A 57671-nucleotide genomic window follows, 5' to 3' on the forward strand; every position below is an offset into this window, starting at 1 on the left:
CGCAATAATATCAGCACCAATTCCAATATCTGGCCGCAAGCTTCTGGCACGTTCCACCACCCGCGCCGCATCGGCCACCAAATGCCGCCTCTTCATACGTTTAAGAATAAGGTCTGACCCAGCTTGCAAAGAAAGATGCAGATACGGCATAAAACGCGGCTCTTCTGCCAGAAGCTGCCAGATATCCTCGTCAATTTCTACCGGATCAACCGAAGACAGACGCATCCGCTCCAACTCTGGCACCAAACGCAACACACGGCGGCAAAGCTGACCAAGCACCGGTTTGCCGGGCAGATCTTCCCCCCAGGATGTCATATCTACCCCGGTGAGCACGACTTCCCGATACCCAGACTGCACCAAAGCACGCACCTGCTCCACCACTGCACCAACTGGTACAGACCGGGAAGGCCCGCGTCCAAACGGAATGATGCAAAACGTGCACCGATGATTGCACCCTTGCTGAACCTGCACAAAGGCCCGTGTACGGCCTGCAAATTCAGTAACCAGATGCGCGGCGGTTTCCTTGGCCGCCATGATATCGGATACAGCAAGCGGCTGAGACAAAGCAGCGGCAGACCAACTTTCGGCCTTTAGCTTTTCCTCATTCCCCAACACACGGGCTACGCCGGGCAGATCACTCCAGCTTTCGGGGTTAATCTGGGCAGCACACCCGGTAACCACAATACGAGCGTCCGGGTTTTCACGATGCGCCCGACGAATAGCCTGTCGCGCCTGCCGCTCTGCTTCTCCCGTAACGGCACAGGTGTTCACGATAATTACATTATCCAGTGAAGATGCGTGATTACGCATCACTTCACTTTCCCATGTGTTCAAACGGCAGCCAAATGTGAGAATTTCCGGCTTGCTCATTCCGGGTACGCGGCCAGATCAACCGTCCCTTCAAAAGCTGTTGTTGCAGAGCCTGTCATGAGCACATGATTGTTTGGTGCCCATTCAATCTGCAAAATACCACCATCCAGCTCGACTTCACACACACGCTCTACCAAACCGCGCCGCGCCGCATTCACCACCGCGGCACATGCGCCAGAACCACAGGCCTCCGTCACACCGGCTCCACGTTCATGCACCTTAAGCCGCATACGTGCAGATCCATCAATACGCGCAAACCCAATATTGGCCCGTTCAGGAAAAAGCGGATCATGCTCCAGCGCCTGCCCTTGGGAGAGACGCGCAAAATCTTCCACAAAAAACGTTGCGTGCGGGTTCCCCATAGATGCAGCCGCGGGATCACCCTCCAATGGCAGATGCAGCGTATCCATTTCCGCAACCAAAGGCACATCCTGCCAGTTCAGGCGAGGTTCACCCATATCTACCGTAATCAGCCCGTTTTCTTCTATCCGTGCAGGCAAACGCCCAGCACGCGTTTGCAGCACAGGCGTTCTGTTGTCCGTTTCACGCCAGATCAGATCAGCCACACAGCGTGATGCATTTCCGCACGCGCCTGCCTCTGATCCATCGGGATTAAAAAAGCGCACAAAAACGTCTGCCCCTTCCGCACAGGCCGGACGCAACGTTACCAACTGGTCACACCCAATGCCACGGTGCCTATGCGCCAAGGCAGCAATACGGGCTGGCGTAAGGGGCAAATGCCCACCACGCTCGTCCAGAATGACGAAATCATTCCCCAGACCATGCATTTTACGGAAAGATGTCAGCATGCTGTGGCTTATACGCCACTTTAAGCGCCGATGCCATGAGAGAAAGCAGCCAACAGGCCCGGAAATCAGTCTTTTCCGCGCCCTGCTGGCATAATTGTAACGTGCTTACACAAAGCGCCCCGGAGCACCGCGCTGCAATACTTCAATTTTATAACCATCCGGGTCTGTCAGAAAGAAGAACTGCCCAACCACATGGCCTTTGTTTTCCAGCGTTTTAACCGGCGTAACCGGGTGCCCGGCAGCTTCCATACGCGCATGTTCACGCTGCACATCTGCAACAGACACGGCAAGATGGCCGTAACCCTCACCTAAATTATAAGGCTCAGTCCGCCCGTGGTTAATTGTAAGTTCAAGCTCAAATGTCTGCTCATCATTTGCCAGATATACCAATGTAAAACTCTCAAATTCAAACCGACCCACAGGTTTGATGCCTAACGTATCTGCATAAAAATGTGTGGATCGTGCCTCATCCAACACCCGCAACATGCTGTGGATCATCTTGGCCATAAAAATATTCCTTTACCAAACAGAGCATAATAAAAACCGAAGCCTGTGCTTAACGCACATCTTTTTTCCCTGAAATTATTTTTTAAGGAGAGAGCTCTTTACGGCAAGGCAAGGAAAATGGTTCACATTCATATAAGAACCACTTCAACAATATTTGAAAAGCGAATGCGCATCTTCCGCCAGTTTTCCTGCCGCATGGCACATCATATTAAAACAGGCCTATGCATGGGCACTGTGCTGGCTTCTGGCGGAATGGCCATGAATTACGCTTTTCCGGCTTATGCCGCGGCAGATGATGCGGCCTCCCTTGATGCGTTGGAACAGCAAATTTCGCGCATTCAAGCCGAACAGCACGAATTGCAAAAAGCGTTGGTAAGCGTGCAAAAGCAGATTGCCCAGCGGCGCGGCACAGCACACGCCAGCAATGGCAACTCCTCTACGGGCAGGGCTGTTTCTGGCAGCCACCACGCAGTTGCCAACTCAGGTTCAGGCTCTGGTGTTACCGTTGCCATGCAGGATGGCACAATTGCCAGCACAGCCTCCACTGATCCAGGTATTAGTGCGCCAGCCTCAACGCGTTCTGGCGGCTCCTTGCGCCATGCTATGGGCCCAGATGCACAACCTGTGTTTTCTGGCAAAAATGATACCCCGGAAGTGGAATCTGTTGTCGGGCATCGCGCAGAAGATATGATTGCCCGCATTGCAGACAACCAGGTTGGCGCGCATCAGCGTGAAACTGCTGGCGCACAGGCTGCTGGCGCGCTGGGTGACCACGGGGTGTTCCACCTTGGGCCGCTTACCCTGATTTTGGGTGGTTTTTTGGATGCCGCAGCGGTGGAATCAAACCGCCATACCTCCACCGGCACCTTCAACTATTGGGCGGACATGCCTTACAAAGGGGATGCCCGTTACCATACAGACAACTTTGAGGGTAGCGCACGTTACAGCCGCATTTCTCTTATGGCTCGCGGCAACATAGATAAAAACTCCACCATTTCCGGCTTTTACGAAATGGACTTCGGGGCTGGCGCCTCCACAACAGATCCGTACGAAAGTAACAGCTACACTTTCCGTATGCGCCAGCTTTATATGGCCTACGATAACAGTGCTCTGAACTTCCACTTTCTGGCTGGGCAAGCATGGAGCATGCTCACACCAGGCCGCGTGGGTATTATTCCGCGTCAGGAAAATCTACCACTCACCATCGAATCCTCCATGCTGGCAGGCCAGACATGGGCGCGGCAGCTACAGTTCCGGTTTGTAAAAGACTTTTTCCAACACAGACTGTGGGCCGGTCTTTCCATCGAAAACTCGGCCACGCTGTATAATGTTGACAGCTTTTCCAGTGTGACGGATGGGCAAGTGCGCTTACCAAACGGGCGTATTGCAACCATAGGGTATGACGGCACCGGCCTGACCAACAATGCCCTTTTCCCTAACGAAATTGCTCCAGACATTATTGGCAAACTGGCATGGGACCCACACTGGGGCCACTACGAAGTTGAAGGCATTCTGCACTTTCCTCATACACGTGTTTCTGAACTTGGGGGCGGGCGCAACCATACTGCCATTGCTGGTGGTGGTGGTGGCTCTGTTGTCCTTCCAGTTCTGCCGCATAAGGTAGAGGTGCGTCTTGCTGGTTTGGCTGGGGTGGGTATTGGCCGTTACGGGTCTGTGCTGCTGCCGGATGCCACGCTTAATTCTAAAGGTGAACCCTCACCAATTCCATCCATACAAGGCACGGCTGGTATCATTGCCCATCCTAACCAACTTATCGATGTGTATGGTTACTTTGGGTATCAGCAGGCTGGACGTCGTTACTTTAATGCCAATGGCTCTGCCTATGGGTATGGCAACCCATCGTTTGATAACAGCGGCTGTAATGTTGAAATGGCCACCGAGCTTTCAACCCTTGGCTGCACAGGCAACACCCGCAGCGTCATGGAAGCCACCGTTGGCGCATGGTATCGTTTCTTCAAGGGCCATTACGGCACTGTGGAAGCCGGTTTGCAGCTTGCTTATTCCCGCCGCAAGGCTTGGGAAGGGCTAGGTGGCGCGCCAAGTGCTGGTATGAGCCAGGTTTTTATGGATTTCCGCTATCTTCCTTTCCAGTAAAAGCGCATAATTCCTGTGCTATAAAATCATGCAGTACAGGGTTCTGCCGTCAAACTACTAGCTTTTCCGGGCAGGAACCTTTATCTCGCATTTCTATTCCCGTTGCCCGGATCCGGATTGTATGCCTTTTCAGAATGCTCCTGCCCCTCTCGCTCGTGCTCTTGCTGCACGCGGCTTTACTGCTCCTACCGCTGTTCAGGCCGCCGTTCTGGCCGATGATGCCAAAAATCGCGACCTGCTGGTTTCAGCCCGCACCGGATCTGGCAAAACTGTTGCTTTCGGCCTAACGCTGGCTGACCTGCTACTGAATGATGCAGGCCGCTGCGTGCCGTCTGGCGCGCCTATTGCTCTGGTTATTGCCCCCACGCGTGAACTTGCTTTGCAGGTACGCAGTGAGCTGGAATGGCTGTACGCCGAAACCGGCGCACGGATTGTTTCTTGCGTTGGTGGCATGGAACCCCGCAAGGAAGCCCGCGCCCTTGCCTCTGGCTGCCACATTGTTGTGGGCACGCCGGGCCGCCTGTGTGACCATCTGCGCCGCGGTGCACTTGATCTTTCACACCTGAAAGCCGTGGTACTGGATGAAGCAGATGAAATGCTTGATCTGGGCTTCCGTGATGAGCTGGAAACCCTGCTGGACGCCATGCCCAAAGAGCGGCGTACCCTGCTGTTTTCCGCAACCATTGCCCGCGATATTGCAGCCCTTGCACGCCGCTATCAGCAGGATGCCCTGCGCATTGACACGGTGGGGACAAACACCCCCCATGCCGATATTACCTACCGCGCCGTTCTGACAGAACAGGGCGATATGGCAGGCACGGTTGTAAACGTACTGCGGCTGATGGAATCCTCCGCTGCCATCGTTTTCTGCCATACGCGTGAAGCTGTACGCCAGTTGCAGGCGATTCTGACGGAACGCGGTTTTTCCTCCGTCGCCATTTCAGGTGATCTGGGACAGAATGAACGCAGCCGCGCCATAGAAAGCCTGCGCCACGGCCAAGCCCGTGTATGCGTGGCAACAGACGTGGCCGCTCGCGGTATTGATATTCCGGATTTGGGGCTGGTTATCCATGCCAGCCTGCCTTCCAACCCGGCAACCTTGCTGCATCGCTCCGGTCGTACAGGCCGCGCAGGCAAAAAAGGCACTTGTGTACTGCTGGTACCGCCAGCACGCAGAAGATTGGCAGAGCGTCTGCTTCAGGCCGCCAAGGTAACCGCAGAATGGAGCGGTGCCCCTACTCCGGCAGCTATTGCTACTGCGGATGCCGAACGCCTTTTGGCTGCGCCATTCCTTTCTGCCCCAGCACCAGAAGATGCAGAAACACAAACGCTGATCAGTCGCCTAGCTGCCGAACACACACCAGAGCAACTTGGGGCGGCCCTTGTTGGCCTGTGGCATAAAAGCCTGCCTGCCCCTGTTTCCGTGCGGGTGCTCACACCAGATGCACGCCGTGCTGCCCCGCGTGAGCGTGATCCCAACCGTCCTGTGCGCGAAAGAGAACGCGCACCCGCCATGGATGGCAAATGGTTCCGTCTTTCTGTTGGTCGTGAAGATCGGGCAGACCCCAAATGGCTGGTGCCTATGCTGTGCCGGTTGGGGAACATTAAAAAGCAGGATATCGGGTCTATCCGTATCACGCAGGATCATACACTGGTTGAAATTTCTCCAGATAAAGCCGAGCAGTTTGCATCTTGCGCCTCTGCTACGGACCCGGACGAAATTACAGTTGAACCCGCAGCAGCACCCCGCAAAGGTGGCGGTGGCGGATCTCGCCCAGCCTATGCTGATCGGAAACCAAAAGGTGGTCGCTCTTTTGCACCACGTCGGGAAGGCGCTAGCAAAAGCAATTCTTCCCGCAAGCGTAAGCCGAAATAAACTTTATACGCATCAACTCATCAGGCCGCACGTAGCGGCCTGATGTCGTTTAAGCCAGCCTTACAAAGGCGGTAGAGTGGTTGCATCCCGAAGGTCGGAAGAAACCCGGTCTTTCTGAGCTTTCCAAGCCTTCCGCGTATTTTCCCCCGCATTATTCCAACGATCTGTAACATTTTTTTCTGCATTGGTTACACGGTCGCGTTGAGCCTGCAGCTTCTCACGTGCTTCCTCACCACTGTTGTTCCAGCGGTCACGCACATTCTTTTCCGCGTTGGTTACACGGTCGCGTTGAGCCTGCAGCTTCTCACGCGCTTCCTCACCACTGTTGTTCCAGCGGTCACGTACATTCTTTTCCGCGTTGGTTACACGGTCGCGCTGAGCCTGTAGCTTCTCACGTGCTTCCTCGCCACTGTTATTCCAGCGGTCACGCACATTCTTTTCCGCGTTGGTTACACGGTCGCGCTGAGCCTGTAGCTTCTCACGTGTTGCTTCGGTGCTGTTGTTCCAACTATTTCGCACCTGATCCCGCGCAGCCTGACCACTATTTCTGAAACCAGATGTCAGATTATTTGCATCATTACGCACGCTGTCACGCGTTGCATTCAATTGATCTTTTGCATCCTGCTGTAAGCAACCTGTTAGAGACAAACATGGATCAGCGTGTGCCAAAGATGCCGTACCTGCCAGAGCTGCTACAGATAAACTCATCACCGCAAATTTCTGAACAAATCGCATAATAACCTATTCTTTCTTCAATCCTGTCCACATAAAGCGGAACGTTGATGAATTTTTAGACATGTAATTCTGGCAAAAAATAGTCCACCCCGGCCCTTGCGAGAACACGATTGCAGACGCAGCATAGCGGTAAGTATTTTCGACAGAACCAAGGATCATGCGTATCGTGATGAAACCTGTTTTCCACCCGGCAAAATGGCCAAATTTTAACAAGCTAAAGCTTGCTGGCTCTTTGACTGTTGCCCTTAGCCTCTCCACTACAGCCATAGCCGCAACTGAACCATCACCACCGCCCGCCAAGGCCGCCCCCTCGGTAACGGGGCCCGCTCCAGCGCAAATCCAAACAGATACATTCCACAATGCAGCCGCCCTGCTGCCGCAAGATGCCATCACACATCACACTGGCATTTTTGATAAGCGAAAGATCTCCTACACAGCCCATACCGGCACCCTGACTTTACGGGATGATGATGGCGCCCCTACTGCACGTGTTTTTTACGTTGCCTACACGCAGGATGGCGTAGATCCGGCACATCGGCCTGTTGCCTATTTCTTTAACGGAGGGCCCGGCGCAGGTACGGCATACCTACATCTGGGTGCCGCAGGCCCCTCTATTCTTTCTTTCCCCAATGGCAACCCGGCAGATGGTGCCAACGCCCAGCTTACCCCCAACACAGAAAGCTGGCTGGCTGCGGCGGATCTGGTGTTTATAGATGCCCCCGGCACTGGCTGGTCTATCCCCACAGATGCTAAAAAAGCTGCCAAAACATTTTATGGCGTCAAACAAGATGCCCACGCATTTGCCAAGGCCATTCAGCTTTGGGCGCAAAGCAATAACCGCCAGATTTCTCCGCGCTATCTTGTAGGTGAAAGCTATGGTGGCCTACGCGCCATTGAGGTGGCAGATGCCTTGGCGCAGGATCAGAATATTCTGGTGAATGGGATCATCATGATCTCACCTGCACTGGATATGACATTGCTGGATACGTCCAACGATATTCTGGCAACCAGTTTTGTCCTGCCTTCCTTAGAAGCATCTCAGCTAGCGCTCCAACATAAACTGACACCAGAAAACGCTGCGGGGCATTTGGATAGCGCATACCATTACGCTATTGGCCCTTACCTGAGCACATTGGCCAACGCACCACTTGCCGGAAACGCCGCGCAGGATTTTTACGAAGACGTTGCCACGCATTCCGGCATACCGCTTGAAACGGTGGCAAAAGAACGCGGCATGCTGCAGCCAGAAGCCCATGATGTGCGCAGCCGCAATGGGCGGCTTTATTCTCTGTATGACGGCACGTTTTCTATTGCTGACCCGTTCCCCGAAGGTGTGGAAAATGGTGCAAGCCCTGACCCCATTCTGGATGGCTTTACCCGTGCCTATGGCAGCGCATTTGAGCAATATGCCGCAACCAGCCTGAACTTCCGCACATCACTGAGCTATTCACTTTTGAACATGAAGGTGAATGAGGAGTGGGATTATCGGGATGGTGGCAGCCCCATTGTCCGCCCTATTCCGACGCTCCGCCGCCTTCTGGCACTTAACCCAACCCTGCGGGTTTTTATTGCCAACGGGTATTATGATCTGGTCTGCCCTTTTGCCTCATCCCGCTGGGTGGCTGAGCATATTCCAGTAGGCAGAAACCGCATTGCCCTGCACACATACCCCGGCGGCCATATGATTTACATCCGGGCAGACAGCCGCGCAGCACTTGCGCAGGATGCCAAAACTTTCATGACACCATAAAAAAACGGGTGGGGAATTGCTTCCCCACCCGTTTCTGCCAAACGGTAAACCGTTTTTCCTGACAGATCAGCGCTTGCTGAACTGGAAGGAACGACGAGCCTTGGCGCGACCGTATTTCTTACGTTCCACCTTACGAGAGTCACGCGTAAGGAAGCCAGCAGCCTTAAGGATGCTGCGCAGTTCTGGTTCGTAATGTGTCAGCGCACGGCTGATACCATGACGAACAGCACCTGCCTGACCAGACAGACCACCACCCGTTACGGTGCAAACCACATCGAACTGGTTGTAACGGTCAGACACAAGGAAAGGCTGGGTCAACAGCATGCGCAGCACGGGGCGCGCAAAGTAAGTGCCAACCGGGCGACCGTTAACGGTGATTTCACCCTTGCCAGGCTTGATCCACACGCGAGCAACTGCGTCCTTACGACGGCCTGTTGCATAGGAGCGGCCCTGCGCATCACGCTTGGCTTCATAAACCGGAGCATCAGAAGCAATTTCTGGAACCACGGTCTTCAGATCGGCCAGCGTGCCTGTACGTTCCTGAGTTTCAGACATTCTGCTCAGCCCTTCTGCACGTTAACAACGTTCTTGCGGTTCATGGCCGCAACATCAAGCTGCTGGGGGTTCTGGCCAGCATGCGGGTGTTCTGCACCAGCATAAACATGCAGGCTGCGCATCTGCTGACGCTGCAGCGGACCGCGCGTGATCATGCGCTCCACAGCTTTTTCAACCAGCTGACCCGGATTTTTGCCTTCAAGGCGCTGCTTTACAGTGCGTTCCTTGATGCCGCCGGGGTAACCGGTGTGATAGTGGAAGAGCTTCTGATCAGCCTTGCGGCCTGTCAGGGCAACTTTTTCCGCGTTGATGACAACAACGTGGTCACCGCAATCAACATGCGGAGTAAACTGAGGCTTATGCTTGCCGCGCAGGCGCTGGGCAATGATGACGGCGAGACGACCTAGAGCGAGACCTTCGGCATCGATCAGGATCCAGTTCTTCGTCACCTCCGCGGGCTTCAGCGAGAGGGTGGTCTTCATGACACTGATTCCATACTAGAACAGTTGTGTATCCAAGATGGCGCCTTATGCGGTGCCTAAAACAAAACGTCAAGCATTGTTTGCGTTGATGTCTGTATTTTCAGGGGGTTTTCTATAGGTAACATGTTACCGTACCAGCGCTTGCAGCCCCATCCGCCATGCACTAAAGCTGGTTTTGTGTCCCGAAACAGTAGGATTTCCAACGGGTGAAGAAGAACGTTCTGGTCATGATTTCCGGCATTGCCATTCTAGGCGGCATTGGTTGGCTTGGTGCACGCCATGCCGAACACCTTATGCTGGACAAAAGCATAGAGCGTTTTAGGCAAACCTTGGGGCCTGATGCTTCTTTTACCTACAAAAAAGCCACTCCCGGTGTGCTGGGGCGCAGTGTAAAATTTACCAGCCTTGTATTCCGCCAAGGGCCAGAAACCATAACGGCAGATGAAGCAGAGGTTTCTAAACCCGTTACCAAGGGCTCCGAGTCTCCGCTTATCGAGCATCTTTCCTTCCGCAACTTTCAGATGGCAGATACGGCAGGCAGTTTGCATCTGGCAAAATTGGCCATGGAAGGCGTTACGCTTCCGGTAAAGGAAGACGTGCACACGCCAGCCCATACGCTTTCTATCCAACATGCAGAAGCCACAAAGCTGCACGGGTTTATTGATAGCCTGCAATCCGATATCTCTGCTGATACTGTTACAGTAGATGATTTTGGAGAAAGCATGGCCTCGCATCTTGAGGCCACAAAGCTGCAATTTTCTGCGGATGTCCCCCCTGCCCGCCATGTTTCTGCTGACCATGTTGGCATTGATGGCCTAGATCTGGCTGGGTTGTACAATAGCCTTACAACCGGCGCGGCTTATACTGCCCGCAACGGCACCCGCGATATCCAGATTGATCATCTTGCCATTGATGGCGACAGCCCACTTTTGCGCGCTGTGAAGATTCTGTCTCATTCCAGCAAATCCGAATCTGCTGAGCAGGAAGTTTCCAGCGTGCAGGATGCAGAACTCTGGCCGAGCATGCCTAATCTCGCATGGTTACCCACCCTGGGTTATGATCGCCTACACGCCTCTCTGGTTTTGAACGACACACATGATCTAAAAACAGACAAACTGCATATTGAAGAACTGAGTATAGATGCTGCTCAAATGGGCCGTCTGCATTTGGATGGAGATTTTGCGCAGGCAGGTTCCCACGCTGTTGTGGCTGCAAACGCAGATATGCAGGTTTTACATATGCATATGAACTATATGGATCATGGGCTTGTGCCTAAAATATTGGATCAGGCGGCCAAGGCGCGCAACATGAACCTGCACGATATGCTGGCCACATGGCAGGAACAGACCAAGCAGGGCAATAACCCAATTCTGACCCAAGCACTTACCTATGCCCTACACCCTGAAAAAGGCCCGTTGGATATCTATATCCAGCCGCAACGCCCGCTCCCACTCATGACAGTTCTGGCATCTTTAGGGGCTGTGGGTGTGGCACCACAAATTGCGCAGCAGGTTGGCCTTTCCCTGCATACGCCGTAATGCTGCCTCTTCATACACTTCAACCTGCGCTAGGTCCGGTTCATGTTATTGGAGCCTCAGGCCGTTCTGGGCGAGCTGTGTGTCAGGCTTTGCTGGCACAGGGTATTCCCATCATCCCGGTTGTGCGTAACGCCAGCCGGGCTGATGGGTTAGAAAATATTCGCATTGCCGATCTGACAGCCCCTACCGAGCTTTTAAAACCCGTGTTGGTAGATGCCACGCGTATTGTCTGCACAGCGCACGCGCGTAATATCCCTGCCTTGCTGGCTGCTGCGCCAGCTTCTGCCAAACTGGTATGTCTTGGCAGCACACGTAAATTCACACATTGGCCCGATGCACACGGCAATGGCGTTCTGTTAGGTGAAAAAGCCCTTATGGCCTCGGGGCGAGACAGCATTATTTTACATCCCACCATGATTTATGGCGCTCAGGGTGAAAATAATGTGCAGCGCCTAGCTGCACTCCTACGCTTTTTGCCAGTTATCCCTTTACCAAATGGCGGAACAGCTTTGGTGCAGCCTATCTGGCAGGGAGATGTAACCGCCAGTATTCTGGCCGCACTTGCACAAACATGGCATGGCCCACGCAGCCTTGTTATTGCTGGAAAAAACGCCGTAACCTACAAACAGTTTGTCACTTTGGTGGAACAGGCCAGCGGATTACGCCCGCGCCCATTTATTTCATTACCTGCCAAATTGCTGATGGCGTGCGCCCATGTAACCTCTCGGATTCCGGGGTTACCTGAAATCGGGCCAGATGAAATTCGTCGCCTGCTTGAAAACAAGAATTTCGATATTTCACCAATGCAGCGTTTTTTAGGCGTGCAGCCCATAGATCTGCAGGAAGGATTAGCGCGTACCTTTAAAGGCTGATACGCGCCAACCTTTAATCTTATACAATCAAGACTCTTTATGAGTGTCTTTTCTGGCAGCGCCACCGCGTGGGCGCACTGCTGGCAGCATATTGCCGGTTACAGCGTAGTACACCCGCTCTGCAATATTGGTGGCGTGGTCACCAATACGTTCCAGGTTTTTCGCAACAAACAAAAGATGGATACATGGGCCGATCTTACGCGGATCTTCCATCATATACGTGACCAGTTCACGGAACATGGCTGTATACAGCTCATCCACAGCGGTATCTGCATTCCACACTTCCATGGCGCGGGTGCTGTCATTTTCCACCATGGCCTCAATGGCCTTGTGCAGATTTTCCTGAACAAGACGCGCCATTGCCCGTAACGGGCTGAAGGAAAACGCACCGTCCAGCGGCTCCACCTTCATGGCACGGCGGGCAATACTGGAAGCGTAATCACCAATACGCTCCAAATCACCGCTCATTTTCAGAACAGCAACAATCATGCGCAAATCCACCGCCATTGGTGCGCGCAGGGCCAGAATGCGGATCGCCAGCATTTCTGCCTCACGCTCCAGCGCATCCACCTCTGTATCCAGTTCGGGTGGTTCAATAGCGGCTTCTTCGTCCTGATCCACTACTGCGGCAATAGCCTGCGCGGTTTGGCGTTCCACCAAGCCACCCATGCGGGCAACAATTCCACGCAGTCGATCAAGCTCCTGATCGTATCGGGTAACGGTATGTGCGGGTTCGTTTCCCATAACGTGTTCCTTTCTGCTTACCCAAAGCGGCCGGTAATATAATCCTGCGTCTGCTGTTCACGCGGGGTTGTGAACATGCGCGCTGTGCTGTCCACTTCAATCAGCTTGCCCATATAGAAAAATGCTACCTGATCCGCACATCGCGCAGCCTGCTGCATGTTGTGCGTTACAATAGCAATGGTGAACTCTGTTTTCAGTTCATCCAGTAACTCTTCAATACGAGCGGTAGAAACTGGATCCAACGCACTTGTGGGTTCATCCAGCAGAATAACTTCAGGCCTTACGGCAATCGTGCGGGCAATGCACAAACGCTGCTGCTGGCCACCAGACATAGCCGTAGCAGAACTGCTGAGCCTGTCCTGAACCTCAGACCACAAAGCCACGCGTCGCAGAGCATCTTCTACCCGCCCATCCATTTCTGAACGAGAAACACGCTCATGCAGCCGAATGCCAAAAGCAATGTTATCGTAAATGGACATGGGGAATGGTGTGGGTTTCTGAAACACCATGCCAATACGTGAGCGCAGTACGTTCAGATCCACTCCGGCGGCCAGAATATTCTGGCCATCAAATATCACCTCACCCGTGGCCTTTTGCCCCGGATACAGATCATACATCCGGTTCAGCACACGCAGCAGAGTAGATTTACCGCACCCTGAAGGGCCAATCATACCCGTTACGCTGCGTTCGGGAAAATTAAGAGAAATATCGTGCAGCGCGTGTGACTTACCATAATAGAAATTCAGATCCCGCACTTGCAAAGCAATCGGGCGGGCATCTTTTTCTGTCTCGGCAACAGTCACTGTCTGCTCTGCGGCAACGGTTTCCGTTTGGACCTCTATGCTCATGTCCGTCCTCCACGGGTTCCGACCCGCACCACAATATTAATAATCAACACACCAAGTGTAACCAGCAGCGCACCTGTCCAAGCCTGCTGCATCCAATCCTGATAAGCTGAACCTGCATACTGGTAGATAGCCACAGGCAGGCTGGCCATGGGCCGATTCATATCAACAGACCACTCGGAATTCCCCAGTGATGTAAACAGCAACGGTGCTGTTTCACCCGCCACACGCGCTACAGCCAGCAGCACACCTGTAAGAATGCCGCCACGTGCTGCACGCAGGCAGATAAACAGGATCACCCGCCATTTTGGAGCCCCTAGCGCAATACCGGCCTCACGCATGGCAACGGGCACCAGATAAAGCATATCTTCGGTTGTGCGCACCACAATCGGCATGGCCAGAATGGCAAGGGCCAGAGAGCCTGCATAACCAGAAAAATGTCCCAGAGGCGCCACCAGCACCATATAGATGAACAGGCCAATCAGAATGGATGGAGCAGAAAGCAGCATGTCAGAAACAAAGCGCACCGTGCGCGCCAGCACGCTGTTTGTGCCGTATTCTGCCAGATAAATACCTGTCAGCAGACCTGCTGGCGTGCCCAGCAGAATTGCCAATCCGGTTTGCAAAATGCTGCCCATAATGGCATTGGCCAGGCCGCCATTCTGGCCCGGTGCGGCCATGGAATGTATAAACAGGTTAATACTTAGCCCAGCTAACCCGTTTTTAAACAGTGTCCATAAAATGGACCCCAGAACACACACAACAATCAGCATGGCCAACCAGCTCAGGCCGGTTGCCATTCTGTCGGTCACTTTTCTGCGCAACAGAAGCGAGGCAGAACGATCAGACCGAAGCAGAGAACGTGATGTGGCCATTCTTAACCTCCCGCAGCTTTCTGCCCACGGGCCAGAAGCCAGCGGGAGAACCAGAGTGTCAGGAACGAAATCGCCATCAGAATAGCCCCCAGCGCCATAAGAGACGCCAGCTTCAGGCTCCCTGCCGGGCTTTCGGGAAATTCCAGAGCAATAAGAGAGGCAATGGTGTTGGCCGGTGCAAAAAGTGACCAACCAATATGGTTGCTATCCCCAATAACAAAGGTCACAGCCATTGTTTCACCCATGGCACGGCCCATGCCCAACACAACAGCGCCAATCACACCCTGCCGAGACCACGGAAGCACCACGTTGCGCATAACTTCCCAGCGCGTTGCGCCCAACCCGTAGGCACTTTCACGCAATACCGTGGGCATGGAAACAAACACATCCCGCATAACGGCGGTAATGGAAGGCGTAATCATAATCGCCAGAATAAGGCTGGCAGTGAACAGGCCGGTGCCAAACGGTGCGCCTGCCACAAGCGCAGAAAGCCCAGGCACATGCCCGAACAGATGCCGCGCTGTAGGCTGCACATAGTGGGCAACCAACGGCACCACCACAAAAAAGCCCCACATCCCGAAGATAATGGAAGGAACAGCAGCCAGAAGCTGCACAGCCATGCCAATAAAAGCCGCCGCTGCCGGAGGCGCAAGGGCTGCCAGCCAGAATGCAGTCCCAAAAGCCAATGGCACCGCCACAACAAGCGCCATCGCACTGCTGACAATAGTGCCAAAAACGGGTGCCGCCGCCCCAAAGTGCTGGGTAACGGGGTTCCACACCGCAGATATAAGGAATTCAGGCCCAAACACAGCAAAGGCTTTCCAGCCCCCTACTGCCATCACACCAATAATGGCCCCCAGCACCACCAGAACACCAACACCGGTTGCTATCACCAGCATCCTGAAGAAAGGATCTGCTGTGCGAACACCTCCGGCTGGGTGGTTCTTTTTTGTTGCGGGCAGGGGCTGCCTTGCGGAAATTTCCATCTGCTCTCCGTTCCGAACGTCCGCCGGATGCGAGGAGGAATACTGAACGCCTCCGTCTCCTGCAACATACCCCCCGCAAGAAAGCTGGGTAAAAGCAGATTTGTCACAAAACTGTAGCAGGAAAAACCACTATCCGCGGTCTAGCCACAATCCCGGCCTGACAGAAGTTTCTTTGTAGTCTAATGTGCAGCCCCCATATATCTGGCGGAAGCCAGATTGCTCCGGAACCACACAGCAGACAGAAACCAGAGAGAAGACCCCACCATGGCCGGTTACAGATCCCGCACCACCACACACGGGCGCAACATGGCAGGCGCTCGTAGCCTGTGGCGCGCCACCGGGATGAAAGACTCCGATTTTGGCAAACCCATTATTGCGGTTGCCAACTCCTTTACCCAGTTTGTGCCCGGCCATGTTCATCTTAAGGATATGGGCCAGCTTGTGTGCCAATCCATTGCAGAAGCTGGTGGAATTGGCCGTGAGTTTAACACCATTGCTGTGGATGATGGCATTGCCATGGGCCACGGCGGCATGTTGTACAGCTTGCCCTCGCGCGAGCTGATTGCTGATGCTGTGGAATATATGGTGAATGCACATTGCGCAGACGCATTGGTGTGCATCAGCAACTGCGATAAAATTACGCCGGGCATGCTTATGGCCGCCATGCGGTTGAATATTCCCACCATTTTTGTTTCCGGCGGCCCAATGGAAGCCGGGCGCGTAACATTGGCGGATATTGAACAGCGCGCAGACCTTGTGACCTCCATGGTTTCTGCTGCCAACCCAAATGTAAGCGATGCCGATTCGCTGGCTATTGAACGCTCCGCCTGCCCCACCTGCGGCTCCTGCTCTGGCATGTTCACGGCCAATTCCATGAACTGCCTAACCGAGGCACTGGGCCTCTCCCTACCCGGCAATGGCAGCCTTGTGGCCACACATTCCGCACGCCGCGGCCTATTTGTAGAAGCAGGCCAGCGTATTGTGGATATGGCCCGGCGTTATTATGAGCAGGATGATACCTCCGTGCTGCCACGCAGCATTGCCACAATGGATGCGTTTGAAAACGCAATGTCCGTGGATATCGCCATGGGCGGCTCTACGAACACCGTACTACACCTTCTGGCCTCCGCCCATGAAGGCGATGTGCCTTTTACGATGAAGGACATTGATCGCCTTTCCCGCAAGGTGCCGCACCTGTGCAAGGTTTCTCCTTCCCGCCCAGATGTGCATATGGAAGATGTGCACCGCGCTGGTGGTATTCCAGCCATTATGGGTGAGCTGGATCGGCTGGGCCTGTTGCATCGCGATGTGCCCATGGTGCATGCCGCCAACTTGCCTGAAGCCTTGAAAAATTGGGATATCCGCGCACCAGGTGCTGAAACCAACACCACAGCACGAGACTTCTTCCGCGCCTCTCCGGGCGGGGTGCGCACCACAGAAGCATTCTCGCAGTCCAGCCAGTATCATGAACTGGATATGGATACGGAAAACGGTGCCATCCGTAATGGCGCACACGCGTATAATCAGGATGGTGGGTTGGCTGTTCTGTACGGCAATCTGGCCGAAGATGGCGCTATTGTTAAAACGGCGGGTGTTGCCGCTGGCTTGGAAACATTTTCTGGGCCAGCACGTATTTTTGAAAGCCAGGATGCCGCTGTTTCCGCCATTTTGGGCGACAAGATCAAACCCGGTGATGTGGTGCTGATCCGCTACGAAGGCCCCAAAGGCGGCCCCGGCATGCAGGAAATGCTCTACCCCACCAGCTATCTGAAATCCAAAGGGTTGGCTGAAAAATGCGCCCTCATTACAGATGGTCGCTTTTCGGGCGGAAGCTCCGGCCTGTCTATTGGCCATATCTCCCCTGAAGCAGCCGAAGGCGGAGTTATCGGTTTGGTAGAGGAAGGCGATATTATTGAAATTGATATCCCCAACCGCAAACTGGCTGTAGCTGTACCGGAAAGCGAATTGTCTGACCGCCGGGCACGTATGGATGATCTGGGTGATCAGGCATGGCAGCCCAAGCGTGACCGTGTGGTTTCCAACGCCCTGAAGGCCTATGCGGCCCTGACCACCAGCGCAGCCCGTGGTGCCGTAAGAGATGTAAGCCAGCTTACGCGGCGGACACCGCGTTAATACGCAGCTTTTCAGCACATTAAGCAACAAAAAGCCCCGGTGGAAAAATCCACCGGGGCTTTTTCATGCCGTTTCATCCAGACCGGATATCACCTCAAAAAAACGATATCCACGCAGATAAACTCTTACTGCCCTGCTGCTGCCGGAGCTTCAAGCGGAGCAGCAGCAGGAGCCGCCTGTGTTGCAGGGGCTGCTACGCTATCACCACCCGGAGCGGCAAGTTGCGGCCCACTGGTGGGCGGCTGGGGCACGTTTTCATTGGTGATGACGTAAGAAATGGATTCCGCACGGGTAATATCCACCACGTCACCAATTTTCAGAGTCGCCAGAAAATCCTGCATAGCCTGCGTACGCAAAACGGCAACATGCAGCGCGCTATCGTCCGTTACAAAAGAAACCGTGTGGGTTTTCAGGTCAATCGCCTTAATGGTGCCACGTTCACGATTGAAAGCTGCAATAACACCACGCGGGTGGCCGTGCGCATAACCACGGGCAGTTGTGAGTGTGGATTCGGGCAGCGGGCTACCTGGAGGGGCCATCTGGGCACCCAGTGTTTCCACAAAGCGAATTTTGAGGTGATCACCTTCATGCAGATGCGGCAGATCACGCACAGCACTACCATATTCAATGGTGATCAGATGCCCATTGCCTTCACGCAGCAGCACTTCACGCGCATCACGGTCCACTGTTTCAACCACAGCGGTTGCGGTCTGGTTTTTCAAAAGCACGGAAGCCTGAGCATGAGCTGCGGAAGGAGCAGCAGCTAAGCCAGCTACAGCGAGCGTGCACACAGCCACAGAACCTGTGACCAAAGAAGACATACGGGAAACGAGAGGATGCAACGCTCTTAATCCTTTCCAACATCAGTCTGATGCAGCCATGCGCCAGACACTGGGTTATTTTAATGCCCGTGATACAATGGTTTCACCATAACACAAGCCATGACGCCATGTTATGGTGTCTGACAACGACGCGATCAGAAAACAGAAAGCCCGTCTGGCAGACCAGACGGGCTTTGCTGCATGAAATCTGCAAGAAGCAAATTTTATGCGCAGGACTTCTTCTTACGCAGAAAATACACCACTGTTGCAATCAGTCCGGCAACCAGAAGGCCACGCACACACGGAGATTTCGGGCACTTAACCGCACACTTGGACATGTTTTGTTATCCTTGATCTATTCCGCCCGTTACAATCAGGCAGATAAGTTACCCTACCCTATACGGGCCGGCACGTCATGCCATTGAAACAAATGTTGGCATATGTTCATGACAGCTGCGCAAAAATCTAGACTGTCAGAATCGTACTACCTGTTGTGCTGCGCGCTTCCAGCGCCCTATGCGCTTGCTCGGCTTCTGCAAGCGGGAAGCGCTGGCCAATTGCTGGCTTCAACACCCCCTGCTCTACCATTGCAAACAGTTCCTGCGCCCCAGCCTCCAACTCCTTGCGGTCTGCAATATATGTCATCAAAGATGGGCGTGTCAGATACAAGCTTCCATGGGCACTTAAGGTACCTACAGACACCCCGGTAACCGGCCCGGATGCATTACCATAACTGACCATAAGCCCACGTGGCGCAAGGCAGTTCAGGCTGGTTTCAAAAGTATCTCGCCCAATGCTGTCATATACAACGGGTACCATTTTCCCGTCAGTCAGTTCCCGTATCCGGGCAGGTAAATCTGATATGCCAATAACAACATCTGCTGCACCGCAAGCCTTGGCAATAGCCGCTTTTTCCTCTGTAGAGGTTACGCCTATCACTCGCACACCCAGATGCCGCGCCCATTGGCACACAAGCTGCCCAACACCCCCTGCCGGGGCATAAACCAAAATATCCTGTCCTGTACGAACCTGATAAACTTGGCGCAACAACATATGGGCCGTAAGGCCACGTAAGGTAACTGCCGCAGCAATCTCAAATGGAATAGCATCTGGCAGCACCACCAGCCTGTCTGCTGCAATGGTGCGATAACAGGCATAGGCCCCCAAAGCTCCGGCATAAGCAACTCGCATACCGGGCCGAAGATGTTGTACCCCTTCACCCACCTTTTCCACCACGCCTGCGCCCTCATTCCCCGGAATAGCTGGCAAAGTTGGAAACGGGTACAGACCGGAACGAAAATAGGTATCTATAAAATTAACACCTATGGCTTCCTGCCGTAGCAGCACTTCCCCTTTTTGAGGCTGGGGAACAGGAAGCGTTTCAACACGCAATACATCTGGTGGCCCTGTGTGATGTACACGCACAACTGTGTTGAGATCACTTGCCATTTCTTGCCTCATTTTCCACTGCCCGCTGCATGCCCCTCCGTCATGTTTCCAAGCAACACAGCGGCCAATAAGTTTATAGCGTTCCAGACATGCAGGGCCTGCCTTCCTGAAAATCAGGGGCGGTCTGCGTCATCCTCACCCAGAAAACTGATAATATGCTTCAAATCCGTAAGCAGGATTCCCACAACAAAACGTATGATGGGGTCTGCCGTTTCATCTTCTGCTGGAAGGGCAGAAATAACTTCTGCCGCCACACGGCTATCATTACCTGAACGGGCAGTGGCTTCATCATTGCAGCGCTGAATAACCCATTGGAACCCACGCAGCAGACCAGCACTAATGGTGGCCACCTGTTGTGGGGGGATAGTGGAGCCTGAATGTGGAAAACGCAGCATGGCGCGCGCTACCACCAATGCATCCATTTGCAATTGCCGCACTTCCTTGGGCAGTTGCGCCAGCATGGGGTCTCGTTGCTCCAACGGTTTCCAGTGTTCGCGCCGCGCCTCTTCCAACGCAGCCTGAACCTTGCGCAACGATGCCGCGCAATCATCATTCATGTCCTGAATGGTCACCCAGTCTGTATTTCCAGAGCGGGCTTTTTGCAGCATGGCCACAATTTGCGTCACTGTTTCCGCAGCGTTGCGAAAGGCATCTCGTCGTGCCTGCTCATGCAGCACAACGTACGTTACCAGTGTGGAAACACCTACCCCGATCAGAATAGCCAACACGCGCTCAATAGGCCGGAGGTAAGGATCTCCTTCTGATGGAAACAAAGTGGCAATCATAAGCGTAACCACGCCCATGCGTGCTGCGGGCTTCCAACTGACCAACACGGCCAGTGGAATAAAGGCGATTGCAAAGGCCTCCCATAATGGCCAACGCAAAAACATCATCAGCGTAATGGGTACAATACTGGCAACCGCTCCAATCAGGGTGCCAACAATCTGATCCCGCCCTTTGGAAATAGTGTCCGTAATGCTGTTTTGCGTGACAATGACGGAGGTAATAATGGCCCAACCCGGCTCCTGCAGATTGGTAAGCCACACCATAAAGCCAGAAAGACCAACGGCACTCAGCAGCCGTACAGTCTGCCGCGCCACAGCATTGTTCAGCCATGGCGCCTGAATAGAAAATGGAACCATTTATTGAGACGTATCTTCACCCGTTAAGGAAAACGGAATCCAACGCAAACCATCCGAATCATGCACAAGCAGCAGCACTGAACGCTTTTTGTCCTTCTTGGCTGCTTCAATCCGTTTTTTCAGGTCTGCTGGCGTATTGACTTCTGCCTGCTGCACTTCGGTAATCACATCTCCGGGCTTTAACCCTCGGTCTGCGGCAAGACCATCATCCTGCACCGATGTCACCAGCACCCCTTTCTGATTTGCAGACAGGCCGTATTTCTGCCGGGCTGCTGTATCAATCACACCAACAGAAAAACCAAAATCTGCAAAACTAATAGTTTCCTTGGTTTTAGATGGAGCCGCTGGTTTCTGCGGTGTATCAGCCGCAGGCTCGGGCAATGCTGCAATAGTGACAGGCAGATCCAAGATTTTACCATGCCGCCATACGCCAAGATGGGCCACACTGCCTACCGGCAATTGGGCAGAAAGGCGTGGTAATGCCTTGCCTTCAATCGGCTGCGCATTCAGCGCCTGAATAACATCCCCGGTCTGCAAGCCCGCTTTGGCAGCGGGGCCATTTTTTTCCACCCCGGCCACCAAGGCGCCGCGGGCAGGCGTAAGCCCCAGACCATCCGCAATATCCTGCGTAACATTCTGGATTCTCACTCCCAGCCACCCGCGTGAAACCTTGCCGGTTTTACGCAGTTGCTCGACCACATTGCGGGCCTCGTTGGAAGGAATGGCAAACCCAATACCAACAGATCCGCCGGAGGGCGAATAAATGGCTGTATTTACGCCAATAACCTGCCCATTCATATCAAACAACGGGCCACCGGAATTGCCTTTGTTGATAGGCGCATCTGTCTGGATGAAATCATCATACGGGCCTTGGTCAATATTGCGCCCGCGTGAGGAAATAATACCTGCCGTAACCGTGCCAGACAAACCAAACGGGTTGCCAATAGCCAGCACCCAATCCCCCACTCTGTGGCTATCACTATTACCGAACTGTACAAAAGGCAGAGGCTTTTTACTTTCCACCTTCAGCAGTGCCAGATCTGTTCTATCATCATGCCCAACAGCCTTGGCCGTTAGTACCGTGTTATCCTGCAAGGTAACCGTAATACGGTCTGCCTTACGAATAACGTGATTGTTGGTCACGATGTACCCGGTAGGATCAATAATAAAGCCAGACCCCAATGCCTGCATCCGCCGTGGCGGTGCATCTGGCTCGGTCTGCCTGTTCATGAAATCATGAAAGAACTTCTCGAACGGAGAGCCCTGCGGAAAATTGGGCATCTGTGGCAGTTGGTCATCTTCATCATCATCGTCCGAATCTGCCCGCACTGTCTGGGTGGTGGAAACATTCACCACAGCAGGCAAAAGCTTTGCCGCCAGATCTGCAAAGCTTTCCGGCACACGCTGCGCAACCACGACAGGTGGCACAGTCGTGGAAGCCTGATCTGCCTGCGCAGGATACGCAAAGCTTGCCCCCGCCAGCAAAAGACCAGACAGAGAAAAAACACGGGCAAAACGGGCAGATATATGCATGAAGAAACAGTCTTTCTGTCAGACAGCGGCCGGAAAGGATATTGTGAGTTTATGGCATGAACATATTGAAAGGTCAGCCCGATTTACACATGCGGTTTTTTGTTCTGCCCATATCGACCCAATTTGAAGCCGTTATTCCGCAGCTAAATCCAACACCCACTGAGCCACGGCCTCACCTAACAGGCGGTAACCCGTATCACCCATATGAATGCCATCGGGGGAAAGATCTTCCCGCCCTAAACCGTATGCTTTGCTCCACAGCTTCATCAGCTCAAAACGTGGGAACACAGGCATTTCCAGTTCCTTCCCCAGCGCATGCACCGATGCCTGAAAAGCTGGCGCCACGGGGCATTCATCCAACAAACGGCACCATTGCAAATCGATGAGCGCAACGTCTGCTCCATTTTCACGCAGGGCAAGCAGATCATCCCGCGTTATCTGTTCAAAATCTGTCAGATTTATGCCTGTTAGCGGATCATTTACACCGCCTTGCCAAATTACAAGATCTGCCTTGTCTGCCAGAACCTGTGCCAGCCGTGCATGCATCTGCATGGCCCCTTGCCCACCAATACCGCGATTGATGACTTCCAGCTTATCAGGCACCGCAGCACTCATTTTTTGCTCAAAAACACCTGCATAACTGGCAGCGAGTGATGAGGCACCTACCCCTTCTGTAGAGGAAGATCCAAACAACGTTATTCTTACTGGCTTTTTGTGCCGCAAAAGCTGGGCCACATGCGGTAGGGAAGAAACCTTGGTTAAGGACATGGTGTTTCCTTCACAACAATCGCTGGCGCTGTCTTACTTACTGGCAACCAATGCAGCCCGTTGGCGTGTACGGCGGGCATCCAGCCAAGCGGCCAGCCAAAACAGCACAGCCAGCCCCACAATGTTGACCGCCACCTGTAAGCCCCAACCTTCACCAAACGTGCTAAAAATAAGCCGTGCGTACAGATCCAGCACCGTGCCCACCACAAAGATTTCCAAGGAATGACGGCCAACCCGTGCCAGAATTTGCCCCAGCTTGCTTTCCGCCGCCCACTGCCGCGCTTTATCTGAGGACTGAACCAGATAAAAAATGGCCACAACATCCAGTAGACGAAACGGAGAAAGCCATGTTTTAGCAGGCGCTATGGAATCTCCAAACGGGCGGAAATCTGGCAGCCCCCACAATGTCCACGGAAAAGCCTGAATGGCAGAAAACACCAGATACAACATGCTGGCTATCACCAGTAACCGCTTCTGCGGCAGATCCCCCCCGCGCCGCTCGGTTTCAGCAGAGGCTGTAAGACCCAGCGCAAACAGAAACTGCCATGCAAACGGGTTGAAGTACCACCCATCCGGGTCCAGCCAGTTAGGAAAGTTTATTTCTGGATCAAAATTAACGAACAACCATACGGCACCAGAAAGCACGAGCGCGAGTGAGCGATGCACACGCATTAGCACATAAAAAAGTGGGAACCCGCCCAGCAGAACAATATAAAGAGGCAAAATGTTAAGGTTACTGGGCAAGGCATCAAACATCATCACACGCCAGACCCAGCCCATGCCATGTGCCAGTTCAGGCTCCAGATAATCGACTGAAACCGGAGTAAAATGACGCCATGCCCTTACGGTGAAGACATAAGCCGCCACCATAATAGTCTGGCCAATATAAAGCTGCACACACCGGCGAAAAATCCGCTTTAGAATTGTGGGTACACCATATTTTCTAAAGCCACGCCCATATGCCAACCACGATGCATACCCTGCAAGCAGCACAAATACTTCCGCCGCATCTGCAAACCCGACATTGCGCATGGTAAAACGGTTGAGCAGATTTTGAGGGATATGGTCTATAAACATCATCAGCAACGCCACACCACGCATGGCATCAATCCGATGATCTCGCCCTCGGCCCGCAACAGGCTTGGGTGGCTGTGCAGAAACAACACCAGATCCTGAAATTTTTTCAGCCTGTGAGGTCATTTTGTTCACCCGGCCATCCGCCACTGCATTTACCATGTGCGTCATCTACCGGCCTCATCTGTTCTGTGCCAGAAAAAATCTGTCACACGCAGGAAACACTCTAAGCCTGCACACCATCCCGCGCAGCGTTGCCTCTTGACGGCAAGCCATGCTTGCTGTTGCCAACACACCAAACCTCATTACCTTCAACAGGAGCAAAATTGTGGCCCAGCTTCCCTCCATTTCCTCTCAGGACATCGCGCGCGTTCTGGAAAATGTAAAAGACCCACAAACGGGCAAAAACCTGCTGGCTTATGGGCATCTGGAAGGCTGTTCACTCACAGAAGGCAAGCTTTCTGTGGCCTTTGCTGTCGCGCGCGAACACGCCCAAACAATTTCTGCTTTATGTGATGGCGCAGCCCGCCAACTAGAAACACTCCCGGGTGTGCAAAGTGCAAGCATCATTCTCACCGCACATCGTCCCGCCGGGGCAGCAGCTAAACCCAAATCAACATCTGGCGGACATCGCCCTTTAGGGGGCACGGCACCCGCTGATGGCAATGCCCCTATTCTTCCCGGTGTAAAAACCATTATTGCCGTAGCTTCGGGCAAAGGCGGCGTGGGCAAATCCACCACCGCAACCAATCTGGCTGTTGGGCTTGGTTTGGAGGGCCTGAAAGTTGGTCTGCTGGATGCCGATATTCATGGCCCTTCCCTGCACCGCATGTTGGGCGCAAGGGGCAAGCCTGAAGTTGTAGATGGCAAGCTGCAACCCGTTGAAGCATGGGGCATCAAGGCTGTTTCCCTCGGCATGCTGGTAGATGAAAAGGCCGCCATGATCTGGCGAGGCCCCATGGTGATGGGCGCCATCAACCAACTGCTGACAGATGTGACATGGGGAAATCTGGACGTGATGGTGGTGGATCTTCCACCTGGCACTGGGGATGCGCAGCTCTCTCTTACGCAAAAAGTGCCTCTAACTGGGGCTGTTATTGTGTCCACTCCGCAGGATATCGCGCTAATTGATGCGCGCCGTGGGGTGACAATGTTTGAAAAAGTAAATGTGCCCGTATTGGGGCTAATTGAAAATATGTCCTATTTCTGCTGCCCGAACTGTGGACACAACACAGAACTATTCGGCCACGGCGGCGCCAAAAAAGAAGCCGAAGCCATGGGCGTACCTTTCCTTGGGGAAGTCCCTCTACTGGCAGACATTCGCGCCAGCGGAGACAAAGGCGTGCCTGGCATTATTGAAAACCCGGATGGTGAAGGCGCCAAAGCGTGGCGCCACATTGCACATACAGTTGCAGAGATGCTGCGACCACAGATACAAAAGTAAACAATTTTAAAAGCAGAAACAGGCCTTTCCATTAAGTATAAGGGAAAGGCCTGTTTTTTCTATAAACTCAACAAACAGTTTATTTGGATTTCGGCTTATGTGCCGGAGATGTTTTTGAACCCTTTTTGAAAAAAGCCCGGCACTTGGGGCTGAGCTTATCCTGCTTACGTTCCATACATGCTGTAATTTTCTTTTCATTGGGAATAGCCAGAGCACAAAGGCGCACAGCATCCCCTTTACAGGCTTCTGTCTGCTTATCCCGCAATGTGTCTGCATGAGCAGGATATGCCAGCCCGATCATGGCCACACCAGAAAATACCATAGAGATACGCCGCATAAAATGTGTCATTCTATACTCCATTAAATTTCAGAATTTTCCAAGCACTTGTAACATGCCAAGATTAAGGATTTGTACATTTAAAAATACTCACAAACCCAAGCAGGTTGAAAGACATATCCTCACCAGCCCTTCTGCATGACATCCTTACGGGCCAAGCTGAGGGCAGATATTTTTCATTCCACCTTGCGCATGACCACAGAATTGAAAGTGCCAATTATCTTTGGTGGGTGGAGCATTCAAAAACAGAACACCCCACACAACTACAAGCACTACGGCAATAACCACAAAAGGCCATAGTGGCGGCAAATGTCCTGCCTTCAAAGGTTTCCGTAGCGTTGTGCTTTGCTGGCCTTCCTGCACAATCTGCTCAAAGAACGGTGTTCCCCCCTTTGATGCATCTGTATCATCCGGCTTGTTTATCATGATCAGGATAACACTCTAGCAATCAGCCTTTCAAACTGGCCAGCATTTCATCCCATTCACGGCGGCTAAGGCCAGAACCTTTCTGCTCTACTGTTTCTCCAGCCAACATACGGCGCAAAACCTGCATCATTGTTGCCGAGAACGTGACAGCACCACGGCGATATTCTTCAAAGGCGCTGGCTGTTACCGGCACCCATGCATGCAGAATTTTCAGCATGATTTCTGCATAAACCCGGATTTCATACTGCGCATGCGGGTCTATCCGCAGGGCCAGAAAGTGCATGAGGTTATGGAGGTCTATTTTCCAGTACCACTGGGTATAGGTGTTCAGGGTCAGATTAATACGCCCCAGTTCACGCGCCAGACCGTATCCATTTTCCGCATCCAGCATTTTTTCGTAATCACGATACGTACGCATGGCATCATCACGCAGGATATCCAAAACCTCTGCTGCCTGCTCTGGGGCCAGAATCTGCCCTCGGCCCTGCCGGTTTACTTCGCTCTGGGCAGCCATATGCTCTGGCGCAGGCAGGTAAAATTCACTGTCCAGAATGGAATAGCGTGCCGAATATTCATTCACGCTTGCCATGCGATGGCGAATCCACTGCCGCGCCACAAAAATCGGCAGTTTGACGTGAAATTTCATCTCACACATTTCAAACGGTGAGGAATGGCGATGGCGCATCAGATACCGGATCAGCCCCGCATCTTCTGAAACCTTGCGGGTGCCCCGACCGTATGAAACGCGTGCAGCCTGCACAATGGCAGCATCGTCCCCCATATAGTCAATAACACGCAAGAACCCATGATCCAGCACTTCCTGCGGTTCATACAGCATAGCTTCCAGCGCCGGCACGGTAGGCCTGCGCGTGGCAAAGGTTTCCTGCCCGTGAGCTGCTATTTCCGCCCGCTGTTCGTCGGTCAGTGACATGGTCTGGCCCTTACTAAAATCTTTGCAAAACACGGAACTGAGCCAATAGCGACCACCCCGCGAAACGTCGGCATTTTACGTACACAACGCACTATAGGAAAGAGGGAGAAAGGGTTAATTCCGCTTGCAATCCATTACCGGACTTCCTATGTTTGGGGTGTGAGAAGTTCGCTTCTGACTATGGCAATAAACGGGGTATGGAATAGGCGTAGTGGACCCGGGGGCGGTACCCGGCGTCTCCACCAATCATTCAGCCTGTAAAGGTTTGGACAAATGGGGACGAAATAGGCTCGACACGCGCAGTAAAGATATTCTTTTTGCCCGGTATTGTACCACCGTTATCGGGCTATTTCTACAAGTGCCAATGATAACACTGAGGTGCTCGCTGTCGCTGCATAAGCGATAAGCGCGGTTCGGGAGGGCACCGGGCAACAGAAGCCCTCCCACCTCATTTCCCCGTTCAGTTCTGCTTCAAACACCACAGCTTGCATGGCTGGTGTTGCAACAAACATGCCCGGCGTGCTTGCGCTTGCGTGATCTTTCGCGCATCCCTGCGTTATATAGATATCGATCAAAAAGCCGGGGTCTCCCCGGTGGCGGCAAGGAGAAAATGATATGGCTGATGACCACGACCCCACACAGGACGAATCCCTTTTCCCGGCCACCAGCCTGCTGCCTTATGAACGCTGGTTGAACGATGCCTCACGCAGCGTGATGCTGAATGCGCTCGAACATGTGAGCCGTGAAGGGCTTGCAGGAGAGCACCATTTCTATCTGACTTTCCTTACGGATTTTCCCGGCGTGGATATTCCTGCCCGACTTCGCGCCCAGTATCCGCATGAAATGACCATCGTGCTTCAGCACCAGTTCTGGGATCTGAAGGTGGACCAGGCAGCCAAAACTGTTTCTGTCGGCCTTTCCTTTGGGGGTGTTGGCTCCATACTGGTTATTCCCGTGCAGGCCATTACTGGGTTTGCTGATCCTGCCGTAAGGTTCAGCCTGCATTTTGCTGCCATGGAGCCAACGGAGGAACCCACACCGGAAGAACCCACCACTGGCCAGCCCGAACAGGACAGGCCGGAGGAAAGCGACTCGTCCTCACAGGTCGTGAGTCTTGACGCTTTCCGCAAGAAAGGACCATCACCCGCCTGAAGCCCCGGCGCAAACGGGGCCAGGTTGACGGAGAAGACACGAAGAAATGACCAGCCAGCCCCCTCGCCCCCCGGTGCCGGAATTTGCCTATTCTCCCCTATTCCCGCTGGGAGAGGATAAAACCACCTATCGCAAGCTGGATCTTGCGGGTGTGAGCACATCACAGTGCGGTGGCAAAACCGTGCTGCATGTTACCCCCGAATCTCTTACGGAACTGACAGCGCAGGCTTTTCATGAAGTGGCGCATTTTCTGCGGCCAGCACATCTGGCGCAGCTTGCTTCCATTCTGAAAGACCCCGAAGCTTCGGATAATGACCGCTTTGTAGCGCTTGATCTGCTAAAAAATGCCTGCATTGCAGCAGGTGGCGTGCTGCCCATGTGTCAGGACACTGGCACCGCTATTGTGTTCGGCAAAAAGGGCCAGCGCGTCTGGGTGGAAGGGAACGAGGAAGTTGCCTTCTCCAAGGGGGTGTACGAAACCTATACACGCACCAATCTGCGCTATTCCCAGATGGCGCCGCTAACTATGTTTGATGAAAAAAACACCGGCACCAACCTGCCCGTTCAGTGCGATCTTTTTGCCAGCCCCGCTGGTGAGCACGATGAACAGATGGATCTGATGTTTGTGGCCAAGGGGGGTGGCTCTGCTAACAAAACCTTCTTGTTCCAAGAAACACGCGCCCTGCTGGGGTCTGAACAGCAGTTGCTGGATTGGCTGGACACCAAAATCAAGACGCTTGGCACATCTGCTTGCCCGCCGTACCATCTGGCCATTGTTATTGGCGGTATGTCTGCTGAACAGACACTCAAAACAGTTAAGCTGGCTTCCACCCACTGGTACGATTCCCTTCCAACCAAAGGGGATATGACCGGCCACGCCTTCCGTGATGTTGAGATGGAACAGAAGGTGCTGGAACTTACCCGCAAGTTGGGCATTGGCGCACAGTTTGGTGGTAAATATTTCTGCCACGATGTGCGCGTTATCCGCCTGCCCCGGCACGGTGCATCCTTGCCTGTTGGCATTGGCGTTTCCTGTTCGGCAGATCGGCAAATCAAGGCACGCGTTACAGCCGAAGGTTTCTTTCTGGAACAGTTGGAGCATGACCCTGCCCGCTTCCTGCCTGAAACCACAGATGAACATCTGGAAGGCGAAGCCATCAAAATCGACCTGAACCGGCCGATGGATGAAATCCGTAAGGAGCTTTCCAAATATCCCGTCAAAACCCGTTTGGCTCTTACAGGTACCGTGGTGGTTGCGCGTGACATTGCCCATGCCAAATTCCGCGAACGCCTGCAAAAAGGCGAAGGCCTGCCGCAGTATCTAAAAGATCATCCCGTTTATTACGCAGGACCGGCCAAAACGCCGGCTGGCATGCCTACAGGCTCCTTTGGCCCCACAACGGCTGGCCGTATGGATTCTTACGTAGCAGAACTTCAGGCCAATGGCGGTTCCTACGTCATGCTGGCTAAAGGCAACCGCTCCAAGGCCGTAAAGGATGCCTGCCAGAAATATGGTGGCTTCTATCTGGGGTCTGTCGGCGGCCCTGCCGCACGCTTGGCTAAAGACTGCATCCGCAAAGTAGAAGTGCTGGAATACCCCGAACTGGGCATGGAAGCTGTCTGGAAAATTGAAGTAGAAGATTTTCCTGCGTTTATTGTTATTGATGATAAGGGCAACGACTTCTACGCTGAGTTGTAAGACAGCAGCCTTGGCCCCTTTGCTGCAAAGGGGCCAACAGCAAGGGAGCGATGCGGTTTCATGCGTTTTACAGTAGATCGGTTAGACCATGTGGTGCTGACCGTAAGGGATGTAGAAATTTCCGCCTCATGGTTCCAGCGCGTGCTGGGGATGGATCGGGAAGAATATGGCCGTAACAATCGCACGGCGTTGCGTTTTGGAGGGCAAAAACTTAATCTGCGCCCTTACAACGCCGAAGGGTGGGAAACTGCCACCCACGCCCTGCCCGGTGGAAACGATTTATGTTTTGTAACTGCCATTACCAGTGAAGATGTTTGCGAACACCTAAAAACCTGCGGTGTGACCATTGTAGAAGGCCCCGTGGCGCGTCTGGGTGCATTAGGCCCTATTACATCCGTTTACTGCCATGATCCGGATGAAAATCTTATCGAAATTGCATCTTATCAAGGTTAAAAAATGGCTTCCCTCTTAAGTTTTATAAAAGAGGGAAGCCTGTCATTTTCAGCCTTTACGGCGCACGATTGATGAAGGTTGTTGCGCAACCTGTTGCAGCCACCCACCATGAAAACCAGCTTGAAGCAGGCCGCGGCGAATAACGGTGCTTTGCCGCATTGTCTCCCACACAAAGCCACTCCGCCAGTTTTCCACCATCAGCAAAATAGGCCCTTGGTCGATACCCAGGTAAGTATTATCCGCCCAGTAATCCTGCTTTGCATCATGAAAACTGGGATTGAACGAATCTGCAAAACCATATTTGCCATAAATATGGTTTCCGTATTTGCTTTTCATGGTGCGTAGCGCTGGAATAGCAATTTCTGGCGCAAAGGCAACAGAACCACCGGCTGCCGTTGGGGCAATGGTGCCATCATCCTGCGTATAATCACGCCCAACACCGCGTGCACTGTAAGACAGAAAATGGCGTGTCTGCCCGTTTTCTGTTTTGGTCACATCGCCGGGGCCATCACTGGCTGTCAGCCCCCATGTATTGGCATCGTATCCCTGCCATTGACCGGGGTTAGACACAGCATAATTACGTTGTGCATACACAGCGCGCCGGCTGTTTTCAAAATAATCAATGCCCTTGCTGCTAATCCAATTATCCTGAATGCCACGGAAATCTATCCACGCGTGGGAATACTGATGCCCAAACAACGGCGCAAAATTCAGGAATGTCTGCCCGTACTCCTCGCCCCATCGCTTATCATTTGTTGCCAACCAAGCCTGCCAAGAAGCAGGCTGCAAGCCATGTTCTGGAGCGCCCAAAGCAAGAATATACAGCATCATCCCTTCGCTATAGCCTTCCCAATAATTGGGGAGGAAACCATGCTCGGGTGACCACCCCATGCTCAACCGATGGTCCGGACGTTCCATCCACTGCCAGTCCACCCGATTAAAAAGTTGGTCTGAAAGCTGGCGAATTTCTTTTTCCTGCGTTGTATCCTGCGTATAAAAATTACGACAGAACAGAACACCCTGCATTAATAATGCGGTATCAATACTGGAAAGTTCAATATCCGGATTCAGACGCAAGCCTGTGCGGTTATCCAGAAAATGATAGAAAAACCCGTGATAACCAGAAGCTTTGCCCGCACTCTCATTTTGCGGTAGTTTCCACATATAGCGCAGCGTTGTAAGAGTACGTTCTACAGCCTGCTGCCGCGAAATATAATGGCGCTTAACACCAATACCATAAGCAGTCAGGCCAAAGCCTACGGAAGCAACACTATCCTGCTTTTGATCTGATGGATAGCGATCTGGAATAAGCCCCGTAGCTGGATCTGCTGAATCCCAAAACCACTGGAATGTACGGTGTTCCAGATCCGATACCATAGCCACATCAGCCGGTGTGGGAACATAAGCCTGTGGTGCCTGCCCAGAAGGTGCAAGCGCATAGGCCTGCCCACTAATACTGGCAACACCAAGAAAGAGGCTTCCGGCAAGGAGCAAAGCCCCTGTTTTTAGAAAAGATTTTCTTTTTTCAGAAAGATCCGGCTTTTTACTTTTCCATACATCAGGCACGCACTTTGTTTTCATAACCGCCAAAAATCCGATTGTTACCCCAAACCGCCCCGACCATTACGTTACAAAACCGCACTGCCACGGCTTGTATGCAAGACGCATGAAAACATTCCAGCAACTGTGCAAAGTTCCCACAAACGTGAGCATGAAACACAGAGCATGCAAAAACAATGCTTTTCAGGATAGATTTTTTGCGGTGCGCACAAGCGGAAAACGCATAAAACACTTTCCGCCCGCACCTGAAAACAAATTCTGGTAATGAAATTATGACTGACGATAACGGAAGATATTCAAATCAGCCGTATCAATATCTGGCTTTTTGTTGGACATAAGATCCGCCAAAACTTTGCCAGATCCACATGCCATAGTCCACCCTAACGTACCGTGCCCAGTGTTCAGGAACAGATTATCCAAGCCTGTGCGCCCGATAACTGGGGTGCCATCTGGAGTCATTGGGCGCAGCCCTGTCCAGAAAAGCGCCTGCTCTACATCGCAACATCCAGGAAACAAATCTGTTACGGAATGTTCCAGCGTTTCACGCCGTGGCTTACGTAAACGGCGGCTAAAACCAGCCAATTCCGCGGTGCCCCCAATACGCACTCTGTCTCCCAGCCGAGTAATACCAATTTTGAATGTTTCATCCATAATAGTAGAAACCGGCGCAGCATCTGCATTTTGAATAGATGCTGTTAAAGAATAACCTTTTACAGGATATACTGGAAGATCAATCCCCAAAGGCCGTAGAAGGGCGGGAGAAAAACTGCCTAATGATAGCACATAGGAATCTGCGGTTAATACGCCGTGAGACGTTTCTACACCCGTAACACGCCCACTTTCTGAGCGAATGCGGCGCACAACCGTATCGTACAGAAACTTCACGCCTGCTTCCTGCGCCATGCTGGCCAAACGCTGCGTGAACTTAAAGGCATCTCCGGTTTCATCACCCGGCAAACGCAAACCACCTACAATCTTCTGGCGAGATACGGCTAAACCTGGTTCGGCAGCTACGCAGCCATCTACATCCAAAAGTTCGTAGGGCACATTGTATTGTTTAAGAACAGCAATATCCTTGGCTGTTGCATCAAGCTGTTTCTGGGTTCTAAAAACCTGTAGCGTGCCCTGCTGACGGTCATCATACGTAATGCCTGTGCTGGATCGTAAATCCTGCATCACATCACGGCTATATTCTGCCAACCGAACCATACGGCCCTTATTGCGATCATACGCAGCAGCCGTACAGTTTTCCAACATCTGCAAAAGCCATTTCCACAAATGCGGGTCTGGCATTGGCCAAAACACAAATGGCCGATACTTCATCATCAACCAGCTAATGGATTTTAGCGGCACACCCGGTCCCGCCCATGGCGCAGAATAACCGGGGGAGACCTGCCCCGCATTAGCAAAACTGGTTTCCATACCAGCTTCCGGCTGGCGATCCACCACTGTAACCTCATGCCCTGCCTTGGCCAAATACCAGGCAGATGTAACCCCTACAACACCACTTCCCAGAACCAGAATTTTCATTTCTGCTTATCTTTCTGTTGGGTAAACTGTTCAGGCAGCCGTTGTGTAAACACGGTGATAACGCCGCCCCAGAGATGTCAGTACTTCGTAACCAATTGTGCCTTCTGCTTTGGCTACAGCATCCACGCCGTAAGACGCGTTTAAAAGTTCCACCATGCTATCTTCCCCCAGCAACCCTTCGGGCACTTCAGAAAGATCAACAGTCATGGAATCCATAGAAATGCGGCCCAGAATTGGCAGCCGATACCCTTTATACCAAGCACAGCCAGCCGCAGCCCCTGCACGGGCAAAGCCATCTGCGTAACCTGTTGCAATGGTGGCAACACGGCACGGATCATGAGCCTGCCATGTCAGCCCGTAACCTACCCGATCCCCTTTGGATAAATGGCGAATTTGCAGAATATGGGCTTGCAAGCCAACCACTGGCTTAAGTGGGTTCTCACCCTCATTTTGTGGTGCCACGCCATATAAAGCCGCACCAGGGCGCACGAGATCAAACTGAAACTGCGACCCCAGAAAAATGCCAGATGAGGCAGAAAGGCTTAAAGTTGCTTTGGGCAGCATACGTGCATATGCCTCAAACCGTTCACGCTGCATGGTATTTGCTGGGTTTTTTGGAGTATCTGCGCAAGCAAGATGGCTCATTACCAAGCTGACGGATAAGCCTTCCAGCAGTTCTGGAGATACTGCCAGTTTATGGATATCAGCTTCTGAAAGGCCAAAACGAGACATGCCCGTATCAAGCTGAATGGCCACATCCAGCGGCTTATCTATTTTGGCTGCCAGCTCTCGCAAAACAGCAACCTGTTCTAAACTATTCAGAACAGGCCGCAAATTATTGCGCACACAAACTTCAGCTGCATCTGGCCGAGGGCCGTGCAACACCGTTACCGACGTTGTGGAAGATAGATAGGGCCTAAGAGCAAGCCCTTCATCTACGTGTGCAACAAAAAAATGTTCTGCACCCGCTTTTTCCAAAACAGGAGCCACCTGCGCAACACCCAGCCCATAGGCATCTGCTTTAACCACTGCGGCGCAAACTGTTTTGCCCAATCGGCCTTTAAGGTAACGGTAATTTTCAGCAATGGCGGGTAGATTAACCGTAAGAACTGCCCCTGCGCGAGATGCTGGCCACAGTGTTCTAGCTGAGGACGAAACAGTATTCACAACCGCCACCCTTATTTGTTTCGATTCCAGAATTTTAACAGGTATTTTATAAGATATCCTGTCTGTGTGTTGCAGAATATATTATTTTTCCTATATTTTAGAATAAAATTTCAATATCAGCCCACAAAAGGCAGATTATGCCAGACCGTGTAACAGAAGCTATTTTACGGCACCTTGAACATAACGGCCGCCTAAGCAATGCTGAACTGGCTGAAAAAGTGGGCCTTTCGCCTTCTGCTTGCCTGCGCCGCGTGCGCATGCTTGAACAACAGGGCACCATACAAGGCTACCGCGCCCTTATTACCCGGCAAAAAAGCCCGGCAGTTGCCACGATTATTGTGCAGATCACGCTGGAGAAGCAGACAGAAGAATGCCTTCGGCGTTTTGAAAGCCGCATCAAGGAATGTGCCGATGTTAAGGAGTGTTACCTGATGACAGGTGATGCCGACTATCTACTGCGCGTAGAAGCCCGAGACATGCAGGATTACGAACGTATCCACAAAGAGGAATTATCCCGCATGCCGGGTGTTGTGCGTATTCAAAGCAATTTTGCCATTCGCCCCGTTGTGCAGCAGGGCAAATGTAACTGAACGATTAGTCTTCCGATTCTTCATCTTCCGAGGAAGCACCCAAATCACGCTGTACTTCAGGTGAGCGCAGCAGTGTATCCATATGCATGGCCGTATCCAGCGCTGTATCTGGCTGGAAATGAAGCTCCGGCACAGTACGCGCACGTATTTTATGCGCAAGCTGTGTTCTTAACCACGGAGCCACCCGCTTTAACGCAGGTAGAAGCTCAGCAACATCACTACGTCCCAAACGGGTAATAAAGACCGTTGCGTGACGAAAATCTGGAGAAAGCCGCACCTCTGTTACCGTAAGGGCAACATCTACCAGATCCGGATCACGAAACGTGGTGCGTGCAAAAACTTCAGCCAGCACACGCCGCACTTCTTCCCCTACCCGCAACTGACGCTGCGATGGGCCAGATGGAGCAAGACCGGCGAGATACCCCGCCGGCCCTGCTACTTTACTGCCTGATCCGTTCTTACGGCTCATGCTGGAACCAGCTCACTTTCAAAGCATTCCACCACGTCGCCTTCGCGCAGATCATTGTAGCCTGCAAAGGAAAGGCCACATTCGTAACCTTTGCTGACTTCCTTCACATCGTCCTTGAAGCGCTTGAGCTGGCTCAAATCACCTTCATGAACCACTACGCCGTCACGCAGCAGACGCACGCCACAGCCACGTTTGACAACGCCTTCTGTAACGTAACAACCAGCCACCTTGCCCACCTTGCTGATTTCGAACACACGGCGGATTTCGGCATAGCCAAGGAACTTTTCGCGATGCTTAGGTGCCTGCTTACCGCGCACAAGCTGTTCCACATCATCAGCAACCTGATAGATGATGGAATAGTAGCGGATATCCACACCTTCGCGCTGCGCCAGTTGGCGCGCCTGTGCTGTGGCACGCACATTGAATGCAATAATCACTGCATCCGATGCCTTACCAAGCTGCACATCGCTTTCCGTGATCTGACCAACAGAAGCATTAAGAACGCGAACGCCCACTTCTTCATTTGCCAGCTTGAGCACTGTTGTCTGAATAGCTTCCGCAGAACCTTGAACGTCTGCCTTGATCAGAACAGAAACTTCTTTCTGATCACCCGCCTGAATACGGGCTAGCATCTGATCCAACGTGCCACGTGCAGCAACCTGACCAGCCACCTGATGTTCTTTCAGCTTACGCTGACGGAACTCGGAAATCTCACGTGCGCGGTTTTCGTTTTCAACCACCACGAACGGAGCACCGGCAGATGGCACACCAGAAAGACCCAGCACTTCAACCGGCATGGAAGGCCCTGCATCCGTAACCTGGCGGCCACGATCATCCAGCAGAGCACGCACCCGGCCCCATTCGGTGCCCGCAACCACGATATCGCCTTTATGCAGCGTACCTTTTTGCACCAGCACAGAAGCAACAGAGCCGCGGCCACGATCCAGACGGCTTTCAATAACGGCACCTTCAGCAGCCCGATCTGGGTTGGCCTTCAGCTCCAGAATTTCTGCCTGCAGAAGAATGGCTTCTTCCAGCTTGTCCAGACCAGTGCGTTTAAGAGCGGAAACTTCGATATCCTGAACGTCACCGCCCATGGATTCCACCACAATTTCGTGGCTCAGAAGTTCCTGACGCACCCGGTCAGGTTTAGCGCCCGGCTTGTCGATCTTGTTGATAGCAACAATCATCGGCACGTTTGCAGCCTTAGCATGCTTAATGGCTTCAACCGTCTGAGGCATAACACCATCATCAGCCGCCACAACCAGCACCACCACGTCCGTAATGGATGCACCACGAGCACGCATAGCCGTAAAGGCTTCATGGCCCGGGGTATCCAAGAATGTGATCTTGGAGCCGGAAGGCAGAGTAACCTGATAAGCCCCAATATGCTGGGTAATACCGCCTGCTTCTCCACCCGCAACGTCTGTTGTGCGCAGAGCATCCAGCAGAGATGTCTTACCGTGGTCAACGTGACCCATGATTGTAACAACTGGCGGACGCGGACGCAGAGCTTCTGGTGCGTCTTCCACACCTTCAATGCCCAGTTCAACGTCTGCCTCAGAAACACGGCGCACGCGATGGCCGAATTCTTCAACAATCAGTTCAGCTGTATCTGCATCAATCGTCTGGGTAACTGTTGCCATCACGCCCATTTTCATCAGCGCTTTGATAACTTCACCCTGACGGGCAGCCATACGGTTTGCCAGTTCCTGCACGGTAATGTTTTCCGGCAGAACCACATCACGCACAACCTTCACCTGATCGGAACGCAAACGTTCCAGTTCAGCCTGACGGCGTTCACGCTCGCGCTGACGACGAACAGATGCGAGTGACCGCGTCTTATCATCATCACCTTCAATCGCGGCCTGCACGTCAATACGGCCTGCACGACGGCCACCACCGACATCGGACTTACGCCCACCACCACTTTTACGATGGTTACCAGGGGGCGCCTTGCGAGATGCACCACGGCGCGGCGCATCGTCACTTTCCATGTCACGACCGCTACGCAGACGCAGTGTTTGCGCAGCCGCTGGTTCTTTTTCCTTAGCTTCAGCAGGCTGAGAGCGTGAGGGAACAGGCTTCAGCGGCTTGGCTGGCATAATTGCACGTTCAGCCAACGGACGCAGGCGCCCAACCGGCGGAGCCAGTGTGACTTCACCCGGAATGGGCACAGCCGAAACAACTGGCTCTTTCACGGCGATAGGCTGAATGGAATCAATGCGTGATTTACGCTCTTCCTCTTCAGCAGCAGCCTTTGCTGCTTCGGCTTCTTCAGCCGCGCGCTTATCTTCCTCTTCCTTACGGCGCGCTTCTTCAGCAGCCGAAAGAATACGGATTTTTTCAGCTTCGCGCTGCTCGGCTTCACGCCGGGCGGCTTCTTCCGCTGCTTTTTTCTGTTCCGCCAGCACACGCTGACGCATGGCCAGTTCAGCGGCTGTTAGCGTACGACCGCCACCGCGCGCTCCACCGGCACGTCCGCCAGAACCACCCGGGCCGGCACCACGTTTTTTGCGCACTTCAACCTGCACAACCTTGGAACGGCCATGACTGAAACTCTGCCGCACGGACCCGGCATCAACCGTCCGTCCGACCTCCGAACGCCCTGCCGGCCGAAGGGACAAACGCCCCTTACCCTGATCCTGATCCTTGCCTTCGCTCATTGACCCGCCTGTTCACACCCATGCGCCGGAAAGGTCCGGGGCATGCGAGGGCCGCCTTCAGCAACCCCCGTAAAACGCTTATTCTCACAACGTAAGCGCTGTGCCAGCCCTCCGGCTGAAAGCGCCACGTTCACCACTCGTTCCCGCCCAAAAATCTTTGCCAGATCTTCAGATGACAACGCCTCAACGACAGGAATATCGCGTTGGCCAGAAACCAGCCTCTCCCGCTCTTCCCTGCTTCCATCCAGTGCATGAACAACAATGGCAGCTTTACGCTGCACCAGCCATTCCCGCACCTTCATAAATCCACTTGTAGCCTGACCAGCTCTGCGAGCCAGCCCTACAAGTTCACTCATCCGCCGGAGCAGTCCTGTTTCTACACGGGCTACTATATCTTCCGGCACCTTAACCTGTTGGCGTGCGGCGCGTGAAAAAATGCCCCGAACACGCGCCTGTTCTATCACATCCCGGCGGGGGCTCAACCATATTCCCCGCCCCGGCAGACGTGCATCTAGATCAGGCACCACTTCACCAGATGGTGAAATCACAAACCGGATCATTAAAGAAGGTTCGCCTTCTTCACGCGTTACCGCGCACCTCCGAAGGCTGCCTTTCTCTTCTGTTTCTGGCAAGAAATCACCACCCACTTTATATCAGGCCTCAGGCGTTGGCCTCACCTTCCTTGGTATCGGAAGGCTGCTGATTTTCATCCTCAAACCAATGAGCACGTGCTGCCATGATGATTTCATTGGCGGCATCTTCCTCAATGGCATCGGTGCCCAAGATCTCAACCAGTTCATCACCAGCCAGATCTGCAAGGTCGTCTAAGGTTTTTACACCCTTTTCACCCAATGTCACAAGCATCTGGTTTGTAAACACGCCCATATCGGCAATATCGTCCACAACACCTAGCTCTTTCCGCCGATCATCCAGCTTTTGTTCCTGCTGAACGAGGTAAGATTCAGCACGCTGAACCAGCTCCTGAACGACCGACTCGTCAAATCCTTCAATGCCAATCAGCTCATCTGGATCTGCAAAAGCCAGTTCTTCGATGGAATGGAAGCCTTCCGTGACCAGCAGACCTGCAATTACGTCATCCACATCCAGCGCTTCAACAAACAGCGCTGTCCGACGGCGGAACTCTTCCTGACGGCGTTCGGATTCTTCCGCTTCTGTCAGAATATCAATATCCCAACGCGTCAACTGGCTGGCCAGACGGACATTCTGCCCACGACGGCCAATAGCCAAAGAAAGCTGCTCATCCGGCACAACTACTTCTACGCGACCGGCTTCTTCATCCATCACCACCTTGCTGACTTCAGCAGGCGCCAGCGCATTCACTACAAAAGTAGCGGCCTGCGGGCTCCACGGGATGATATCAATCTTTTCGCCCTGCAATTCGGCCACAACGGCCTGCACACGGGAACCGCGCATACCAACGCAAGCCCCAACAGGATCGATAGACGCATCACGAGAAATCACGGCCATTTTGGCGCGAGAACCAGGATCACGCGCAACGGCTTTAATTTCAATAATGCCATCATAAATTTCTGGCACTTCCTGCGCAAACAGCTTGGCCAAAAAGGCCGGATGCGTGCGGGAAAGGAAAATCTGCGGTCCACGCGGCTCATCACGCACATCGTAGATATAGGCGCGCACGCGATCCGAGTTACGGAACGTTTCACGCGGGATCAACTCATCACGTCGCAGCAGCGCTTCTGCCGAACCAATTTCAACCAGCAGATTGCCGTATTCGGTCCGCTTAACGGTGCCGTTTACAATTTCACCTACGCGATCCTTGAATTCGTTATACTGGCGCTTGCGTTCATATTCACGCACGCGCTGCACAATCACCTGCTTGGCGGTTTGCGCGGCAATACGCCCAAAATCAATCGGGGGCAGTGGATCGATCAGGTATTCGCCTGCCTGAATTTCTGGGCGAAACTTACGGGCAATGGAGAGCGCAATCTGCGTATCTTCATTTTCCACTTCATCCACCACTTCCGTCCAACGGGACAAGCGCACATCACCTGTCTTGCGGTCGATGGTGGCACGAATGTCCTTTTCGTGCCCATATTTGGCGCGTCCGGCTTTCTGGATCGCCTGTTCCATGGCTTCCAGCACTTCTTCACGCTCAATACCTTTCTCGCGCGAGACAGCGTCTGCAACCAGCAAAAGTTCAGGACGGGAAACAGAGGTATCCATACTCTCAGCTCTCCAAAACAGGCAGCTTTATCAATGCACCTTGGGCCCGGAAGAATCGTTATCATTCTTCTGGGCGGGATCAGTGCCGGGCGCAGGTTGCACCATACGGGCACTAGCTTCAATCAGAGCATCTGTCAGCACCAGCCGTGCACGCCGGAGTTCTTCCAGCGGCAAGGCAACTTCCGTGCCATCATCCAGACGCATCCGCGCAACAGTTCCATCAGACCCCAGAACCACACCAGAAAAGCGGCGGCGCCCATTTACCGGCAGCAGAACTTCTGCCTTGGCCTGGTGCCCGGCAAAGCGGTTCCAGTCCTTCGCACGGGTAAGGGGCCGATCTATTCCGGCAGAGGAAACTTCCAGCGTCCACGCCCCAGGAATGGGGTCTTCAACATCCAGCACGGCACCTACCGCGTGGCTGATCCGCTCACAATCTTCCACATTAATCAGGGAACCATCTTTGCGATCCGCCATGATCTGCACGGTCGGACGCTCACGCCCCAGCACAGCAACACGCACAATCTCATAACCCATATCCTCAACGGCAGGGGCTATCAGCGCAGCAACGCGAGCTTCTAGGCCAGAGTGAGTAGAAAGGTCTGTATCCAATGCAAAAAAGGCGGCCGTCAAGGCCACCCCCCGAAACGTAAAACAAATTGAGAAGGATGGCTCTTTATGTAAGGGATGTGGAGTGAAACCGCAAGGGTAGAATAAAGCTACTGCCCGCCATGCAAATCTTTACCCTTTATAAAAAACAATTTTACGGGCTGGATGCAAATTGCACATTGCAGGGCACACCGGACATGCTTTTATTAACCCTATTGCGACATATTTGCCATCCTCCACACTGCAAGGGCTGACCTTTCAATATGCACAAAGAGCCAGAACCCGCATGGAAGCCACAACCGCAGCCACAGGCAGCAGATAAACCTTCTGGCGTGCGTATGGCTCTGATTGGGCTGGCAACATGCGTTATCATGGCTGGAGCTGGCGTGCATTTTATGGGCGGTGGGCACGGAAATACCGCCACCCCTGCGGCAGAAAACAACACACAAGATCATGATAACAGCGCCAATCGTATGGGAATCCCCCTTACGCTAATTGCCTCGCAAAAAGCTGCTCAAGCGCTTGCCAAATCCGATTATACGGAACAGGAACAGGCAGATATTCTGGCAGGTATCAAACGGCGAGACATTCGCTTAGTGGCCATGCCTGTTTACGATGCCACAGGCGCAGGAGGCACAATTACGCTTATTTGTGGGCCGTGGCACCATACAGTGCATTTATCCCCCACCCCGCAAACCGTCATTCTGCCCATTACGATCAGTGGCAATGTTGATATCATACCGGCATCAGACCCCGGGCCTACTGGTATTGGAAGCGGTGCCATTACGGTATTCGGCCCACAAACACTGCCGATTATGTATAAAGGGGATACTCTGCCACTAACGGTGATTGCGCAATGAAGGGACTTTTACCCGCCCTAAACCGGCTGATGCCGTTGATGATGGTGATCTTTCTGGTGCTTGCCAGCATACAGATTGCCCTCAGCCTGCATCTTTCCCTGCATTCCATTACGCATGTTTTGCAGTGGTGCGCACCAGCATGGCCGATTTTGGCCGTAAGTGGCATTATACTTACAGTAGCAGGGCTGCTGTTTGAAACACGCGCCGAGAAGCTGGCGCGCAAAGGGCTTTTACGCCGACGGGGATTCATCATGGACGTTCTTGCCAGACTGACCAACCGCGCCGCACTGGAAGAAATGATGGCGCGCGAACAGCGTGAAACCACCATTGATGCGGAAGAACTGGCAGCCAACCTACGCGCCCGCGTTATTGGGCAGGACCAGGTATGCGAGGATGTGGCTGCGCAGTTGCGCCGCCGCCTTGCCTTGCAGGTACGCGGGAAACCAGTAGGTATTTTTCTGCTGGCCGGGCCTCCGGGCACAGGCAAAACCTATCTGGCCAAACAACTTGCCCGCCAACTTGAACGCCCCCTGCTGCATTTTGATATGACACAGATGAGCAGCCCCCACGCAGCAACCCAGCTATTTGGCTCCCCCAAAGGTTATGTGGGTTCAGACACTTACGGAAAGCTGACTGGCGGCCTGAAGGAAAAGCCGGATGCTGTTGTGCTTCTGGACGAAATTGAAAAAGCACATCCGGATGTGTTCAAAAAGTTCCTGACAGCATGGAACGATGGACACATTACCGAGGCCTCTACCGGGCAACAGATTTCTACCGTGCGCGCAATTTTTGTGCTGACATCCAACATTGCAACAGATGCACTAACAGAAATTGCAGACCGCCTACATGATGACCCAGACCGTATGCGCGCCGAATCGGTAGAAGCCTTGCGTCAGGCTGGGTTTGCGCCGGAAGTTCTAAACCGGTTGGATCGTATATTTATCTTCCGTCCGCTACAGGGACTGGATATCGCCCGCGTGGCCGCGCTGGAAATTGAAACCATGATCGAAAGCTACGGCCTGAAAGTGGAAACCGGCGGTATTGATGCCACTCTGCTAATGGACGTTATGCGCCGCCAGAGCCGCATGGGAGATGCTGCCTCTGCCCGAGATCTGGTGCGTTCGATTGAAGATATGATCAGCGAATCCCTGATTGTAGCCCGCCAGCAAGGCGCCAATATGGTGCGGCTGGTAAAGGAAGATGATGGTGCAGTTGTTGCAAAAGTGGCGGACAACCGCACGGATGAAGGCGATGGCATTCATGCGCGCCTGATCCCATAAGCGGCCCTTTACTGTTTATTATTCCGGCACAAGGCTGTTCTGCATGTCTGCTTTTACCCGATTGTGGCAACGCGCTCCTGTTTGGCGTGTAGCGCTGTTTACCGCTGGCGCATGCAGTGTGTTTTCCGTGATGTTTCCTGCCCCTTGGCTAACTTCACGCTTGCCAGCTTATGCAAAACTTACATCCAAAATCAGCCATATGCTGCCTGCTGGTGCACCTTCTGCCGATTCGTCGGAAGATGCACTTCGGCCGGATGAAGATCGGCGCACCGTTTCCGCGCCCCCTATGGATGCACAATTTGAAGGTACGCTTTCTTTTGCGGGCCGCCAGCTTCCCTTACCTGCGGGTAAATGGCACCCTCTCCTGAATTATCAGGATGATGTTGCACACGGGGAAATTCTGACATCCCTTTATGTGCGTTCTGAACAAGGCATTGTAACAGGCTTACTGGTTGCTCAGGCCACCACGCAATCTTTGCCTATTACAGATACGCAGCTTGTGCAGGATGAATGCCACAGCAACTTTAACTTTATGTCAGAAGCCCTCCCGCAAGATGGCACGCATACAGAATGCTGGATGACATCCCCTATTCGAGTAGTGAATAACGTTTTTCTGACATCCAACCCCGCATTACAGGCTTTACTGGGAAGCCCCATGTTTATTCCCCCTGCTGTGCAGCGCCTGACAGGTATGGGCTTTGATCTGCCCCCCGTTCTGGTGGATGCCGGCTGGAATCGGATTGAAAAAAGCAAATCCGGCCCCGGTGTGGATTTCATGAGTGTTCACATGCTGACAAGCCCGGCGGAAGCTGGCAGTAAAATCGTACCAGGTGCGCCAGAAAACTGGTCTCGCGCAGGTATGTCCGATTCGTCTGCTGTGTCAGACTTTGTCCGCCGCACCAACGCATGGCTACGCGGATGGAGCCCTTATCTGCGCCAAGGGTTTGACAGCAAGCTACCGGATACTGCTCTGCCCACAACTGTATCGGCAGATCCGGCGTTTCACGGTTAAAAACCGTTAAACGGCCTGATGCATCTTACCTTCCCGCAAGAGATCTGCGGAAACTTCTATCAGAAAATCCAGAACTGTCCGGGTGCGCAGAGGGAGTGTACGTGGGCCAGTATGCACAGCATAGAATGGCAGAGAAGGAATATTCCAATCTGCAAACAGGCGAGTAAGCCGACCATCGGCAACAGCCTCACGCACCTGAAACTCTGGCAACAGGCCAATGCCCAATCCAGATTCCACTGCATACAACACAGCTTCACTGCTATTGGCACGAAAAACAGCTGATGGTGCAATTACACTTTCTTCACCATCCCGCTCAAAATTCCAATCCAACCGACTAGAGCCGTAATTATATACGACTCCCGGATATTCAGGCAGATCACGCGGGTGCATTGGCGTGCCACAGCGGGCCAGACAAGATGGTGCGGCCACCAACCATTTGCGCACAACGCCCAGTTTACGGGCAATAAGAGAACCCTCGGCTATATCCCCTACGCGCACAGCCAGATCCAGCCCTTCTTCTACCAGATCACCAAATGCATCACGCATAACAACTTCAATAGCCAGATCAGGGTGCCTTTCTAGCAACTCCCCTATCCGCCGTGTCAGACACAATCCAAAAGCTGTGGTTACCCCCAGGCGCACCAAACCAGATACAGAAGCACGACGGCGCCCCAGCACTGTTTCTGCCGTTTCCAGAATTTCCAGCACTTCATAAGCATGCGGAAGAAGGCTTCTGCCATCTTCCGTCATGGTAAGGCTGCGCGTGGTGCGCGCAAACAAAGTTGTACCATAATGCGCCTCTAACAACGCAATATGGCGGGAAATTGTGGGCTGACTAACACCTGTCTCACGCGAGACGGCAGAAAACGAGCCTGTAGCCGCAACGCGAACAAAGCTGTGAAGCGCGGAAAGAAGATCCATTGAAGTCCAGCACTGTTCCTGTGAACACGCGGACATTACATTACAACTTCTTACCAGCAAGAAGTGTATCTAATGTTGCGCGTATTCCTGATTTATCGGCAATTTTGGAACAAGCTGGCAGGTCGCACAACATCCGTCAGGCTCTATTCCGCCATGTGACAGATGCACTTGCATTTGTCTTGCATGACGGAACAGATATCCCAAACAAGTTTTACCGGCGGCGCATATGCGGTTGTGCCAGCTTTTTTTCTGCCATACGTGCCAGACGCACAAAAGGCAGCCCCAGCAACAGATAGGCTGCGCCTACCATCAGCCCTGTTCCGAAATAGTCGAAATAGGAAGAAGACAGACGGATGTAAGTCTGGGTCAATTCTGTCAGCGTGATCACGCTAACCAGTGACGAATCTTTCAATAACGAAATAAAGTCGTTGGTCATAACAGGCATAACCAGACGGAAAGCCTGTGGCACAACCACGTACCGCAATGCCTGAGCGTGCGTCATATTCAGAGCCAAAGCAGCTTCCATCTGCCCATGCGCCACAGATTGCAGGCCTGCGCGATAGTTTTCGGCTTCATACGCCGCATAATTCATACCCAAGCTGACAACGCCAGCCAGAAAGGGGGTAAGGCTGATGCCAAATTCAGGCAAGCCGTAGAAAATGAACAGAACCTGAATCAGCAATGGGGTGCCGCGCACCACTTCCACGTATGTGGTCGCCAACCAGCGGAGCGGTGTAGGGCCGTACAGGCGCAAAAGCGCCAACGCCAAACCCGCTCCAACCGCCAGCACCATCGCACACAAAGAAACCAGCAGAGTCAGCCATGCGGCTTTTGCCAACTGCGGCAGAAACCCAACATAGCGATCCAGCTTAATGCGCCAGCCGCCTTTACCTTCCAGCTCCGCCACATATGCGTTCCACGCCGCAGGCGTAACGTTAAGCGTGGTGTGATCATTGGTGAACTGCGCCATTTCTGGCGTCCACAAATCCCACCGCAGCAATACGCGATGGAGCGTACCATCATGCTGCATGGTTGCCAGGGCGGCATTCACCTTTGTACGCAGGGCTACATTCTGCCCTTTGGCAAAAGCTATGCCATATTCTACACGGCCAATGGGTTCACCCACCACCTGCAAGGCTGGGTTGGTATCACCGTAATATTTGGCAATGGGGCCATCAATCAGAATGGCATCCGTGCGGCCATTCGCCAGATCCATGAATGCATCGGTTTCTTCATCATACGTCCGAAGCTGAACCTTGGCGTTCTCCGTCAGGATACGCTCAGCTTGCGTATCCTTGATTGTGCCAATGGCATGACCATTCAGATCAGCAAGATTTTTAAGTTGCGGGCCATTACGCCGCACCACAATCCGTTCGGATGTGATGTAATATGGATTTGAAAAATCAATACCTTCGGCATGCTCATCTGTCATTTCAATGCCACAGATGACCATTTCATACAGGCCACGCTGCAAGCCGGGAATAAGACCATCCCAATCATTCTGCACGAACTGAAGCGGCGCACCCATGTGCTTGCCCAGCTCCTGCATCAGGTCGTATTCAAACCCGGTCAGCTTGTCCTGATCTTTCAGATCATGGAAGGTATAGGGTACGTCTGATGAAGCATCCGCAGCCCAGCGGATCGGCTTTTCTTCCTGTGCGTATGCCACATGCGCGCCAGCACCCAGCCAACTTGCGGCCAGCAGCAGACAAACACAGCGCAAAAACAAACCCCAAAGGCGTGGCGGGCAATGCTGTGCGTTCTGTTTCACAGAAGTGTCCTCAAAAAGCGGCGTGTCTGTTCATGGGCCGGGTTCACACACAGAACCTCCGGCGGGCCGGATTCAACAATATGGCCACCATCCATATAGACAATGGTATCCGATGCCACTTGGGCAAAACGCATATCGTGGGTGACGATAATTTGCGTCATCCCTTCATCATCAAGGGTGCGCATTACCCCCAGCACTTCTTCTGCAACAATCGGGTCCAGCGCTGATGTGGGTTCATCATACAGCATAATTTCTGGCCGCATGGCCAAAGCGCGTGCAATGGCGGCACGTTGCTGCTGGCCGCCAGAAAGCGAAACTGGGTAGCGTTGCGCCACGCGCGCCAACCCTACTTTTTCCAGAAGAGCCATAGCCTCGGCACGTTCAACTTCTCCGCCCTCACCCTTAACCACGCGGGGGGCCAGTAGAACATTGTCCAGAACTGTAAGATGGGGAAACAGGTTAAAGCTCTGGAACACCATGCCCACGTGAGTGCGCAAGCGGTGTGCCATATGCTCATCTGCGCGACGCCAGACAGCATCTTTACGCTCTATGGTCACCCCCATGGCGGTTATCTTACCGCTATCGGGAATTTCCAGAAAATTCAAACACCGTAGAAAAGTGGATTTTCCGCAACCGGATGGGCCAATAATAGAAACCAGCTCACCCTTTCGCACCTGCATGGATACACCACACAGGACATCCCCTTCGCCGAAATTTTTGTGCAGATGTTCCGCACTCAAAACGACTGGGTCTTCCACAGAAAACGCCGACCCGGTGCGTACCGGGTCGGCATCTCGACGTTCACCTTGAACGAAATGGTTCTCAGGCAGCTTTCGTCATCCCTCGCAAGACGTACTGAAGAATGCCACCATGCCTATAATACTCGACTTCGTCTAGAGTATCGACACGGCAAAGCAGTGGTACTTCCTGCGTGGAGCCGTCATTTCTTGTAATTGTCATAATTACATCCATGCGCGGCGAAAGTTTATCAACACCCTTGATGCTGATCACCTCGTCACCCTTCAGACCAAGGGTCTTACGGGTTGTGCCATCCTTGAACACCAGCGGCAGAACGCCCATGCCCACAAGGTTGGAACGGTGGATACGCTCAAAGCTTTCAGCAATAACGGCCTTTACGCCCAGCAGCAGGGTGCCTTTTGCGGCCCAGTCACGGGAAGAACCCATGCCGTATTCCTTGCCACCGATGACCACCAGCGGAGTGTGTTCCTTTTTATACTCCATGGCCACATCGTAAATGGCGCCTTCCTTCCCATCTGGGAAGTGCTTGGAATATCCACCTTCCGTACCCGGCAACATTTCGTTTTTGATACGGATGTTGGCAAAAGTACCACGCACCATCACGCGGTCATTCCCACGACGGGAGCCGTAAGAATTGAAGTCTTTCGGTTCAACCCCGTGTTCCATCAGGTAACGACCAGCCGGTGAATCCTTTTTAATGGAACCAGCCGGAGAGATATGGTCGGTCGTGATGTTATCACCCAGCAGGGCCAGAATACGCGCACCTTCGATATTGCCGGGAGCTTTAGGCTCAACGTCCATATGCTTGAAGTACGGCGGATCCTGCACGTAGGTAGATTTTGGATCCCACTTATAGGTTTCAGAACCCGTAGCAACCTTCAGGCCCTGCCATTCTTTTGTGCCCTTGGACACGTTCTTGTAACGGTTGATAAACTCGTCACGGCTGATGGCAGAAGCAATAAGGTCTGCAATTTCCTTATTGGTGGGCCAGATATCCTTCAGGTAAACTGGCTTGCCATCCTTGGATGTGCCCAGCTGTTCCGTTGTAATATCTTGCCGCATGGTACCCAGAAGGGAATATGCAACCACCAGCGGCGGGCTTGCCAGATAGTTGGCCCGAACGTTGGGGGAAATACGGCCTTCAAAGTTACGGTTGCCAGACAGGACAGAAACAGCAACCAGGTCGTTGTTTTCAATCGCATCCACAATATGGGAAGGCAGCGGGCCGGAGTTACCGATACAGGTGGTGCAACCATACCCAACGGTATTGAAGCCCATGGCATCCAAGTCTGTCGTGAGGCCAGAACGGTTCAGGTAATCTGTAACAACCTGAGACCCCGGAGCCAGAGAGGTTTTCACCCAAGGCTTAGGCTTCAGGCCCAGAGCGCGTGCTTTACGGGCAACCAGACCAGCCGCAATCAGCACAGCCGGATTGGATGTGTTGGTGCACGAGGTAATGGCGGCAATAACAATATCGCCCTGCCCCAGATCATAGTTTGTTCCGGCAACCGGCACCTTTTTATTGGCATCGTTGGCGGCCACGCCCAAAGAGCTGGTCAGTTCTTTTTCAAACGCAGTTTTGGCGCTTTTCAGCTCCACGCGGTCTTGCGGACGCTTGGGGCCTGCCAGAGACGGCACAACCGTGCTGAGATCCAGCTCCAGAACATCCGTAAAGACGGGTTCCGGTGTTTCGTGCGTGCGGAACATACCTTGTGCACGCAGGTATTCTTCAACCAGCTTAATGCGATGTTCATCGCGGCCAGTCTGACGCAGGAAGTCCAGCGTAAGCGCATCAACCGGGAAGAACCCGCAAGTTGCACCATATTCCGGAGCCATGTTGGCAATGGTTGAACGGTCAGCAACCGGCAGATGATCCAGTGCCGGGCCAAAGAATTCAACAAACTTACCAACCACGCCTTTTTTGCGCAGCATCTGGGTAACTGTCAGCACCAGATCGGTAGCTGTTGCGCCTTCTGGCAGCTTGCCTGTCAGTTTAAAGCCGATCACATCCGGGATCAGCATGGCAATGGGCTGGCCCAGCATTGCGGCTTCAGCCTCAATACCACCCACACCCCAGCCCAACACACCCAGACCGTTGATCATGGTGGTGTGGCTGTCTGTGCCGTAAAGGGAATCCGGGTAAACGTATTCCTTACCACCAACATTGGCAGTCCATGCCACCTGGGCAATGTATTCCAGGTTCACCTGATGGCAGATACCCGTATCTGGCGGCACAACAGAGAAGTTTTCGAAAGCTTCCTGGCCCCAGCGCAGAAAGGCATAACGTTCTGCGTTGCGTTCAAATTCCAGAGTGATGTTTTCCTGCAGCGCTTCTTTTGTGCCTGCATAGTCCACCATCACGGAATGATCGATCACAAGGTTGACCGGAACCATTGGGTTCACCTTCTGCGGGTCCCCCTTCAGGCTCACAATCCCATCGCGCATGGCTGCAAGATCCACCACACCCGGCACGCCGGTGAAGTCCTGCATCAGAATGCGTGAAGGCTTGAAAGGCACTTCCTTGCTGCTGCTGCCTTTTGGCAACCAACCTGCAATGGCCTTGGCGTCATCTACATTGTAGGAGCGCCCATCTTCAAACCGCAGAATATTTTCCAGAAGAACCTTCAGCGAAACCGGCAGGCGGCTTACGTCGCCAATGGTTTTTGCCGCTTCGGGAATGGAAAAATAATGGTAGGTCTTGCCGTCAACCTCAAGGGTGCGGCCTGTCTTTAGCTTATCGTGCCCAACCGTTTTCATAATCGCTCTCTCCCCGATCACAGCCGATGGCTGGTGATGCGTTCAGGACACCGTAAACATGCCATTCGGCGCCGAGTGCCTGCCTGATCTGCCGGGCAACCGGCTTGATATCCCGTTGGGCCTAGAACATACCGGCAGTTGGAAAAGGCACAAGGCGGGGAGCGACCACGAGAACGCGAGCACCCCGGCTTTTGCGGCCTTGCACGGTAACAATAAGGAGAAGTGTTATCGCCGACAGTCCTTTCCCTGCCGGGCACTCTGCCCCAACCAGGCCTGTAACTGGTGCATTTCCGGCACTTTATGCTGAGGATCTTTGTGTTTTCCGTGGGGAAAGACTGGTACTGGACGGTATCAGCTTTCAGATGGAAGCCGGAGCCGCCATGCTGCTAACCGGCCCTAATGGTGCAGGAAAATCCACTTTGCTGCGCGTTCTGGCGGGCCTACGCAAACCCGATTCCGGCCAATTGCTCTGGCATGGCGAATCGGTTTTTGCAGATCGCGCGGCCCATGCCAGCCAAGTGGCCTATCTGGGACATCAGGATGCGCTTAAGCCGGGGCTGACTGTAACCGAAAACCTCGCATTATTCGCACGTGCAGGCCAAGGTGACATGCAGGAGGCCCTTGAGGCCATGGATCTGCTGCCACTTGCCAATCTGCCAGCCCGCCTACTTTCTGCTGGACAGAAACGGCGCACGGCGCTTGCGCGTGTTTTGCTGGCCAATGCGCCTTTATGGTTGCTGGATGAACCTAGCCTTGGCTTGGATACCAATGCCATTACCCTGTTAGGACAAGCCCTTACAGCACATAGGCAACAAGGCGGGTTGGTGATTGCCACCACACATGTGCCCTTACCGCTAGAAAACGTGCAGCCCCTTACATTGCCGGGCGCGGGCGATTCGGCTGCTTCCACCTTTTGCCAGCAGGAGGATGACGCATGATCGGGCTGTTTTGGGCCATTGTTGGGCGTGACCTGCGCCTTGCCCTCCGGCATGGGGCAGACACAATGGGGGCCATTCTCTTCTTTATTGTTACGGCCACCCTGTTCCCGCTTGCTCTTGGCCCCTCCCCAGAATTGCTGCGCCATATGGCGCCCGGCATTATCTGGGTTTGCGCCCTGCTGGCTGCTCTTCTGCCACTAGATCGGCTATTTGGTGCGGAGCTTGAAGATGGATCACTGGATCAGCTCCTACTTCTGGGCGTTCCAGCCTCCCTTGTCGCCTTAGCCAAAATAACTGCACACTGGTTGACCACAGGCATTCCCCTGCTTTTGGCCGCCGTACCATTGGCCGCCATGCTGGGCTTGCCAGCTTCTGCCTTGCCTGTGCTTTTGGCCGGGCTTTTCCTTGGATCTGTCGTGCTATCTCTGATTGGGGGGATGGGCGCATCTATTGTGCTGGGCGCACGACGCGGTGGTGTGCTGCTACCACTGCTTACGTTGCCTTTGGCAACACCTGCGCTAATTTTTGGAGCTGCGGCTATTGATGCCGCATCAACCGGCCTACCTTGGCAACCAGATTTGGAACTTTTGGCAGCCTTTGTGGTGGGGGCTCTCCCACTCTGCCCGCTGGCAGCCGGTGCTGGGCTGAGAGCCGCCGCAGAATAATACGCATCTGCTGTTATGGCCCTTTGAATAGGCCATAACAGCAGCATATTTGGCAAAATTACTTAGATGTATTGCCAGATGTCGTCTGCTGATGGCTGACAGCCTGAATATCAACAGAGGCATAACGCACAGAATTTTCCGCATCACGCAGGGCTTCACTTGCCTTGTACGGATCGTTCTTGATGAACTGTGCAGCGTGGTTCACGTCCTGCCGTGTCTGTTCCAGCGGCACAGCAGCAATGACGTAATCTGCATCCACCCCAGAAACTTTTAGCACTTCAGAAGCGCGGTCCGGGTCACCTGCACGCAGATGACGGTTGGCCGCGGCAACAGCTGCACTTTTTTCTGTTGTGGGTTCAACTGTTTCATCCAGAACCAGTTCGCCATCAATCGGCAACCAAGCCACAGGCGTAGTGCTGCCCGTGCCTTTTTTAGCTGTCTGAGCCTGCTTGGTTTTCACCGGCATCAGTTCAGCTTCTGCTTTCTGGAAAGCAGTATTATCGGCCCGTGCCCGATCCAACGCCTGCTGTGCGCTTGTAATCAGGGTTTTAGCCCCTTTGAGATCACCATCAAAAATGGCGCGGCGTGCCAGCATCAGTTCTTCAAACGCTGTGTTCCCATCGTCTGAAAGGCGGCCGAAATCCTGCGTTGCCGCAGATGTTGCAGCATTTGTTGCAGGCACAGCGGCCGTAGATGCTGCCTGCTGCTGTGCCCATGCTGGCGCAACAGCCGTTGTTGCTGCCAGTAGAGCGCCCAACAGCATACCCGTTTTCTTCATGATTTCTCCCTTTCTGAACGCCATCCATAATGGCCTTGTTTGCGTTCTAATTGTTGAGCGAGAAAGCACGAAAGCAAAGGCAGGCAAACACAAGGCTGGCCTGCCCTCACATCGGATCAGATATAATGCTCGGTTAATGGCGCAAAACCATTAAACCCCGTCGCACAGTAAGTGGAGACATAAGCACCGGCCCCCAGCAGATCGACCTGTTCCCCCGCAGCTAAGTCCAGCGGCAGTTCGTAATGCGTTTTCTCGTACATGATATCCGCACCATCACAGGTTGGCCCGGCCAGCGCCACACGCCCTGTTGGAGAACCATCCCGACTGGTGCGAATCGCGTAACGAATGGATTCGTTTTCTGTTTCCGCCAAGCCGCCAAACCGCCCGATATCCAGATACACCCAGCGCAGCCCATCCTTACGCCCACGCGCACTGACAAGCACAACTTCCGAGCGCACCACACCGGCTTCACCCACAATAAAACGACCAGGTTCCACCAACATTTCTGGCAATGCATTGCCAAAGTGCTCTGTCATGGCGCGGAAGATGGCCGTAGTGAAGTGATCGATTTCGGGCACATCATCCCGGTAGCGGATGGGAAAACCGCCCCCCAGATTGACCATGCGCAAATCCAGCCCGGCAACACTTAAATCTGTAAACAGAGCCGCCGCACGGGCAATGGCAACCTCATAAGCTTCTGCAGAAAGCTGCTGGCTGCCCACATGGAAGGAAAGCCCATACGGATCCAGCCCCAGTTCTCTGGCTGCCAGCATCAGTTCCTTGGCGGATTCGACGGTAGTGCCAAACTTGCGGGAAAGTGGCCATTCTGCCCCGTAATTATCCACCAGAAGGCGGCAATAAACGCGGCTTCCCGGTGCGTGTGCAGCCAGTTTTTCCAGCTCTTCCCGGCAATCAAAAACAAACATCCGCACACCGGCTTCATAAGCAGCACGGATAGCAGAAACCTTTTTAACCGTATTCCCAAAGGAAATGGCATCCGGGCTGGCGCCTGCCTGCAGGCATAGGGAAACTTCTTCCCACGAAGCGGCATCAAAGCAGGAGCCAAGCTCAACCAACCGCCGCAGAATAGGCTGCGCTGGATTAGCTTTAACGGCATAGTAAATACGAGCCTGCGGCAAAGCTTTGCCCAATGCATGATAGCGGTCTGCTACGGCATCCACATCGAGAACAAGACAAGGCGTTGCCGGCTTTTGCTCGGCAAGAAAACGGGTGATTTTGGGATTCATATCCCCACTCCCCCAGATCAGGCTCCTCCGCCTGAACAGCGCGGAGAAGGACGTTGCGAAACGGTCTAACGGACCAGCGACCAAAGGCAGATGCACGAAACATCCCGATTGCCAGAACGCTTGACGTCGTTGCGTAACCTCAGAGGGCCAGTGGCACGTGCGTTGCTGCGTAGGGGCGTGCATATGAGGCCAAAGCGCAACAAGTGCAAGTCAAAAACATTCAAAAAACAAAAAAACATGGCACTTGGCCATCATGCCCGATAAGACAAGGCAAGCTTTATACACGGCATTTATGCTCGTTTTTGGCAAAAGCATGCAGAGTTAACTTTTTGTTCCTGCAAGAAAGCATGCCTCTTTACCGCACACCATGCCGTTATTGTTTTGGTGTGCTGCTACAAGTTTATCGCTGGTGCCGCAGAAGGTGCCTCTTACCTTAACGAAGGACGCTCCAATCCCGATGCAGGTTATCTGTCAGCCCGATACGCGCCCATCTGTGCACCCGGATTCTCACTCCCACACGATTCATGAAAACGTGCAACCCAATTTTTCTCGCCCTTCTGAACTGGGGCGGAAAGATTGGAAGATTATTTTACAGCGCACAGTTAAAAGCCTTATTTCAGGCCCCACCACGTTGGTGGCCGCTGGTTGCGCATTTTATACCACGCTCTCCCTATTTCCGGCCATCAGCTCCCTGATCTCCATTTATGGGTTGGCTTTTGATGTGCAGACCGTGGCGCCACAGATGGAAGTCTTGCGCAACCTGCTGCCACCCAATGCCTTCACTCTGCTTTATGATCGTGTGCAAACACTGGTAGCTGAGCCGCCCTCATCTCTCACATTCAACCTGATTATTTCAGTCAGCGTGGCTTTGTGGTCTGCCTCTGCGGCAACGCGGTCTATTATTTCTGCCTTGAATATCGCGTATAATACACGTGAAAATCGTAATTTCTTTATATTTCAGATTACTGCCTTTGCCCTTACTCTTTGCGGCATTCTGGGCGCAGTGCTTACTTTGGCCCTTATGGTAGCCATGCCTCTGCTGCTTAACCTTCCGGCATTGCTACACATTCCCACTCCTCCCGGTTCCATTGAATTTATGGCCCGGTGGAGCGGCCCGGTGGTGATGTTTACATTTGAAACTCTGGCTCTTTCCGCACTGTACAGATTTGGCCCCAACCGGCACATTTCCACCCAATGGCGCTGGGTTCTGCCCGGAGCCGTCTGCTCCACGTTAACGTGGATTGCGGCATCACTCGGCTTTTCCTACTACGTGGCACATATTGCCAGTTACAGCGCCACTTATGGGCCACTAGGGGCCTTTATCGCCATTATGATGTGGTTTTTTGTAACCGCATGGGTGGTACTTATGGGGGCTGAACTGAATGCTGAGATGGAAAGCTACGCCCGTGGTATTACACGGCAGCCTCTGGAAGTTTGATCAGCCAGAATCCAGACATCATCAAAAGGGGGTATCCTGATCAGGATACCCCCTTTTGATTCTCTACAATGCTTTTTGTAAAAACCTGCCGTATTCGTCTTAACGGCGGTGACGTGCCCTATGAAGAGGGCGTGCTGTGTGCGGTGCGGTGTCCTGCAAGGAAAGGCTGCTATCAGCCAAACCACCTTCATCTGGCGCAGATGCCACTTCAACCGGAGCGGGCTCTACCCGCACATGGGCAATACCACTGTTCAACATCCCCAATTCCGCGGCTGCGGCTTTGGAGACATCAATAATACGGCCACGGCTATAAGGCCCACGATCATTGACTGTAACCACCACAGAACGCCCAGTATCCTCCGAAACAACCCGGAGCTTGCTGCCCAGTGGCGCTGTTGGATGTGCGGCTGTAAGGCTGGCCTTATCAAACCGTGCACCAGAAGATGTGCGCCGGTTATGGAAGCGCCCCCCATACCAACTGGCCACACCTTTTTGAAAAATGCGCTGCGCCTTATTTGTATCAGAATCCGCAGTGGCGACTGTCTGTGCGCTACGCCCAGCCAATGCACGGCGGACAGAATCTGCCCACTCCGTGCCACCTTGCCCGGCCTCTGCTGCCTGAACAGCGGAAGCCGACAAAAGAGAAGACATAACAAACACACTTCCAAGAAGTGCCCGGCGCAGGGCTGACATCCGCCTGTTTACTCCATTTTCTGACATCGTTCTGTTCGCCAGAAGACCGTGTTCACATTGTAAAAGCAATCTTTTTCAACCTTCAGAATGCAAATACAGATTTATAGTCACTTATGTTCAACACGCTTATCGTGACAAAAATATGGCCTTAAAGCACGCAACTCCGCTGCACGTATTTTTGCTAGACTGCATTTTCCTGCCCACCAGCATGCCTCTTCTCTTGGATACGGGGCAGCATCGTGCTACGGCCCCTTCCTGTTATGGAAAGACCTCTTATTGCTGTACTCAACGGCCCCAACCTGAATATGCTTGGCCAGCGCCAACCCGAAATATACGGGCGGGCAACGCTGGACGACGTGGAACAACTTTGCCTGCAAACAGCTGAAAAGCTGGGCTTGGCCATAGATTTCCGCCAGACCAACATTGAAGGTGAGCTGATTTCCTGGGTGCAGGACTGCCGCAAGCGTGCGCGGGGCATTATCATCAACCCGGCTGGCTATACACATACGTCTATCGCCCTGCTGGATGCCCTGCTGACAACAGACTTGCCTGTGATAGAGGTTCATATCTCCAACATTCACCGCCGCGAGCCATTCCGCCATCATTCCTATGTCTCTCGCGCCGCTACAGGCGTTATCTGTGGGCTAGGCGTGGCGGGGTATTCTCTGGCATTGCAGGCAATGACCGATCTTATTCTGAATGAGGATGACTGATGAGCGGATTGCTCGTGGATGCGGAGGCCATTCGGGCTCTGGCTGAAATTCTGGCCGAAACCGGCCTGACTGAAATTGAAGTATCGGAAAAGGACAGCCGCATTCGCGTTGCCCGCATGCCTGCC

General features: G+C 53.2%; 53 protein-coding genes and 1 other RNA gene (2 of these 54 cut by a window edge). 20 read left to right on the forward strand and 34 right to left on the reverse strand.

What is annotated here, in order from left to right; genetic code table 11:
- The 3 genes from mtaB to WG31_RS12220 form a co-directional block, all read right to left on the reverse strand.
- On the reverse strand, window positions 1–870 hold the 5' portion of the coding sequence (gene mtaB / locus WG31_RS12210) for a tRNA (N(6)-L-threonylcarbamoyladenosine(37)-C(2))-methylthiotransferase MtaB (RefSeq protein ID WP_063354693.1). Its footprint begins 375 nt before the window's first position; only the first 870 of its 1245 coding nucleotides appear in the window; its start codon is at window positions 868–870; its stop codon lies off the left edge, out of view.
- Window positions 867–1679: a diaminopimelate epimerase gene (dapF, locus tag WG31_RS12215; protein WP_063354694.1), complete on the reverse strand. Its 813-nt coding sequence runs from the start codon at window positions 1677–1679 to the stop codon at window positions 867–869. The genes mtaB and dapF overlap by 4 nt, the downstream gene beginning before the upstream one ends.
- Before the next feature lie 105 nt (window positions 1680–1784).
- Window positions 1785–2186 carry a VOC family protein gene (locus WG31_RS12220; RefSeq protein ID WP_063354695.1) on the reverse strand — a complete coding sequence of 134 codons (402 nt, stop codon included), beginning with the start codon at window positions 2184–2186 and terminating at the stop codon, window positions 1785–1787.
- A gap of 45 nt (window positions 2187–2231) precedes the next feature.
- On the opposite strand from WG31_RS12220, the gene WG31_RS12225 reads away from it, so the two are divergent.
- A complete protein-coding gene (locus WG31_RS12225; protein WP_063354696.1) occupies window positions 2232–4301 on the forward strand; it encodes a hypothetical protein in 2070 nt (689 codons plus the stop codon).
- Between the two features lie 121 nt (window positions 4302–4422).
- Entirely contained in the window at window positions 4423–6177 is a 1755-nt protein-coding gene (locus WG31_RS12230; RefSeq protein ID WP_006115408.1) for a DEAD/DEAH box helicase, read from the forward strand.
- A gap of 60 nt (window positions 6178–6237) precedes the next feature.
- Here WG31_RS12230 and WG31_RS12235 read toward each other — a convergent pair whose 3' ends face one another.
- Entirely contained in the window at window positions 6238–6885 is a 648-nt protein-coding gene (locus WG31_RS12235; RefSeq protein WP_231621206.1) for a hypothetical protein, read from the reverse strand.
- Between the two features lie 184 nt (window positions 6886–7069).
- On the opposite strand from WG31_RS12235, the gene WG31_RS12240 reads away from it, so the two are divergent.
- Window positions 7070–8662, forward strand: a complete 1593-nt coding sequence (locus WG31_RS12240; RefSeq protein ID WP_063354697.1) for a S10 family peptidase — start codon at window positions 7070–7072, stop codon at window positions 8660–8662.
- A 66-nt stretch (window positions 8663–8728) separates the two neighbouring features.
- Here the strand turns inward: WG31_RS12240 and rpsI are convergent, their stop codons facing one another.
- On the reverse strand, window positions 8729–9217 hold the full coding sequence (gene rpsI / locus WG31_RS12245; protein WP_003624653.1) for a 30S ribosomal protein S9: 489 nt from the start codon (window positions 9215–9217) through the stop codon (window positions 8729–8731).
- Between the two features lie 5 nt (window positions 9218–9222).
- Entirely contained in the window at window positions 9223–9699 is a 477-nt protein-coding gene (gene rplM / locus WG31_RS12250) for a 50S ribosomal protein L13 (RefSeq protein WP_006115057.1), read from the reverse strand.
- Between the two features lie 206 nt (window positions 9700–9905).
- Here rplM and WG31_RS12255 point away from each other — a divergent pair, with 206 nt between their 5' ends.
- Both WG31_RS12255 and WG31_RS12260 read left to right on the forward strand, forming a co-directional pair.
- Complete coding sequence (locus WG31_RS12255) at window positions 9906–11237, forward strand: hypothetical protein (protein WP_063354698.1); 1332 nt, start codon at window positions 9906–9908, stop codon at window positions 11235–11237.
- Entirely contained in the window at window positions 11237–12109 is an 873-nt protein-coding gene (locus WG31_RS12260) for an NAD(P)H-binding protein (protein ID WP_063354699.1), read from the forward strand. Before WG31_RS12255 ends, WG31_RS12260 begins: the two co-directional genes overlap by 1 nt.
- Before the next feature lie 27 nt (window positions 12110–12136).
- Here WG31_RS12260 and phoU read toward each other — a convergent pair whose 3' ends face one another.
- From phoU to pstC, 4 genes are read right to left on the reverse strand one after another with little or no spacing between them, the layout of a single operon-like run.
- Window positions 12137–12853: a phosphate signaling complex protein PhoU gene (gene phoU, locus WG31_RS12265; protein WP_006115060.1), complete on the reverse strand. Its 717-nt coding sequence runs from the start codon at window positions 12851–12853 to the stop codon at window positions 12137–12139.
- 17 nt (window positions 12854–12870) lie between these two features.
- Window positions 12871–13701: a phosphate ABC transporter ATP-binding protein PstB gene (gene pstB / locus WG31_RS12270; protein ID WP_063354700.1), complete on the reverse strand. Its 831-nt coding sequence runs from the start codon at window positions 13699–13701 to the stop codon at window positions 12871–12873.
- Complete coding sequence (gene pstA / locus WG31_RS12275) at window positions 13698–14573, reverse strand: phosphate ABC transporter permease PstA (protein ID WP_063354701.1); 876 nt, start codon at window positions 14571–14573, stop codon at window positions 13698–13700. The genes pstB and pstA overlap by 4 nt, the downstream gene beginning before the upstream one ends.
- 2 nt (window positions 14574–14575) lie before the next feature.
- Entirely contained in the window at window positions 14576–15559 is a 984-nt protein-coding gene (pstC, locus tag WG31_RS12280; RefSeq protein ID WP_063354702.1) for a phosphate ABC transporter permease subunit PstC, read from the reverse strand.
- A gap of 264 nt (window positions 15560–15823) precedes the next feature.
- Between pstC and ilvD the strand changes: the two genes are divergently transcribed.
- Window positions 15824–17692 carry a dihydroxy-acid dehydratase gene (gene ilvD / locus WG31_RS12285; protein ID WP_063354703.1) on the forward strand — a complete coding sequence of 623 codons (1869 nt, stop codon included), beginning with the start codon at window positions 15824–15826 and terminating at the stop codon, window positions 17690–17692.
- A 125-nt stretch (window positions 17693–17817) separates the two neighbouring features.
- Here the strand turns inward: ilvD and WG31_RS12290 are convergent, their stop codons facing one another.
- From WG31_RS12290 to WG31_RS12315, 6 genes are all read right to left on the reverse strand, one after another.
- Window positions 17818–18513 carry a hypothetical protein gene (locus WG31_RS12290; RefSeq protein WP_063354704.1) on the reverse strand — a complete coding sequence of 232 codons (696 nt, stop codon included), beginning with the start codon at window positions 18511–18513 and terminating at the stop codon, window positions 17818–17820.
- A 465-nt stretch (window positions 18514–18978) separates the two neighbouring features.
- A complete protein-coding gene (locus WG31_RS12295) occupies window positions 18979–19974 on the reverse strand; it encodes a quinone oxidoreductase family protein (RefSeq protein ID WP_063354705.1) in 996 nt (331 codons plus the stop codon).
- A gap of 101 nt (window positions 19975–20075) precedes the next feature.
- Entirely contained in the window at window positions 20076–21104 is a 1029-nt protein-coding gene (locus WG31_RS12300) for an FUSC family protein (protein WP_006115067.1), read from the reverse strand.
- Window positions 21105–22637 carry a DegQ family serine endoprotease gene (locus tag WG31_RS12305; RefSeq protein WP_063354706.1) on the reverse strand — a complete coding sequence of 511 codons (1533 nt, stop codon included), beginning with the start codon at window positions 22635–22637 and terminating at the stop codon, window positions 21105–21107.
- 132 nt (window positions 22638–22769) lie between these two features.
- Window positions 22770–23405 (reverse strand): SGNH/GDSL hydrolase family protein, encoded by a 636-nt coding sequence (locus WG31_RS12310; protein ID WP_063354707.1) that lies wholly within the window; start codon window positions 23403–23405, stop codon window positions 22770–22772.
- Between the two features lie 33 nt (window positions 23406–23438).
- Window positions 23439–24650 (reverse strand): OpgC family protein, encoded by a 1212-nt coding sequence (locus WG31_RS12315; RefSeq protein ID WP_063354708.1) that lies wholly within the window; start codon window positions 24648–24650, stop codon window positions 23439–23441.
- 157 nt (window positions 24651–24807) lie between these two features.
- Here WG31_RS12315 and WG31_RS12320 point away from each other — a divergent pair, with 157 nt between their 5' ends.
- The gene (locus tag WG31_RS12320; RefSeq protein WP_063354980.1) at window positions 24808–25923 is read left to right on the forward strand and encodes an Mrp/NBP35 family ATP-binding protein; all 1116 of its coding nucleotides are present in this window, start codon (window positions 24808–24810) and stop codon (window positions 25921–25923) included.
- A gap of 79 nt (window positions 25924–26002) precedes the next feature.
- Here the strand turns inward: WG31_RS12320 and WG31_RS12325 are convergent, their stop codons facing one another.
- The 3 genes from WG31_RS12325 to thyX all read right to left on the reverse strand — a co-directional run bounded on the left by WG31_RS12325 (window position 26003) and on the right by thyX (window position 27617).
- Window positions 26003–26284 carry a hypothetical protein gene (locus tag WG31_RS12325; protein ID WP_063354709.1) on the reverse strand — a complete coding sequence of 94 codons (282 nt, stop codon included), beginning with the start codon at window positions 26282–26284 and terminating at the stop codon, window positions 26003–26005.
- A 123-nt stretch (window positions 26285–26407) separates the two neighbouring features.
- Complete coding sequence (locus WG31_RS12330) at window positions 26408–26686, reverse strand: hypothetical protein (RefSeq protein ID WP_063354710.1); 279 nt, start codon at window positions 26684–26686, stop codon at window positions 26408–26410.
- A 22-nt stretch (window positions 26687–26708) separates the two neighbouring features.
- Window positions 26709–27617 (reverse strand): FAD-dependent thymidylate synthase, encoded by a 909-nt coding sequence (gene thyX, locus WG31_RS12335; RefSeq protein ID WP_035352263.1) that lies wholly within the window; start codon window positions 27615–27617, stop codon window positions 26709–26711.
- A 120-nt stretch (window positions 27618–27737) separates the two neighbouring features.
- On the opposite strand from thyX, the gene ssrA reads away from it, so the two are divergent.
- From ssrA to WG31_RS12355, 4 genes are all read left to right on the forward strand, one after another.
- Window positions 27738–28063, forward strand: a transfer-messenger RNA (tmRNA) gene (gene ssrA / locus WG31_RS12340).
- Between the two features lie 169 nt (window positions 28064–28232).
- Window positions 28233–28769 (forward strand): SspB family protein, encoded by a 537-nt coding sequence (locus WG31_RS12345; protein ID WP_063354711.1) that lies wholly within the window; start codon window positions 28233–28235, stop codon window positions 28767–28769.
- Window positions 28770–28815: 46 nt separating this feature from the next.
- The gene (locus WG31_RS12350) at window positions 28816–30468 is read left to right on the forward strand and encodes a fumarate hydratase (RefSeq protein ID WP_006115076.1); all 1653 of its coding nucleotides are present in this window, start codon (window positions 28816–28818) and stop codon (window positions 30466–30468) included.
- 60 nt (window positions 30469–30528) lie between these two features.
- Window positions 30529–30921 carry a VOC family protein gene (locus WG31_RS12355; protein WP_006115077.1) on the forward strand — a complete coding sequence of 131 codons (393 nt, stop codon included), beginning with the start codon at window positions 30529–30531 and terminating at the stop codon, window positions 30919–30921.
- 48 nt (window positions 30922–30969) lie between these two features.
- Here the strand turns inward: WG31_RS12355 and WG31_RS12360 are convergent, their stop codons facing one another.
- The 3 genes from WG31_RS12360 to alr all read right to left on the reverse strand — a co-directional run bounded on the left by WG31_RS12360 (window position 30970) and on the right by alr (window position 35187).
- The gene (locus WG31_RS12360) at window positions 30970–32502 is read right to left on the reverse strand and encodes a glucoamylase family protein (protein ID WP_063354712.1); all 1533 of its coding nucleotides are present in this window, start codon (window positions 32500–32502) and stop codon (window positions 30970–30972) included.
- A 249-nt stretch (window positions 32503–32751) separates the two neighbouring features.
- Entirely contained in the window at window positions 32752–34011 is a 1260-nt protein-coding gene (locus tag WG31_RS12370) for a D-amino acid dehydrogenase (RefSeq protein ID WP_063354714.1), read from the reverse strand.
- A 30-nt stretch (window positions 34012–34041) separates the two neighbouring features.
- Window positions 34042–35187, reverse strand: a complete 1146-nt coding sequence (gene alr, locus WG31_RS12375) for an alanine racemase (RefSeq protein WP_063354715.1) — start codon at window positions 35185–35187, stop codon at window positions 34042–34044.
- Window positions 35188–35315: 128 nt separating this feature from the next.
- Here alr and WG31_RS12380 point away from each other — a divergent pair, with 128 nt between their 5' ends.
- Window positions 35316–35768 (forward strand): Lrp/AsnC family transcriptional regulator, encoded by a 453-nt coding sequence (locus WG31_RS12380; protein ID WP_006115081.1) that lies wholly within the window; start codon window positions 35316–35318, stop codon window positions 35766–35768.
- Window positions 35769–35772: 4 nt separating this feature from the next.
- On the opposite strand, the gene rbfA is transcribed toward WG31_RS12380, so the two are convergent.
- The 5 genes from rbfA to rimP are packed head-to-tail and all read right to left on the reverse strand — an operon-like array spanning window position 35773 to window position 41744.
- On the reverse strand, window positions 35773–36237 hold the full coding sequence (gene rbfA, locus WG31_RS12385; RefSeq protein WP_063354716.1) for a 30S ribosome-binding factor RbfA: 465 nt from the start codon (window positions 36235–36237) through the stop codon (window positions 35773–35775).
- Complete coding sequence (gene infB, locus WG31_RS12390) at window positions 36234–38903, reverse strand: translation initiation factor IF-2 (RefSeq protein WP_006115083.1); 2670 nt, start codon at window positions 38901–38903, stop codon at window positions 36234–36236. The genes rbfA and infB overlap by 4 nt, the downstream gene beginning before the upstream one ends.
- Window positions 38900–39550, reverse strand: a complete 651-nt coding sequence (locus WG31_RS12395) for an RNA-binding protein (RefSeq protein WP_063354717.1) — start codon at window positions 39548–39550, stop codon at window positions 38900–38902. The genes infB and WG31_RS12395 overlap by 4 nt, the downstream gene beginning before the upstream one ends.
- A 13-nt stretch (window positions 39551–39563) precedes the next feature.
- Window positions 39564–41108 carry a transcription termination factor NusA gene (gene nusA / locus WG31_RS12400; RefSeq protein WP_003624601.1) on the reverse strand — a complete coding sequence of 515 codons (1545 nt, stop codon included), beginning with the start codon at window positions 41106–41108 and terminating at the stop codon, window positions 39564–39566.
- A 30-nt stretch (window positions 41109–41138) separates the two neighbouring features.
- Window positions 41139–41744: a ribosome maturation factor RimP gene (rimP, locus tag WG31_RS12405; RefSeq protein ID WP_006115085.1), complete on the reverse strand. Its 606-nt coding sequence runs from the start codon at window positions 41742–41744 to the stop codon at window positions 41139–41141.
- Between the two features lie 233 nt (window positions 41745–41977).
- Here rimP and WG31_RS12410 point away from each other — a divergent pair, with 233 nt between their 5' ends.
- The 3 genes from WG31_RS12410 to WG31_RS12420 are packed head-to-tail and all read left to right on the forward strand — an operon-like array spanning window position 41978 to window position 44866.
- Window positions 41978–42574: a hypothetical protein gene (locus WG31_RS12410; RefSeq protein WP_063354718.1), complete on the forward strand. Its 597-nt coding sequence runs from the start codon at window positions 41978–41980 to the stop codon at window positions 42572–42574.
- On the forward strand, window positions 42571–43854 hold the full coding sequence (locus WG31_RS12415) for an AAA family ATPase (RefSeq protein WP_063354719.1): 1284 nt from the start codon (window positions 42571–42573) through the stop codon (window positions 43852–43854). Before WG31_RS12410 ends, WG31_RS12415 begins: the two co-directional genes overlap by 4 nt.
- A gap of 43 nt (window positions 43855–43897) precedes the next feature.
- Window positions 43898–44866, forward strand: coding sequence for a hypothetical protein (locus WG31_RS12420; RefSeq protein ID WP_063354720.1), 969 nt, complete (start codon window positions 43898–43900; stop codon window positions 44864–44866).
- A gap of 6 nt (window positions 44867–44872) precedes the next feature.
- On the opposite strand, the gene WG31_RS12425 is transcribed toward WG31_RS12420, so the two are convergent.
- The 4 genes from WG31_RS12425 to acnA form a co-directional block, all read right to left on the reverse strand.
- On the reverse strand, window positions 44873–45787 hold the full coding sequence (locus WG31_RS12425) for a LysR family transcriptional regulator (RefSeq protein ID WP_035352274.1): 915 nt from the start codon (window positions 45785–45787) through the stop codon (window positions 44873–44875).
- A gap of 211 nt (window positions 45788–45998) precedes the next feature.
- On the reverse strand, window positions 45999–47558 hold the full coding sequence (locus tag WG31_RS12430) for an ABC transporter substrate-binding protein/permease (protein ID WP_082823214.1): 1560 nt from the start codon (window positions 47556–47558) through the stop codon (window positions 45999–46001).
- A complete protein-coding gene (locus WG31_RS12435; protein ID WP_003624594.1) occupies window positions 47555–48316 on the reverse strand; it encodes an amino acid ABC transporter ATP-binding protein in 762 nt (253 codons plus the stop codon). Before WG31_RS12435 ends, WG31_RS12430 begins: the two co-directional genes overlap by 4 nt.
- 64 nt (window positions 48317–48380) lie before the next feature.
- Window positions 48381–51074 (reverse strand): aconitate hydratase AcnA, encoded by a 2694-nt coding sequence (gene acnA, locus WG31_RS12440; protein ID WP_035352276.1) that lies wholly within the window; start codon window positions 51072–51074, stop codon window positions 48381–48383.
- A 191-nt stretch (window positions 51075–51265) separates the two neighbouring features.
- On the opposite strand from acnA, the gene ccmA reads away from it, so the two are divergent.
- Together ccmA and ccmB are read left to right on the forward strand one after the other, a co-directional pair.
- Window positions 51266–52012: a heme ABC exporter ATP-binding protein CcmA gene (gene ccmA / locus WG31_RS12445; RefSeq protein WP_082823215.1), complete on the forward strand. Its 747-nt coding sequence runs from the start codon at window positions 51266–51268 to the stop codon at window positions 52010–52012.
- Window positions 52009–52677, forward strand: a complete 669-nt coding sequence (ccmB, locus tag WG31_RS12450; protein WP_063354721.1) for a heme exporter protein CcmB — start codon at window positions 52009–52011, stop codon at window positions 52675–52677. The genes ccmA and ccmB overlap by 4 nt, the downstream gene beginning before the upstream one ends.
- A 58-nt stretch (window positions 52678–52735) precedes the next feature.
- Here ccmB and WG31_RS12455 read toward each other — a convergent pair whose 3' ends face one another.
- Complete coding sequence (locus WG31_RS12455; protein WP_193562067.1) at window positions 52736–53524, reverse strand: YfdX family protein; 789 nt, start codon at window positions 53522–53524, stop codon at window positions 52736–52738.
- 47 nt (window positions 53525–53571) lie between these two features.
- The gene (locus tag WG31_RS12460; RefSeq protein ID WP_193561113.1) at window positions 53572–54885 is read right to left on the reverse strand and encodes a type III PLP-dependent enzyme; all 1314 of its coding nucleotides are present in this window, start codon (window positions 54883–54885) and stop codon (window positions 53572–53574) included.
- 184 nt (window positions 54886–55069) lie between these two features.
- On the opposite strand from WG31_RS12460, the gene WG31_RS12465 reads away from it, so the two are divergent.
- On the forward strand, window positions 55070–56140 hold the full coding sequence (locus WG31_RS12465) for a YihY/virulence factor BrkB family protein (protein WP_006115095.1): 1071 nt from the start codon (window positions 55070–55072) through the stop codon (window positions 56138–56140).
- Between the two features lie 99 nt (window positions 56141–56239).
- Here the strand turns inward: WG31_RS12465 and WG31_RS12470 are convergent, their stop codons facing one another.
- Window positions 56240–56833 carry a septal ring lytic transglycosylase RlpA family protein gene (locus tag WG31_RS12470; RefSeq protein ID WP_063354724.1) on the reverse strand — a complete coding sequence of 198 codons (594 nt, stop codon included), beginning with the start codon at window positions 56831–56833 and terminating at the stop codon, window positions 56240–56242.
- Between the two features lie 260 nt (window positions 56834–57093).
- Here WG31_RS12470 and aroQ point away from each other — a divergent pair, with 260 nt between their 5' ends.
- Entirely contained in the window at window positions 57094–57546 is a 453-nt protein-coding gene (aroQ, locus tag WG31_RS12475; protein WP_035352282.1) for a type II 3-dehydroquinate dehydratase, read from the forward strand.
- Window positions 57546–57671, forward strand: the beginning of a protein-coding gene (gene accB / locus WG31_RS12480) for an acetyl-CoA carboxylase biotin carboxyl carrier protein (RefSeq protein WP_063354725.1). 348 nt of this gene lie beyond the right edge of the window; only the first 126 of its 474 coding nucleotides appear in the window; it begins with the start codon at window positions 57546–57548; its stop codon lies off the right edge, out of view. Before aroQ ends, accB begins: the two co-directional genes overlap by 1 nt.

Origin of the sequence: Acetobacter oryzifermentans (assembly GCF_001628715.1) — a bacterium.
GTDB classification, from domain to species: Bacteria; Pseudomonadota; Alphaproteobacteria; order Acetobacterales; family Acetobacteraceae; genus Acetobacter; species Acetobacter oryzifermentans.

Bases quoted from the DNA above. Each gene is read 5' to 3' on its own strand.
- dapF (WP_063354694.1), bottom strand. From the start codon at position 1,679: ATGCTGACATCTTTCCGTAAAATGCATGGTCTGGGGAATGATTTCGTC.
- WG31_RS12220 (WP_063354695.1), bottom strand. From the start codon at position 2,186: ATGGCCAAGATGATCCACAGCATGTTGCGGGTGTTGGATGAGGCACGA.
- WG31_RS12230 (WP_006115408.1), top strand. From the start codon at position 4,423: ATGCCTTTTCAGAATGCTCCTGCCCCTCTCGCTCGTGCTCTTGCTGCA.
- WG31_RS12235 (WP_231621206.1), bottom strand. From the start codon at position 6,885: ATGAGTTTATCTGTAGCAGCTCTGGCAGGTACGGCATCTTTGGCACAC.
- WG31_RS12240 (WP_063354697.1), top strand. From the start codon at position 7,070: ATGCGTATCGTGATGAAACCTGTTTTCCACCCGGCAAAATGGCCAAAT.
- rpsI (WP_003624653.1), bottom strand. From the start codon at position 9,217: ATGTCTGAAACTCAGGAACGTACAGGCACGCTGGCCGATCTGAAGACC.
- rplM (WP_006115057.1), bottom strand. From the start codon at position 9,699: ATGAAGACCACCCTCTCGCTGAAGCCCGCGGAGGTGACGAAGAACTGG.
- WG31_RS12260 (WP_063354699.1), top strand. From the start codon at position 11,237: ATGCTGCCTCTTCATACACTTCAACCTGCGCTAGGTCCGGTTCATGTT.
- phoU (WP_006115060.1), bottom strand. From the start codon at position 12,853: ATGGGAAACGAACCCGCACATACCGTTACCCGATACGATCAGGAGCTT.
- pstB (WP_063354700.1), bottom strand. From the start codon at position 13,701: ATGAGCATAGAGGTCCAAACGGAAACCGTTGCCGCAGAGCAGACAGTG.
- pstA (WP_063354701.1), bottom strand. From the start codon at position 14,573: ATGGCCACATCACGTTCTCTGCTTCGGTCTGATCGTTCTGCCTCGCTT.
- pstC (WP_063354702.1), bottom strand. From the start codon at position 15,559: ATGGAAATTTCCGCAAGGCAGCCCCTGCCCGCAACAAAAAAGAACCAC.
- ilvD (WP_063354703.1), top strand. From the start codon at position 15,824: ATGGCCGGTTACAGATCCCGCACCACCACACACGGGCGCAACATGGCA.
- WG31_RS12290 (WP_063354704.1), bottom strand. From the start codon at position 18,513: ATGTCTTCTTTGGTCACAGGTTCTGTGGCTGTGTGCACGCTCGCTGTA.
- WG31_RS12295 (WP_063354705.1), bottom strand. From the start codon at position 19,974: ATGAGGCAAGAAATGGCAAGTGATCTCAACACAGTTGTGCGTGTACAT.
- WG31_RS12300 (WP_006115067.1), bottom strand. From the start codon at position 21,104: ATGGTTCCATTTTCTATTCAGGCGCCATGGCTGAACAATGCTGTGGCG.
- WG31_RS12305 (WP_063354706.1), bottom strand. From the start codon at position 22,637: ATGCATATATCTGCCCGTTTTGCCCGTGTTTTTTCTCTGTCTGGTCTT.
- WG31_RS12310 (WP_063354707.1), bottom strand. From the start codon at position 23,405: ATGTCCTTAACCAAGGTTTCTTCCCTACCGCATGTGGCCCAGCTTTTG.
- WG31_RS12315 (WP_063354708.1), bottom strand. From the start codon at position 24,650: ATGACGCACATGGTAAATGCAGTGGCGGATGGCCGGGTGAACAAAATG.
- WG31_RS12325 (WP_063354709.1), bottom strand. From the start codon at position 26,284: ATGGAGTATAGAATGACACATTTTATGCGGCGTATCTCTATGGTATTT.
- WG31_RS12330 (WP_063354710.1), bottom strand. From the start codon at position 26,686: ATGATAAACAAGCCGGATGATACAGATGCATCAAAGGGGGGAACACCG.
- thyX (WP_035352263.1), bottom strand. From the start codon at position 27,617: ATGTCACTGACCGACGAACAGCGGGCGGAAATAGCAGCTCACGGGCAG.
- WG31_RS12345 (WP_063354711.1), top strand. From the start codon at position 28,233: ATGGCTGATGACCACGACCCCACACAGGACGAATCCCTTTTCCCGGCC.
- WG31_RS12350 (WP_006115076.1), top strand. From the start codon at position 28,816: ATGACCAGCCAGCCCCCTCGCCCCCCGGTGCCGGAATTTGCCTATTCT.
- WG31_RS12355 (WP_006115077.1), top strand. From the start codon at position 30,529: ATGCGTTTTACAGTAGATCGGTTAGACCATGTGGTGCTGACCGTAAGG.
- WG31_RS12360 (WP_063354712.1), bottom strand. From the start codon at position 32,502: ATGAAAACAAAGTGCGTGCCTGATGTATGGAAAAGTAAAAAGCCGGAT.
- WG31_RS12370 (WP_063354714.1), bottom strand. From the start codon at position 34,011: ATGAAAATTCTGGTTCTGGGAAGTGGTGTTGTAGGGGTTACATCTGCC.
- WG31_RS12380 (WP_006115081.1), top strand. From the start codon at position 35,316: ATGCCAGACCGTGTAACAGAAGCTATTTTACGGCACCTTGAACATAAC.
- rbfA (WP_063354716.1), bottom strand. From the start codon at position 36,237: ATGAGCCGTAAGAACGGATCAGGCAGTAAAGTAGCAGGGCCGGCGGGG.
- infB (WP_006115083.1), bottom strand. From the start codon at position 38,903: ATGAGCGAAGGCAAGGATCAGGATCAGGGTAAGGGGCGTTTGTCCCTT.
- nusA (WP_003624601.1), bottom strand. From the start codon at position 41,108: ATGGATACCTCTGTTTCCCGTCCTGAACTTTTGCTGGTTGCAGACGCT.
- WG31_RS12410 (WP_063354718.1), top strand. From the start codon at position 41,978: ATGCACAAAGAGCCAGAACCCGCATGGAAGCCACAACCGCAGCCACAG.
- WG31_RS12415 (WP_063354719.1), top strand. From the start codon at position 42,571: ATGAAGGGACTTTTACCCGCCCTAAACCGGCTGATGCCGTTGATGATG.
- WG31_RS12420 (WP_063354720.1), top strand. From the start codon at position 43,898: ATGTCTGCTTTTACCCGATTGTGGCAACGCGCTCCTGTTTGGCGTGTA.
- WG31_RS12425 (WP_035352274.1), bottom strand. From the start codon at position 45,787: ATGGATCTTCTTTCCGCGCTTCACAGCTTTGTTCGCGTTGCGGCTACA.
- acnA (WP_035352276.1), bottom strand. From the start codon at position 51,074: ATGAAAACGGTTGGGCACGATAAGCTAAAGACAGGCCGCACCCTTGAG.
- ccmB (WP_063354721.1), top strand. From the start codon at position 52,009: ATGATCGGGCTGTTTTGGGCCATTGTTGGGCGTGACCTGCGCCTTGCC.
- WG31_RS12460 (WP_193561113.1), bottom strand. From the start codon at position 54,885: ATGCACGCCCCTACGCAGCAACGCACGTGCCACTGGCCCTCTGAGGTT.
- WG31_RS12465 (WP_006115095.1), top strand. From the start codon at position 55,070: ATGCCGTTATTGTTTTGGTGTGCTGCTACAAGTTTATCGCTGGTGCCG.
- WG31_RS12470 (WP_063354724.1), bottom strand. From the start codon at position 56,833: ATGTCAGCCCTGCGCCGGGCACTTCTTGGAAGTGTGTTTGTTATGTCT.
- aroQ (WP_035352282.1), top strand. From the start codon at position 57,094: ATGGAAAGACCTCTTATTGCTGTACTCAACGGCCCCAACCTGAATATG.